Source organism: Actinoplanes sp. NPDC049265, from assembly GCF_043197135.1.
In the GTDB taxonomy this organism is placed as follows: Bacteria; Actinomycetota; Actinomycetes; order Mycobacteriales; family Micromonosporaceae; genus Actinoplanes.
Genome location: NZ_JBICSP010000005.1, coordinates 112,467 through 168,628 on the forward strand (window position 1 = coordinate 112,467; position 56,162 = coordinate 168,628).

The following is a 56,162-nucleotide window of genomic DNA, read 5'->3' on the forward strand; positions in this document are numbered from 1 at the left end:
CTCTCTCAACATGCTCGAGGCGGACGACCCGACGGTGATGTCCGTGACGGCCGGGCACGGCCCCGGCGCGGCCGTGGCCGCTCGGCTGAAGAGGCTGCCGCTGGCCAACGCCGGCGTCGCCGGGCTCGCCGTTATGGGCAACGAACTGGTCGCGGTGGAGAACTACACGCAGTCCCCGATCGCCGTCCCGGAGGCGGCCCGGCACGGTCTGCAGGCGGTCATGGCCGTGCCGGTGCACGAGGACGGTCGCGTGGTCGGCAGTCTCGTGGTCGGCACCTACCAGGCCGCGAAAGTCTGGGACAAGGCGTCGCGGGACATCCTGCAGGCCTTCGCCGAGCACGTGAGCCTGGCCATCACCGACGCCAGGACGCTCGAGGCGATGAACCAGTCGTTCCACGACTCGCTGACCGGGCTGGCCAGCCGGTCGCTGTTCATGACCCGGATGGAGAGCGCCTTCGAGGGCGAACCGCACGGCGTGGCCGCGCTCTTCGTCGACCTCGACCGCTTCAAGGTGGTCAACGATTCGCTCGGGCACGCGGCCGGCGACCAGCTGCTCACCGGGGTGGCCGCGCGGATCGAACGGTGCCTGCGCAAGGACGACACCGCGGCCCGGCTCGGCGGCGACGAGTTCGCCGTGCTGCTGCCCTCAGTCGGCTCGGTCGAGGAGGTGATGCCGGTGGCCCGGCGGATCCTCGAGGCGATCCGCGAGCCGTTCGTGCTCGGCGGCAAGGAGACCTTCGTCAGCTGCAGCATCGGCGTGGCCTTCGGCGAGGCCGGCGGACAGGACGCGCAGGATCTGATGGTGCGCGCCGACCTGGCCATGTACCAGGCCAAGAAGCAGGGCAAGGACCGGTACGAGGTGTTCCAGCCGGCGATGCAGGCCGAGTTCCAGGCCGCCCTGCAGATGGAGGCCGACCTGCGCCGGGCCATCGTCCGGCACGAGTTCCGGCTGCGCTACCAGCCGATCGTGCACCTGCGTACCCAGCAGATCTCCGGTCTCGAGGCCCTGGTCCGCTGGGAGCACCCGGAGCGGGGCACGATCCCGCCGCTCGACTTCATTCCGCTGGCCGAGGAGACCGGCCTGATCGTGCCGATCGGCGAGTGGGTGCTGCGCGAGGCGTGCCGGCAGGCGGCCGAGTGGAACCGCCGTCGGGACGTCCCGCTGACCGTCAGCGTGAACCTCTCGGCCGTGCAGCTCGACCAGGGCGTGCTGCCGAGCCTGGTCGCCTCGGTCCTGGCCGAGACCGGGCTGCCGGCCCAGTGCCTGGTCATCGAGCTGACCGAGAGCCTGCTGGTCGACCATCGGTCGAGCACGCTGGAGCAGCTCGAGGCGGTCAAGGCCATGGGGGTACGCCTGGCCATCGACGATTTCGGCACCGGCTACTCGTCGCTGGCCTACCTGCGGCGTTTCCCGGTCGACATCATCAAGATCGACAAATCGTTCGTCGACGACGTGGGCGACGAGCCGACCGCCGCCGCGCTCACCCTGGGCATCATCCAGCTCGGCCAGGCGCTGCGGCTGTCGACGATCGCCGAGGGCATCGAGGACGCCGGGCAGCTCTCCGAGCTCACCGACGGCAACTGTGAGCTGGGCCAGGGCTACTACTTCGCCGAGCCGCTGACCTCGGACGCGATGGACCAGCTGCTGTTCGAGTGAACGAGTCGTCACGCAGATGTATGACTGCGTAACGATTCACCCTCACGCATGATCCCTCTTGATCATCAACCATGATGATCATCTACTGTGGTCGTCCTCTGGAGTTTGCCACTCGGCATTCCGGGCAATGACCGAACCCATCACCCGGACAGGCCGGGGTGGACGCCGCCACGTCTGCCCCGGCCGCCGTAGTTTGAGCCTGTGGATCTCGACTTCCGGGTGCTCGGCGCCGTCTCCGCGGGTGGGGTGATCGGGGCGCTGGCCCGCTTCCTCCTGCAGAGCGCGTGGCCGCACCACACCGGTGACTTCCCGTGGGCGACCTGGGCGATCAACGTGACCGGGTGCTTCCTGATCGGCATGCTGATGGCGCTGATCGCGAGGCGGTGGCCGGCCCAGCGATACCTCCGGCCGTTCTTCGGCTCCGGGGTGCTGGGCGGCTACACGACGTTCTCGGCCTGGGCGGTGGAGACGTTGCAGTCGCGACCCGGGGTGGCGGTGCTCTATGCCGGTGGCACCCTGGCCGGTGCGCTGGTGGCGGCCTGGGCCGGCGGTGCGCTGGTGGCTCTGGGGCGTACCCGGTGACGGTCCTGCTCGTCGCCCTCGGCGCGGCCGTCGGGGCGCCGCTGCGCTATCTGACCGACCGGCTGATCCAGGCACAAACCGGGTCGCGGTTCCCGTGGGGGACGCTGACCGTCAACGTCGCCGGGTCGCTGCTGCTCGGCTTCCTGGTCGGCCTGCCGGTCGGCCGCGATGTGGCGGCGCTGCTCGGGACCGGGTTCTGCGGGGCGCTGACCACCTACTCGACGTTCGGCTGGGAAACCGTGGCATTGCCCCGCCGCCTGGCCCTCCTGAACGTGCTCCTGAGCGTCGTGGCTGGCCTGGCCGCGGCGGGCGCCGGCCTGCTCGTCGCGGCGGCGCTGACGAGGTAGGGCCTACTTGGGGGCCGGGTCGGCCGCGGCCGGGGTCAACGCCTCCTCGGCATCGGCGTCGGCCGCGTCTTTTTCTTCGTCTTCGCCGTCGTCGTCCTCGTCGCCGGGCTGATCCTTGAGCAGCCGCCGAATCCGGAAGACGAGCAGGACCGCCGCGCCCAGGGCGACCAGGGTCACGGCCGCCAGCAGCGTCGACCGGCCGCCCGGGCTGCTCGAGGCCAGCTTGCCCGGCTGCTCCAGATCACCCGAGGTCGCCTCCTCGGGCAGCACCTTGGTGACCGCAGCGGCCGGATTGATCATGCCCCAGCCGTAGGCGCCGTCGGGCTGGGCGGCGTCGCCCATCTTCTCCGAGGTCGCCTCGATGCGGTGAACCACCTGCTCCGTGGTCAGATCCGGGTACGCGGCCCGCACCAGCGCCGCGGTGCCGGCCACCAGGGCGACGGCGTACTGGGTGCCGCTGGCCGTCATCGAACCGGTCGCACCGGCGGCCACGCTGCTCACGTTGATGCCGGGAGCGACCGCGTCGATGCCACCGCTGCGGTAGTCGGCGACCCGCTGGCCGTCGGCTCCGACGCCACCGACGCGCAGCACGCCGGCCCCGATCTTCGCGCCCGGGTTGACCGGTACCGACCCCAGGGACGCGCCGATCACCACCACGACGTCCCGTTCCGCCGCCTCGGAGATGGCCTTGGCCACCTCGGGTTGCGTGGTGTCGACCAGGTTGCCCAGCGCGATCACGGTCGCGCCGGCCTCGACCGCGGCCTTGATGGCGGGAGCCGCGCCGACCGGCGGCGCCTTGGAGTCGTTGCCGGTGATCCGGACCGGCATGACCGTGGCATCGGGCGCGACACCCTTCACGGTGTCGCCCTTGCCCGCCTGCGCCACGATCAGGCCCGCCATCGCGGTGCCCGAGCCGAGACAGTCGGCGTCGCCCCGGCCCTTGCCGGTGGTCATGTCCATCCCGACCGCGATGTGGCCGTTGAGCACGGGCTGGGCACCGTCCACACCGGAGTCGACCACGGCCACCAACTGGCCCTTGCCGCGGCTCTGGGGCCAGGCCTGGTCGGCCGCCAGGCGCAGGCCGGCCCAGTCGGAATGGCTGCTCGAGACGGCCGCGGTGGCGCACTTGCCGCCCCCGCTCTTGGACCCCGAGGCCGGCTTCGGCCGCTGCGCCGGCACGGTGCCGGCCCCCGCGACCTGGGCCGGCGGCACTGTGACACCGGGGCGGGAGTCGTTCTTCTTCGGCTTGTCGGCCGGGCGCGGCTGGACCTGGGTGGACGGCAGGTCGTCGGGCAGGATGCCGTAGCGGACGCCGGTGCCGAGGGCATCCCAGGGCAGCACCAGCAGCCATCCGGCGCGCACCTGGGCGGCGTCGGTGAGCCGGCCGTCGTCCGGCTGCTCGCGCCCGCTGTTCAGGTTGAGGATCTCGGCCGATCGAGCGCCGTCGCCGAGAAAGCGGGTGGCGATCTCGGTGAGGTTCTCCGGCTTGCCCTGGTAGGCCGACGTCACCGCGTAGTACTTGACGAACTCGTCAGCGGCCGACGCGGGAGGTGCGGCCCCGGCGATCGCGACGACCGTGACACCGACCGCCACGCAGGCACCGCGAACCGACCGCACGATCCAGCGCATCTCAATCCCTCTGTCTTTGACTGACGGCCGACCGGCCGGGGCCGCGTTTCACCGCGGGGTCGCGGCGCCCGGACCGCGAAGGTACACCGTCAGCACCGGCGGCCCGCCGACCTCGCTGATCGTGACGAAGGCGAGCTGGTCGAACGGGACCGGGAGATCACCGGCGACCTCCTGCACAGTGGGTGCGCCGGACCACTGGTCCACCTCGTGGACCGTGCCGTCGGAGGTGACAGCATCCAGGCGGTAGGTGGTGCCGAGCTGCAACCCGGCCGCGGCCACCTTGACGTGGACGCCGTCGCCGGTCTCCGACGCCTGTACCGACGCGGACGGGCCGCCGGCGGCCGCCGAGGCGGTCGCGGCCACCGTCACCACGGCGCGTCCGCCGTCGCTGGTCAGCCGGTTGAGCAGGGTCAGGGCACCGAATCCGACGACCAGCACCAGGGCCAGCGCGAGGCCGGCCTTGGCCAGCGCGAGCCGCTGCCGGCGGCTCCGGGTCCGCCGCGCCGGCCCGGTCGGCGCGGTACGGCCGGACGGTCGAACCGAGGCGGCGCGGACCGGACCGGGCCGGACCACATCCGGCGTGGACGGCGCGGCCTTCTGCGCCCCCGATGGAGCGCCGTCGTCCTCGAGGAGCAGGCCGAGAGCCGCCACCACCTCGACAACCGATTCAGCCGCCGACCGACACTCCGCGCAGTCGCGCAGGTGCCGGTCGACGGCGTCACTCTCGGCCGGGGTCAGGGCGTCCATGTAGTGCGGACCCAGCAGGTCCGTTACATGGTCGTCCTGGGCGGCGGCGTCGGGCACGTCGATCAGTGTCCCCGCCGGGCCGGTGTCACTGTTTCACGAAACGCCACTTCTGGTCCCTCTGGTTGTCATGGCGGCTCAGCTGCTCCACCCAGTATCCATTCCAGGTGGTGCCGTTGTCCTTGGGCGGGCCCAGGTCCTCGCCGAGCAGCTCCATCACCCGGCCCGAATGGCGGTTGGTCATGACGACCCGACCGGCGCCGACGTCCTCGAGCAGCCACTGCTGGTTCTCGTCGTTGTCGTCGCGGGCGTACACCGCCATCTTGGCGTTCTCCTGCGTGGAGCCGTCCTCCACGGCCAGGGCCATGTTGTTCCAGGCGTTGGCGATGATCACATGCTTCTTGTCCGGCGCCGGCTGGAGCTTCCAGTACTGGTCGTCGTACTTCTCGTTCTTCCACATGTGGACCCGGCTGCCCGGCTTCGTGTTCTCGTTGATGCCGGGGAGCTCGACGATCGCGTCGGCCCACGCGTTCCAGATCTGGTACTTGGCGTTCGGGTCGTACGCGAACAGCTTCGGCCCCTTGGGCTTCTCGTCGGCCGGCTTCTGCTCGTCCGGCTTCCCGGCCTCGGGCTTGGCCGACGGTTCGGGCTTGGCCGGCTTGCTCGTCGACGGTGCGGCGCTCGGCTTCGGGGCCGGCGCGTTCAGCCGCTTGTCCTTGTCGTACTCGGCCACGTGGGCCGGCACCACGTCGGCCAGCTGGCTGACGTTGACCCGCGGCAGGCCGTCGGCCCGGCGTACCGCGTCGATCCCCCACTGGTACGCACCCAGCGCCATCCGGTACGGGTCGTCGCCGTTGAGGTGGGAGAGCTGCTGCGTCATGTCACACATGGCCACGCCGAGGGCCGGGATCGCGTCGGCCGGCCGCCAGACCGAGGTGTCCGCGCCGGGCTCGTACCGAGCCCACATCGCCGGGGTGAACTGGGCGACACCCTGCCGGTCGGCGGTCCGCCGGTTCACGTCGAAGCCGGACACCGCCCGCAGCTGGGCCGCGATCCGGGCCGGGGTGATCTCCTTGCACATCCGGCCGGCCGCCTGGATCGGCTGCACCAGGTCCTCGGGCACCTCGACCGCGTCGGCGGCCTTCGGGTCGGCCGACGGGGTGCCGGCCTTGGCCGAGAACTGAGGCTGCTCGGAGTACCAGGCGGCGTAGCCCTTGACCTTGTCGACGTAGGTCTTCGTGTCCTTGGGGATGCCGTGGGCGGCGAGCACGGACTTGAGGCCACCGCGCTCGGCCGCGACGGCCGTGGGCCACAGGTCGCCGTCGAATCCGGCGGCCCGCAGCTGGCCCACGTTCTCGCAGGTCCGGTGGCCGAGAGCGACGATGTTGGCGCGCCGGTCGCCGCGGTTGGCGTCGGACGAGGGGCGCCACTTGTCCCAGGCGGTCTTGTCCAGGCCGGCGACCGTGTCGGCGTTGCCCTTGAAGCCGGACGCGGCCATGATCTGCGCGGCGACCTTCGACGGGTTCAGGGACGGGCAGGACAGGGCCGACTCGACCACCGCGGCCACGTCCGACGCCGGAACCGGCTCACCTTTCAGGGTGTCCGGGTCGGCCGTGGCGGCCATCTCGAACGCGACACCTCCGGACGACAGAATGATCACGACCAGGGCGACGATCTCGACCCGCCGGCGGGTCGACGACAGGAGCCGTCGCCATGGACGGCCCCGGACGATTGCTGATGCTTTCATCGGCTCACTCTTGGCTCGGTCGGTTCAGGACTCGGTCGGTTCAAAGGGAAACCTGCGAACATGACGCAGGAACGCGCGCCTGGGTTCACGACGGCCCCGACTTTTTTTCGTCGCCGCCGCCGGGCTCGGGGCCGAACTCGAAGCCGCGGCTGTGCAGGGCCTCACGCAGCGCCCGGATGGCGTAGTAGGTGCGGGACTTGACGGTGCCCGCCGGTACGTCGAGCACGTCGGCCGCCTCCGACACCGACCGCTCCCGGAAGAAGATCTCGACCAGCGTGATCCGGAGCCGCTCGGGCAGGGAGTCGAGGGCGGCCCGCACCTCGCGCGCGTCCAGCAGTCGCTCGACGGCGTCCTCGGACGCCGGATGCGCGTCGATGTACTCGATCGGCAGCTCGGCCGGGCGGACCGCCGCCGAGCGGACCTGGTCGATCAGGATGCGTTTGGCCACAGTGAACAGCCAGGCCCGGTTCCAGCGCCCCTCGGCGTTGCGGGCCTCCGGGTTCCGCCACGCCCGCAGGAGTGTTTCCTGGACGATGTCCTCGGCCTGGTGAACGTCGCCGTTGGTGAGCCTGATCAAAAAGCTGAGCAGCACCGGGGCGTGCACCTGCTGCAGATGGCGCAACGCGGCGTCGTCGCTGGACAATTCGCCACCGGGTCGCCCCGGAATGGCGCCGTCCGGGCGCTGCGCATTGACATCATGGGGGGGCCGCACTCGGGTCAGAGTGGCAGTCGAGGTGTCGGGCTGTCCATGGAGAGGCGCCCAGGTTGGTGCGGACAACCACTTAGACAGGTCCGAAAGTCTCCATTCGCCGAATCGGCAGAATGCCTGCCGATCGCGAATGACCTTAACTTTGCAGGTATGCAAGTACCGCTCGGACGCGGCGGTGCTGCTCGTCGTCCTGGTACAGGCTGAGCTTTGTGAAGATGTTTCGTACGTGTTTCTCGACGGCGCCGTCGGTTACCACCATCCGGCGGGCTATCGCATTGTTCGACCGGCCCTCGGCCATCAGCGACAACACCTCGCGCTCGCGTGGCGTCAGGTTGCGCAGCGGGTCGTCCCGGTGCCGCCGGACGAGCAGCTGAGACACCACCTCGGGGTCGAGCACGGTCCCGCCGCCGGCCACCCGTTCCAGCGCGTCGAGGAACTCCGCGATCTCCGAGACCCGGTCCTTCAGCAGGTAGCCGATCGCGCCGGCGCGGTCGGCGAGCAGGTCGTCGGCGTACGAGACCTCGACGTACTGCGAGAGCACCAGGATCGGCGTACCCGGAACCAGCGATCTGGCCTCGACCGCCGCACGCAGGCCCTCGTCAGTGTGCGACGGCGGCATCCGGACATCCACGATGGACACCTCGGGAAGGTGCTCGGTGATGGCGGACACCAGCGCGGGGCCGTCGCCGACGGCGGCGAGAACGGTGTGCCCGTTCTCTTCCAGCAGCCGCACCAGGCCCTCACGCAGCAGCACCGCGTCGTCGGCGATCACAACCCGCATGCCGCCATCCTGCCAGGTCGCGGACGACTCAGACGGGCAGGGCGACCCGGATCGCCGTACCCTCCCCGGCCGCGCTGAACACGTCGAACTCGCCGCCCGCGGCCCGGACCCGATCCTCCAGCCCGGCCAGGCCGTGCCCCTTGTCGATCGCGGCGCCGCCGACCCCGTCGTCCAGGATCTCGATCAGCAGCCGCCCGGCCGACTGCCGCACCGTCACCCGGGCCGCGGTCGCCTGGCTGTGCTTGGCCACGTTGGTCAGCGACTCGGCCACCACGAAGTACGCGGCCGACTCGACCGCCGGATCGAGCCGCTCGATGCCGGGCGCGACCAGCTCCACCGGCACCGTGCAGCGCCCGGCCACCGCGGTCAGCGCGGCGGTGAGCCCGCGGTCGACCAGGATCGGCGGGGCGATGCCGCGGGACAGCGCACGCAGCTCGTCCAGGGTCTCCCGGGTCTGGGTGAGCGCCTCGGTCACCGTGGCCCGGGCCGCCTCCGGGTCCTGGGCGAACTGCTGTTCGGCCCGGCCCAGGTCCATGGCCAGCCGGATCAGCCGCTGCTGAGGGCCGTCGTGGATGTCGCGTTCGAGCCGGCGTAGCGCGACCGCCTCGGCCGACACGGCGGCGTCCTTCTGCGCGCGGGCGGTGTCGCGGGCCAGCTCGGCCTGGGCGACCTGCTCGCGCAGCTCCCCGAACCGGCTCAGCAGCAGCTGCGCGAAAGCGGTGTTGAGCAGGGCCATGCCGCGCACGACCGGGTAGAGGGTGAGCGCGAAGAACAGCCCGATGGCGATGTTGAAGGCCCAGCGCATGGCGATGCTGTCGCCCAGGCCGAGCAGGTACGGCAGACCGTGCGAGTCGGGGCTGTTCGTGATGGCCCAGTCGTACAGCGGCGTGGCCAGCCCGGCGATGGCGACCGTCCACCAGGTCAGCACGACGGAGAAGGCGATGGTGGCCGGGATGAAGCGGAACATGGCGTGCAGCAGGTCGAGCCAGCTCTGCCCGTCGGTGAGGGGTGTGACCGCGCGCCGCCAGAAACCCCCGCCGGTCGCCCGCTTGTAGGCCACGTGGGGCAGCCGGTGCCCGAGCACCGGCCCGACCCGGGCCCGTTCCATGATCGCCAGGCCGCGCATCGCGAAGAAGGTGACCGCGAGCAGCGGTACGCCGACCCAGACCACCGCCAGCCCGACACCGGCCCAGAACAGGGCCATCGAGAGCACGACCGCGATCAGGCCGAGCGGAAAGCCGACGAGCACGTACTGCGTGTCCAGACCGAGCCGGCGGAAGAAGCGTCCTGCGTTCATGCGTCCGACGTTAGGCACCGCAGCCTCCCCGGCCGATCCCGCTGACCGCCCGACCGAGAGTAGGGATAACCCGACTCCATGCTCAACCCGGCGGTAGCCTGATCGGGGACGAACCTGGAGTAATCGGATGGAAGACTGGATCGACCTGCGTACGCAGGTGCAGAAGACGATCGACAGCCTGGTCGGGTCCGGGCGCGAGGTCGGCGTACAGATCGCCGCTTACCTGGACGGCCGGTTGATCGTGAACGCGGTGTCCGGCCTGGCCGACGCCTCCACCGGCAACAAGGTCACCCCGGACACCCCGTTCCACAGCTTCTGCACCGCGGGCAAGGCCCTGACCAGCGCCTGCGTCCACGTGCTGGCCGAGCAAGGCAAGATCGATTACGACCTGCGGATAGCCGACGTGTGGCCGGAGTACGCGCGGCACGGCAAGGGCGGCACCACACTGCGGCACGTGCTGACCCACTCGGCCGGGGTGCCGCAACTGCCGTCGTACACCATGCCCGAGGACTTCCTCGACTGGGACCGGATGTGCCGGACGATCGCGATGTCCGCCCCGCTCTGGGAACCCGGCACGCAACAGGGCTACCACGCCTGGACGTACGGCTGGCTGGTCGGCGAGACGGTGCGCCGGGCCACCGGCCGGGCGCTGTCCTGGGTGCTGTCCGAGGACATCGCCCGCCCGCTGCACGCCGAGCGTGAGCTCTTCTTCGGCGTACCCGACAAGATCCCGCTGAGTCACCTCGCGCGCCTCACCGACCGCAACTGGTCCGCCTCGCTCGACACCCTCAGTGAGAACCTGCCCAATTTCGAGAAGATCGCACCCGCGGGGGTACGCCCGGAAGCGACGCTCGCGAACCGGCGCGACATCCTGCGCACCGACATCCCCGCATCGGGCACGGCCAGTGCCAAGGGCCTCGCCCGCATGTACGCGGCCCTGATGGGCGAGGTCGACGGTGTCCGCCTGATCTCCGCCGAGCGGCTGCGGCAGATCACCGGCGTGGCCACGCACGGACCGGACTGGTCATTCGGCGGCGACTTCCCCAAGGCCCTCGGCTACGGCCTCGACGTGGACGGCCGGCGCTGCGGCTGGGCCGGCATGGGCGGCAGCCTGGCCGGCATGTACCCCGAACTCAACCTGTCGGTCGCCTGCCTCAAGAACCACCTCGGCACCAACGACGGCGACCCGATGGAGGGCGTGGCCGAGCTGATCCGCTCGACCGTCGCCAACACCCCGGTGACGACCGGCTGAGTTTCCCCTTCCTACCCCGGCTCGATGTCATCGCGGGCAACCGGTCAGCTTTCGGGGCCGCCGGCGAGTCGTCGCGGTGGTGAGACGACAGCAGGTTGAGCAGATAACCGCCTACATGCGCGAGCGGCTGGCGGACGACATCACGGTCGAGGAGCTCGCCGCGCTCGTCGACGTCAGCCGGTTCCACTTCATCCGGGTCTTCGCCCGGAGCACCGGCCACACGCCCTACCAGTACCTGCGCCGGATCCGGATGCGGACCGGGGCGGAGTTGTTGCGTACCACGGCTCATCCGGTCGCGCGGATCGCCGGGATCTGCGGCTACCGCAGCGCCGGGCAGTTCGCGGCCGCCTTCCGCAAGGAGTTCGGCGTCAGCCCGACCCGCTTCCGTGGGTGAGCCGCTCCCGGCCGTCGTCGTCTTCCCAGTGGTAGCGAAGGGCGGTATCCGCTGCGCGGATACCGCCCTCGCCTACCACTGATCTCGTCCCACCACCGGCCTCGACGGCCGGGAGCGGCATTCGGCTCTCTACTCGGAAACGACCCGGACCCGGCGCGGACGCCACACCGTGAACCCGACCACGCCGGCCACGATCAGCAGCAGCCCGACGCCGACGATGACACCGACGCCCGGCCCGGTGACCGGAAGGCCGCCACCCCCGCCGCCCTGGTGCGGTGCGGCCACGGCCCCGCCGGCCGTCTTGGTCGGCGACGGAGACGTGGTCGGGTCACCCGACGGCGGCGTGGTCGCGCCGTCCCGCTCCTGAATCCAGGCGATGATCTCGTCAACCGAGCCGGCCTGCGCGACGAACGCGGGCAGGAAGCCCTTGGTCTGCCCGACCAGGGTCGGGTGCAACACGGTCTCGTTGCCGAGGCCCTCGGCGCCGACCAGCCACGGCTCGGGCGTGCACTGCGCGTGCCCGGCGAAGGCGGCCGACACGTCGACGAACGTCGCCTTGGCCGCGGCCGCCGTGGCCGCCAGCACCTGGTTGAGGCCGGTGATCGCGGCCGTGCCGGCGGTCCGCAGCGCCGCCGGCAACGGAAGCCCCGGGCACTGCGCGGCGTCGGCGAACGGCACCGGGTAGCCGGTGACGACCAGCTTGGCCTTCGGCGCCTTGACCCGGACCCGGGTCAGCAACTCGCCGACGCCGGCCGGAACGGTGGTCGCGAGGGCCTGCGGAATCCGGGCCAGCGCGGTGGTGCACGCCTCACCCTGCGGGGCGGTGGCGCAGAGGCGCAGCGTATCGGTGAGACCGAGGTCGTTGGCCCCCACGGTGACGCTGACCAGGTCGGTGTCCGCGGTCAGCTTGTCCAGCTGAGTCCGGATGACGTCGGCCGAGGTGGCGGCGCTGCACGCGGCCAGGGTCAGGTGAACCTTGTCCTTGTCGGCGGCCCACAACACCGGGAAGGCACCGGCGGTGGTCCGGCACGCGCCGGTCTCGGTGCCGGCGCCGACACCGGCGGCGTACGAGTCACCGAGCGCGACGTAATCGACCGTCACCGGCGCGGGGGCAGCGACCGCGGCGGCTGAGGGGGTGAGAGCCGCCGCGGTCGCGGCGAGGAGCGAAAGAACCATAAGCTTCGGGCGCAAAACCATGAGGTGCGAATATCCGGCATCAACCAAGCGACGTCAACGAATGCGCCCAAAGTTGCGCACTTGATTGCCCTCGCGACAACCTCAGCCAGAATCCGACCGCCGGAAATACTCCCGCCAGGCCGCCGGCACCCGCCGCGGGCGTCGCCGCTCGCGGCCCAGCAGCGCCGGGCCGACCGGGTGTGCGTGACCGGCCGCACCCGGACCGGAACCGCGGCCGGACACAACAACGCGGTCGGCGCGACCAGCAGCACCGCCACCGCTGACGGATCGGCCGGCACCGAGGCAGAAACGTGATCCATCCATGCGCCCAAGAACGCCATCAGCTCGGTGTGGTTCATCGCGGCCGGAACGTTTCCCGAATGCACCCGGTCAAGGAGTGCACGGTTCGCGCCGGCCGATGTGCAGGTACGTGCACATCATTCAGAATGGGAACGTGCGTGCGGACGCGCCGGGGGTGCGGCCGGGTCGCAGAACGAGCACGGCTCCTCGTGGGCCGGCAGGCGAGCCGGGATCAGCCGGAACGCCAGCGCGCCGCCGATCACCAGGAGCCCGGCGCAGATCAGCATCGCGTGGCGGTAGACCGGGTGCAGCGTCGACGGGTCGGTCAGGTTGCCGTCGCCCAGGCCCGCGGCCAGGGGCAGCACCGCCACCGAGAGCAGGCCGGCCGCCCGGGCCACCGCGTTGTTGACGCCCGAGGCGATGCCGGCGAAACGGTCCTCCAAGGCGCCGAGGGCGGTCGCGGTGAGCGGGGCGACCAGCAGCGACAGGCCCAGGCCGAAGATGATCACCGCGGGCAGGACGTTCAGCAGGTACGAGGCTCCGGCGCCGACCATCGACAGCAGGACCAGGGCGACCGCGCAGATCAGCGGCCCCACGGTCATCGGGATGCGCGGGCCGATCCGCTGGCCCAGAGCACCGGCCCGGGACGACAGCAGCAGCATCAGCCCGGTCACCGGCAGCAGCGCGATGCCGCCGGTGAGCGGGCTGAACCCGGCCACCACCTGAAGGTTGAGCACGACCAGGAAGAAGACGCCGCCGTTGGCCGCGTACACCAGGAAGGTCACGATGTTGGCGCCGGTGAACGCCTTGGCCGAGAAGACGCCGAGCGGCAGCATGGGGTGTGGTGACCGGCGTTCGACCAGCACGAACGCGATCATCCCGGCCACGCCCAGGGCGAGCGGGGCGAGCACCGCGGCGCTGCCCGGCCCGTGTTCCGGCCAGGCCGTGAAGCCGTAGGTCAGTCCGCCCAGCCCGGCCGCCCCGGTCAGCACACCGGCCAGGTCGGGGCGGCGGGCGGCGGCCGGGTTGCGCGATTCCGGCACGTGGCGGATCGCGACGATCAACACCAGGGTGGCGACGGGTACGTTGATCAGGAAGATCAGCCGCCAGTCGGCCGCCTCGACCAGCCAGCCGCCGAGGAACGGCCCGAGGGCGCCGCCGATCCCGCCGAGCCCGGACCACGCGCCGATCGCCCGTGATCGGTCGCCCGGCTCGAACGACGCCTCCAGGATGGCCAGCGCCCCGGGGGTGAGCAGGGCTCCCCCGATGCCCTGCAACACCCGCGCGGCGATCAGCAGTTCGACGTTCGGTGCCACGCCGCACAGCAGCGAGGCGGCCGCGAACCAGCTGATACCGACGATGAACACGCGTTTGCGCCCGTACCGGTCACCCAGCGACCCGCCCAGCAGGATGAGTGAGGCCAGGCTCAGCGCGTACCCGTTGATGGTCCATTGCAGATCGGCGGCGCCCGCGCCGAGGTCGTGGCCGATCGCCGGCAACGCGATGTTGACCACCGTCGCGTCGATGAAGGCGAGGCTCGACCCGAGCACGGTGGCCAGCAGCACCCAGCGACCGGCCGGGGTGCCGTACCGGACAAGACCTTGATCCATGCCCTCCTTGTTACCGGAAATCCGCAGCGTGGTGGTGGCACCAGTCCCGAAATGCCCGAGCCGGCCGGCCGGTGATCCGCGCGACAGTGTCGGTGACCGGTTCGCCGGTGCCGACCAGCGACGCCCAGTAGGTCAGCGAGGCGTCCACGAACCCGGCGTCACCCCACTCGGCCAGCAGCTGCTGCCGCGCCGTCTCGGGCGCCAGTTCGATCCACCGCAGCGGCCGCCCGATCGCCTCGCCGATGAGCCGGACCTGCTCGGCCTGGGTCACGTTCTCCGGCCCGGTCAGGTGCGGCCTCTGCCCGTCGAGGACATCGCTGGTCAGCGCCGTGACGGCGACGTCGGCGATGTCACGCTCGTCGATCAGCGAGCGGGCGGCGGCGCCGTACGGCCACCGCACCGCCCCCTCGTCGCGGATCATGCCGGCCCAGCCCAGTGTGTTCGTGGCGAAGCCGCCGGGCCGCAGGAACACCCAGTCGCCGCCACTGCGCTCGACCGCCTGCTCGACCTCACCCCAGAAGCCGTGTTCGGCGCCGGCCGCGGACAGGTAGACCACCTTGCGTACCCGCCGGGTGATCGTCGCGACGGTCTTGTCGATGCCGGGTACGCCGGGGCCGGGCCAGACCAGGAACACCGCGTCCACCCCGGCCAGGGCGGCGTCGAGCGAGGCCGGATCGCCCAGGTCGGCGGGCACGTCGCCGGCACTGCGACTGGACGTGCGAACCTGGGCGCCGGCCTCGCTCAGCCCGGCCGCGACGTGCCGCCCCACGTTCCCGGTGGCTCCCGTTACCAGAATCATGGAGCGAGGCTCACACCTGAACCTGGCTTCAAGTCAAGAAGGGAACCGCCCGGACAGCTTCCGGATCGCACCGGCCACAATCGATTCCGGTGCGGTGTCGACCGAACCGGCCTGGTAGGGCGGCTCGGGCGCGTACTCGACGATCAGCTGGACGATCTGCGCCGCCTCGTCGCCCGCGATCCGCCCGGCCAGAGTGAGGGCCATGTCGATGCCGGCCGACACCCCGGCCGCGGTGGCGTAGTGGCCGTCGAAGACCACCCGCTGGGTCGACGGCTCGGCGCCGAGGCCGGCGAGCTGGTCGATCGCACCCCAGTGGGTCGTCGCCCGCCGGCCGGCCAGGAGCCCGGCGCCGGCCAGGATCAGCGAGCCGGTGCACACCGACGTCGTCCAGGTGCTGGTCCGGTCGGCCGCGCGCAGCCACTTGTGCAACGGGCCGTCGGCCATCTGGTCCTGCTGGCCGGGGCCACCGCCGATCAGCACCACCTCGGGCGCGGGCACGTCGGTCAGCTTCGCCGCGGCGTTGATCGACACGCTCTTCAGGTCGTTGGTGATCAGGCCGGGATGCTCGGTCACGAAGACGACCTCGGTGTCGGGCAGCCGGCCCAGCACCTCGTACGGCCCGATCACGTCGAGCGAGGTGAACCCGGGGTAGAGAACGATGGCGACCTGCATGTCACTGCTCCTTCCGCTCACCGGTGGCCGCGGATCGGCCGGCCGGGTAGGACGTGCTCGTGCAACCGGCCGTCGCGGACGACCGCCTCGCCGTTGACGAACACGTGGTGGAAGCCCGTCGAGGGGCTCGTCGAGTGCTGATAGGTGGCGGTGTCGGTGACCCGGTCGGCGTCGAGGACGACGATGTCGGCGTCGCAGCCGGGCTGGATCCGGGCTTTGCGCCGCAGCGCCGGCGCGGCCCGCTCGAGGACGCGGGCCGGTTGCACGGTGCACTTGGCGATGGCCTCGGGCAGGGTGAGCATCCCGGTCTCGCGTACCGCCACCCGCAGCGTGCGGGCGAAGGTGCCGGCGCTGCGCGGATGGGTACGGACGAACGCCGGCGGCGGCCACCGCACCGGGTCGTAGACGTGACCGTCCTCGACCACGAACGGAACGGCGTCGGAGGCGACCACGGTGTCCGGCAGCGCGCAGATCCCGGCGACACGGCCGGGCTCGCGGTCCTCGTCGAACATGGTGATGAAGGCCAGGCCGGACGGGTCGGTGGCCCGCAGTTCGCGCAGCCGATCGGCCGAGGCGACGGTCTCCCCGGTCCGCGCGTAGATCACGTCGCGCGGTGTGCCGGTCGCGCCCAGGACGTGCAGCCGGTCGGGATGAAAGTAGTCGGAGCCGATCGCGCTCATCCCGGATCCGTACGGGTACGCCTCGCTGGTCACCCTCGCCCCTTCGGCGCGCACCCGTTCGACCAGCGCCTGGACCCGCGCCAGGTGCCGGGTCGACGTCGAGTTGATGTGGCAGTAGTGCATGTGCGCGCCGGTCTCCGCGGCCACCCGGGTCAGCTCCTCGGCGCCGTCGACGATCACCCCGGGGTCCTGTTCGACGAGTGGTCGCGCGTGCGTGAACGTCGGCACGCCCACCTCCGCGGCCAGCCGGGCGACCTCGACGAGCTCGGCCGGGTCGGTCGCCGGGGCGTACCCGAGCAGGATCCCGATGCCCAGGGCTCCGGCGGCCAGCTCGCGTTCCACCTGCCCGAGCAGTTCGGCCCGCTGAACCGGTGAGGCCGGCGTACGCCACGCGTCCGAGGCCAGCACGTCGAGGGGGCCGGCGGTCTCGTCCGGGAGGGGCAGGCCACCGACGACGTGCCGGCGCAGCAGCGACCACGAGGCCGCGTACCCGTAGTTGACCGGCCGGCCCTCGGCCGCCGCCCGGGCGTACGCGGCCGCCACCGGCGCGGCACCGGCCTCGAGTTCGAGGGCCGTGGTGACGCCGTCCAGCGCCTGCAGCCGGCCCTCGCCGATGGCCTGCCCGTGACTGTGCAGGTCGATGAAGCCGGGCGCCACCACCAGCCCATGCACGTCGATCTCGGTTCGTGCGTTCAGGCCGGCGGTGGCCACGGCGGCGATCTTGTCGCCGGTCAGAGCCACATCGCGTACGCCGTCCAGCCCGCTCGCCGGGTCGATGACCCGCCCGCCCCGGAGCACCACGTCGTAGGTCGTCACGCCGCGACGGTGACCCGGCTGATCAGGTCGTTGACGTGCTCCATCAGCCGCCCGAAGGCTTGATCGGCCGACGGGACGCGGGCCGCGTAGTCGATCCAGCCGTGCACCTGTTCGGCGTCGAGCTGAACGGTCACTCCGACTCCGGCCTCCCGCAGCCGCCGGGCGTAGTCCTCCTCGGCCGACCGCAGCAGGTCGTGGCCGGCGATGGCCAGGAGCGCGGGCGGCAGCCCGGCCAGCGAGGTGGCCCGGCCCGGCAGCGCGTACGCCGACCCGGCCGCCGCCTCCGGGGCCACGTACTGCCCGAGGAAGAACCGGAGATCCTCGATGGCGACCCGCTTGCCGTCGCTGAACGCCTTCATGCTCGGCCGGTCCAGGTCGTCGTCGATGGCCGGGTAGATCAGGATCTGCGCGTCGATCCGCGGGCCGCCCTCGTCCCGGGCCCGCAACGCGACACAGGCGGCCAGGGTGCCGCCGGCGCTGTCCCCGGCGATGAGGAAAGGCAGCTCCGGATGCAAGGCGCGGGCCCACACCATGGCGTCCCAGGCATCGTCGAACGGCGCCGGGAAAGGGTGCTCGGGCAGCATCCGGTAGTCGACCGCGACGACCACCGCCCCGGTGTCCCGGCACATCCGGCGGGTGACCAGGTCGTGGGTGTCGAGGTCGCCGGTGGTCCACGCCCCGCCGTGCAGGTACACGATGACCGCGGTGGGTCGTTCGGGACGATAGACGCGTACCGGAATCCCCCGCACCTTGTCGTCGGTGACCTGATGCACCGCGACCGCGCGGGCGTTCCGGGTGAAGACCGCGATCGCGTCGCGCATGCCCTGGCGGAGCTCGCCGGTGGTCTGGTCGGCGGCGCGGACGTTTCCGGCCGGGCCGAGTTCGTCGAGCAGCTCGATGATGTCGGGGTCGATGGGGGTCTCGTTCATGTGGCCCTTTCCAGGTTTCGGGCACAGCGGTCCCCAGGCCCGGCCGGCGGACCCGCGGACGCTGCGGCTGGGTGTTATCGCTTCCGGTAGATCCGGGCTCGGCGCAGGTAGTCGACCGCCACCGCGCCGACCAGGATGGCGCCGATCACGATGCTGTTGTACTGCGGCGGGATCCCGGTCAGGACCAGGGCGTTGTCGATCAGCGAGAGCAGGACGGCGCCGACCGCGATGCCCTGGATGTTGCCCAGCCCGCCCAACAGGCTGACGCCGCCGATGAGCACCGCGGTGATCGCGTTCAGGGTGATCGAGGTGCCGCCGGCGGTGACCTGCGCGGCGCCGACCCGGGAGGCATAGACGATGCCGGCCAGGGCGGCCGTGCCGGCGGCGATGACATAGAGCGCGAGGTCGAGGCGTACCACGCGCAGCCCGTTGCCGACCGCGGCCTTGCGGTTGCCGCCCAGGGCCCGGACGTTGACGCCGAACCGGGTGCGTTCGAGCAGAAACCAGAAGGCCAGGCCGACCGCGACGGCGATGAGCACGTCGTTGTAGATGCCGCCGATGTCGCCCTGGGCGATCCGCTGGAACGCGTCCGGGAGTGGCAGGACGTCGTTGCCGCCGGTGACCAGGTTGTCCAGGCCGGTGAGCATGTAGAACGACCCGATGGTGGCGATGATCGGCGGGACGTGCAGGTAGGTGATGACGGCGAAGTTGAGCACCCCGAGGACGCAGCAGATGCCGAGGCCGGCCAGGACGGCCAGGGGCCAGGGCGTACCGCCGACCAGCAGCTTGCCGGTCGACAGGGCGCCGAGGGTGAACACGGCCCCGGCCGAGAAGTCCAGGCCGCCGCCGATGATCAGCAGGGCGGCGCCGCAGGCCATGACGAAGTAGATGACGCTGCTGCGCACGATCTCGGTCAGGTTGCTGGTCGACAGGAACAGGTCGGAGCGGGTCGAGGCAAACACCCCGATCACGATGATGACCGCGATCAGCGTGGTTTCCTGGCGGACCAGGATCTTGGTCAGCCAGCTGTCCCGTGGGCCGCCGTGGTCGCGCGCCCCGGATGCGACGGTCAACGCCATCAGAGCTCCCCCTTGATCGCTCCGGTGATCATGCCGACGATCTCCTCGCGCCCGGTGTCGGCGACCGTCCGGGTGCCGACGGTCCGGCCGAGCCGCAGGACGGTCACGCGGTCGGCGTGCGCGAAGACGAAGTCCAGGTCGTGGCTGACGATGATGACCGCCTTGCCCGCCGCCCGGAGCTCGTCGATGATGTCGCCGACGTGGGCGGTCTCCTGGACGCCGAGCGCGGCGGTCGGCTCGTCCAGCAGCATGATCGGCTTGTCCATCCGGACCGCGCGGGCGACGGCGACGACCTGACGCTGACCGCCGGAGAGCAGACCGACCGGGGTCCGCACGTTGCCGACCCGCACCTTGAGGTCGCGAAGGACCTCGGCCGCCTCGCGTTCCATCCGGCGCCGGTCGAGCACGATGCCGAACCGGCGGGGCAGGTTGCCGAGGGCCATGTTGTGCGCGATGTCCAGGCATTCGACCAGCGCGAGATCCTGGTAGACGACGGCGATGCCACCGTTGACCAGCACTTCGCCCTCGTCGGCGCGGTGGATGCCGGTGACGATCTTGATCGTGGTCGATTTGCCGGCGCCGTTGTCACCGACGATCGCGTGCACTTCGCCGGCGTACGCGTCGAGACGGACATCCTCCAGCGCGGACACCGAGCCGAAGTATTTGCGTACACCGCGCAGCTGCAAGGCCGCGGCGGCGGCCATCAGACCCAGCCCTTGTCCAGCATGCCCTGCACCTCGTCCGGGCCGACCACCTTGACCTGCACCGGCACCGCCGGGGCGGTCTTGCCCTCGTGCACGTCGACCGCGCCGTCGAGCAGCTGCTTGCCGAGCGAGCAGACGTCCTGCAGGAACATCAGGTTGGCGAACCCGTCCTTGACCGCCTCGGAGCCACCGTTGTCGTGACCGACGGGGAGCAGGAACGTCTTGCCCTTGAGGTTCTTGGATTTGATGGCGGAGACGGCGCCCGGCGTCGTCGTACCCATGTGGGTGACGATCTCGGTGATGTCGGGATGGGCAGTGAGCAGCGCGTTGGCCTGCGGGAGGGCCTTGGCCGCGTCGTCGCCGGTGTACACCTCTCCGGCGATGGTGACGTTGCTGGTCTTGGCCGCCGCGGCCTTGACGCCGTCCAACCAGGACTTGCCGAGCCCGGTGTTGGCTGCCGCGACCAGCCCGAGCACGTGCTTACCGGGCAACGCGCCGACGCCGCCGACCACCGCCTCGCCGATCGCCGTGAAGTCCGGGCCGATGTTGTAGTCGGATCCGCTGTCCGGGCCGCCGGCGCCGTAGATCGTCCCGGTCACCACACCGGCCGCCTGCGCCTGCTTGAGCACCTGGGTGAAACCCTCGCTGGCCGGGAACGTGATGATGATGTCCTTCTTGTTCGCGGTGGCCTGCCGCACCTGCTGGATCATGCCGTTGGCGTCGATCGCCTGACCGGTCGAACCGCTCTCGCTCAGGTCGGCGCCGCGCTTTTTCGCCTCGTCCTTCATGCAGTCACCGATCTGCCGCCAGGTCGGATAACTGGGCAGCGGATTGATGAACTGGACCGTTGGCGGCTTCGTGCCCCCGGAGGCCGGTGAGCTGCCCACCGCCGTGTCGTCGGTGGCGCATCCGGACAAACCGGCGAGGACGAGAATCGGCGTCGATAACGCCGCGTAAAGGCGCACGGTCATCATGAATCCTCCTGAAGCGTATTCGCAGCCCGGCCCCGTATTCGAAATGAGAAATTGCTGTTTCCAATAGAGCGATTTTGCGATCTCCCGGAGGACAGGAACAAGTGGCAGGAGCGGCGTCTTGCGATAGATTCCTGCCATGGACGCTTCGCCCCGCCACCGCATCGCCGTGCTGGCGCTCGACAAGGTGCTGCCGATGGAAGTCGGTATGCCGTTCCTGATCTTCGGTCAGCGGGGGCTGCCCTACGACCTGACGCTGTGCGGCCGCGCCGCGGGCCCGGTCGAGACCGACAACGGCTGGTCGGTCAACGTCACCCAGGGCCTGGAGGCGCTCGACACGGCCGACACGGTGATCGTGCCCGCCTTCCGCCGGTTCTCCGAGCCGCCCCCGGCGGACGTGTCGGCCGCGCTGGCCCGCGCCCACCGGCGTGGCGCCCGCATCGCCTCGATCTGCACCGGAGCGTTCGCCCTGGCCTCAGCCGGCCTGCTCGACGGAAAACGCGCGACCACGCACTGGCGCCACGCGCAGGAACTCGCCAACTACTACCCGCGGGTGGCGGTCGATCCGGACGTGCTCTACGTCGATGCCGGCGACGTCATCACTTCGGCCGGCGTGTCCAGCGGCATCGATCTCTGCCTGCATCTGCTGCGCACCGACCACGGCGCGGCGGTCGCGAACGCGGTGGCCCGGGAGATCGTCGCCGCGCCGCGCCGGGAGGGCGGCCAGGCCCAGTTCATCGAACGGCCGTCGAACCCACCGAACAAGGTCGGCCTGGGCAAGACGCTGGAGTGGGCACTGAACCGGCTGGACCAGCCCCTGACGGTGACCGAGCTGGCCACCCACGCCCGGCTCTCCACCCGTACCTTCGCCCGCAGTTTCGCCGCGGAGACCGGCGTGACCCCGCTCAAGTGGCTCAACACGGCTCGCATCGACCGGGCCCGCGAACTCCTCGAGACGACCGACGCCGCCGTGGACCACATCGCCCGGCTCTGCGGGCTGGGCACGCCGGCGAACTTCCGGCAGCACTTCCGCCGGGCGACCGGGGTCACACCGAGCGAGTACCGCCGGACGTTCACCGTGACCGGCTGACTCAGAGCTGCGACTGGCGATAGCTCTTGGTGCCGGCGGCGGTGTGCACGTTGATCAGGAACTTGTCCACCTGACCGCCCGCCGGGCCCGGCCACCAGGCCGTCCACCAGCCCTCCTTGCTGCTGGTCCGAATCGTCATGCCGTCCTCGAGGACCAGGTCGATCCCGGTGACCGACTCGTCCACCCGGCCGGCGATCTGGGAATACTGCCCGTCGCCCTCGCCGACCGAGCTCTGCGTCTCGATCGTGGCGTGTTCCGGCCCGACCGGCGGCAGCGGCCCGTCGGCCAGCCCCATCGTGGCGAAGGCGTCGTCCCCGCCGACCAGCATGCACTCCACCAGCTTCTCGCCGCGCCGCAGGATCAGCGAGGTGGCCGCGCCGCGCTGGTCCGCGAGCAGCACGTCGGCCGAGGTCAGCGTGTCCGGGTCGAAGCCGAGGATGCCCGCCTTGGCGCAGCTCTTGGCCTGTGGCAGCACGTCGGCGCCGCTCAGCGTGCCCGGTGCCGGGGTCCACGACGCGACCGCCTGGTCGGCCGCGCTGGGCAGGAGCGCGGGCACGGCGAGGACGCCGGCGACGGCCGCGGCGGCGACCACGGTGACGCCCACGGCCCATCGGCGTACGGGCAGCGGCCGGCGGCCCGGCTCGGCCATGATCCGCTCCAGCGCGGCCCGGGAACGGGACCATTCGGCCGGGCTGGGCTCCCGGTTCAGTGCCGGGTCGAGCTGCTTCAGGTCGTTCATGACTGCTCCCTCAGGATCAGTTGCGGCAGGGGACTTTCGGTCATCGCGTCGGAGAGACGCTTGCGGGCGCGGCTCAGCCGCATCGCGAAGGTCGACGGGCGGCAGCCGGCCACGACGGCCGCCTCCTCCACGCTCAACCCGTCGAAGATGACCAGCGCGAGCGTCTCGCGGTCGGCCGGGCGCTGCGCGCGCCAGGCCCGTTCCAGATCGACGCGGGTGGCCGCGGCGGAGGAGGGATCGGCCACGGTGGCCGGGTCACTCTCACCCAGCAGGCGTACGTCCAGAGCCCGCCGCCGCAGCCAGCCCCGGGTCTGGTTGGCCATCGTCCGGCGGGCCACCGCGAACAGCCACGGCCGCGCGTCCTCGGGAAGGTCGTCGTACCGGCGCCACGCGGTCATGAACACCGTCGAGATGACGTCCTCCGCCTCGTGCGACGGCACCCGCCGCTCCACGAACCGCAACAGATCCGGGTAGTGCCGCGTGTGCAGCAGCCGGAACCGCTCGGCCCTCTCGTTGTCGGTCATGCCCCCTACCTGTCCGGCCGGGCCGTTCCATCACAGTCGGATCGGATTTGGACAACGGTGCAAGTAACTACGGTGTCAGCGAGTGGGCATCACACCCAGCCCAGTGGTCACATGGTGATCATGAGCGTGCCGGCCGCGATCCGCGGCCGGCCCTCCGCACCTACTTGTCGGGCGGAACGTCGGAGACGGGCCGACCGGCACAGGTCGCTCCCGGTCGCGGCAGCCGCCCGGTCAGGAAGTAGTCGTCCACGGTGGCGGTGACGCACGCGTTCGAGCCGTAGGCGACGTGCTCGCCGTCGGCCGGCACGGTGAGCAGCCGATGTCCGAGCCGGGCGGCCATCGCGACGCCGCCCTGGTACGGCGTCTGCGCGTCGAGTTCCTCCTGCACCACCAGCCCGGTCGGATAGCCGTCCCGGCGCACCGCGACCGGCGGCTCGACCTGCTCCACCGACCCGAAGGCGCACTCCAGCGGCGCGGCGTTGGCAGCACCCCAGCCGTACGGGTAATGCACCGAGAAGTAACGCACCTCGCGGTAGTAGACGTTCAGGTCACGCGGCCAGTCCGTCTCGCACTGCACCGCCTCCCGCACCCCGCTGCTGGTCGGCGGCGGATCCTCGAGCAGCCTGCGTGACCGGAGGTCCGTCGTCCCGGTCCGGTCGACCAGTCCCCGGATCTCTCCGGCGAGGTAGTCCCAGTCCGGCGGCTGGGCCGCCGTCGCGCCGACGGTCTGGTCGAGCCCGTCACCGTCGAACTCGCCGCCGATCGGATCCGCCTCCAGCCTGGCCCGGAGGCGTTCGACGGTGGCGTGCACGGCGTCCCGGGTCGTACCCAGGCCGTAGGTCCGGTTGCGCTGAGCCACCCAGCTCATCCACCGGTCGGTGTTGCGCCGCTGGGCGATCGGCTGCTGCTTCCAGGCCTCCCAGAACGTCCAGTCCGGATGCATCGCGGAGTCCAGCACACTGCGGTTGAGCCGGCCCGGGAAGAGCGTGCCGTAGGCGGCGGTCACCTTGGTGCCGTAGGAATGGCCCATCAGGTTGAGCCGGGATTCACCCAGCGCGGCCCGTACGACGTCCAGGTCGCGGGCGTTGTTCGCGGTGGTGAAATAGGGCCGCCGCGCCCCTCCGGCCCGCTCGCACTCCTGATCGTGGCGGCGATATTCCTCGGCGTAGGCCCGCATCCGGGCGTCGTCCATCCGGGTGTGGCCCCACTTTGGCACCGACTCCCCCTCACACAGCAGGGGCTGTGACGGACCGACGCCGCGCGGGGCGATGCCGATCACGTCGTACCGTGTGGACAGCCCCTCGTACCCCCCGTACCCGGTCGATTCGAAGGTGCTGCCGCCCGGCCCGCCCGGGATCGGGACGAAAACGCCGAGCCGCCCCGCCGGATCACTGGCCGGCCTTCGCGAGATGTCGACCGTCTCGGTCGGACCGTCGGGCCGCCGGTAGTCCAGCGGCACCAGCACCACCGCGCAGGTCACCCCCGGCACCCAGTCCGGAAAGTCCGCCGGGCACGCTCCCCAGGCCACCGGCTGGGCGTAGAACCGCGCCGGCCCGGCGCCGGCCGTCGCGGGCAGGGGCGCCCCGGTGCCCAGCAGCACCACCGCGGCCGCCGCGGTGAAAATCGTCCGTCTCATCTCCCTTAGAGCGAGCCGGCCCCGCCCGACGTTGCATGTTCGCCGATATCCACAGGGGCTGTGGACAACCAGATGCGATCATCGTGGCTGCTCATCACCTCCGACGGCGGCTGGTCCTCCAAGTAGGGGGCTCAGGCGATCCGCAGGCCGGGGCGCGCGGCGACCGGAGCCGGACGGTGGATGGCGTGGCGCGCCGCCAGCATCGCGGCCGTGGCCGCCGACGCCGAGCGCTCCGGCGACGCCGACCGCCGCAGCAGCAGGTTCTCCAGGCGGGTGGCCAGCTCGGAGCGGTGGAACGGTTTGGTCAGGTAGTCGTCGGCGCCGGCCTCCATGGCGGCCATGATGCGGTGGTCGTTGACGTCGGCGGTGACGAACATGATGGGCAGGGCGGCAGTGTCGGGCTGGGAGCGCAGGTGCCGGCAGAAGTCGATGCCGGACTCGCCGGGCATCCGGACGTCGAGCAGCAGCGCGTCGATGCCGCCGGCCGCCAGCAGCACGGACGCCGTACGCGTGTCGGTGGCCTCGACCGCCTCGTGGCCGAACCGGTGCAGGGACAGCGCCATCAGCTCACGATGGTCGGCATCGTCGTCGGCCACTATTACTACTGCCACGGCTCTACCTCCCCGATCCGGCCCGTACAGCAGGACTGTTCGGCAGCTCGCCGAAATCCGCTGAGGCGTTGTGCTCAATGAGATCCGTGGGTTCGGTGGGGCGCCTGCGCCGGGCCAGCACGCGAAGCACCTCGACGGTGCCGGTGATCAGCAGGGACAGGCCGACGCCGGCGAGGATGCCGACGATCGGGTGGTCGGCGAACGCCTTGCCGCCGAGCAGGCCGATCCCGCCGCTGTAGAGGGCCCAGATCACGCCGCCGAGCGAGGTCGCCTTGGTGAAGCGGCGCAGCGGGTAGCCGGCGGTGCCGCTGGCCAGCGTGACGGCGGTGCGCCCACCGGGGATGAATCGGGACGCGACGATCATGGCTCCGCCGCGCCGGTCGAGCTGGCGGGCGATGTGCGCGACGGCCGTGCGGAGCCGGCGGGAGCGGCGGAGCAGGCGCGGACCGAGCACACTGCGGCCGATGGCGTACGAGATGTGGTCGCCCACGATGGCCCCGACTGCGGCCGCGGCGATGACCAGCCACAGGTTCGGCGTGCCGGTGGAGGCGGCGAACACCCCGGCCGCGATCACCGCCCCCTCGGCCGGGATGGCCGGGAAGAGCACGTCGCCGGCCGCCATCCCCGCGGTGATCGGATAGATCAGCGGCGACGTCATCCAAGGCTCGATCATCGCGAGCAGGTCCACCATCACGCCACCTCGGCGATCGTCGGGGGTGCGTTCGGCACCATCGTGGTGGCGGATGGCGACAGCGCGGTTACCGGACGTTCGCCGCGAGGCGACGCGGAGACGGCCGAAAGCGGTCGAAGTTCGCGGGCGGTCAGAGCCAACAGGATCAGGATCATGATGAAAAGGACACGTTCGGTCAGGCCGGCGTAGGGGACGACGTCTTGGCCGAGCAGCACCGCCGGCCCGTGCAGCAGGCCGAAGAGCGCGGCCGCCGCGGCGGTGGTCCAGGCCGCGCGGCGCAGGCGGCGGGTGCGGGCCACGAGCAGACCCACGATCGGGGGTACGACGGCCAGCATCGCCGCCCCGTACCGGTGGATCACCGCCGCCGTGGTCAGCGGCATCCCGGGCAGGTTGGTCGGGAACACCACGATCGTCGCCAGCGCCGCCGACCACAGGCCGAGCAGCGTCGGCACGAGCCTGCGCCGGGGCCCGTGCCGGGCGGCCGTGACGGCGAGCGCGCCCGCCACCACGATCAGCCCCGCACACGCCACGCCGAGCAGGATCGTCCCGGGCACCGACACGACCGCGTCGCTGAGCATCTCGTTCACCGGGTCGAGGTGGGCGACCAGGTGCAGGCTGATCCCGGCGACCACGGCCACGGCCAGCCCGATCGCTACCAGCGGGGTCATGCCGCCTCCACGACGGGGACCGGCCGCGACCGCAGGCTGTAGAGGCGCTCGAACTCCTTCACGGTGGTCGCGACGTCGTGGCGCTCGGCGATGGCGCGGCTGCGTACCCCCATCTCCTTTGCCTTGTGGTGGTCGGCCAGCACGGTCACCAGGTGCTCGGCCAGCCGGTCGTGGTCGCCCGGCGGGAACAGGAAGCCGTTGTGCCCGTGGTGCACGAGGTGCGGGAGCGCGGACGCGTCGGCGCCCAGGACGGGCAGGCCGGACGCCATCGCCTCGAGGACGACCAGGCTCTGCAGCTCGGCCGTGCCGGCGTTGACGAAGACGTCGGCGGCGGCGTAGGCGGCGGGCAGGTCGGCGTCGTCGACGAAACCGGTGAAGACCAGGCCTTGGGCGACGCCCAGCCGCTGCGCCAGCGCCTCCAGCCGGTGCTGCTGGTCGCCCTTGCCGATCAGGACGAGCTGGGCGTCGGCGATCCTCCGGCGGACCGCGGGCAGCGCCCGGACCAGCACATCCAGGTTCTTCTCCTTGTCCAGGCGGCCGACGTACGCGATGGTCGGCCGCTGCGGCACCCGGTACTTGAGCCGGAACGCGGCGGCCGGGGTGCCGGCCCGGAACCGGGACAGATCCATGCCGCAGGAGATCGGCAGCACCGGACCGGGCACACCCTTGCGCTCGGCCAGCGCGGCCGCGTACGGCGTCGGCGCGGTCACCACGTCGGCCTTGGTGAACACCCGGGCGCAGTCCCGCCAGGCCCACGCCTCCACCCTCTCCAGCAGCGCGCCCTTGACCGGCAGGTAGTGCGACAGGTTCTCGGGCATGAAGTGGTTGGTCGCGATCACCGGGATGCCGAGCTCGTTGGCGGCGGCGATGACGGCCCGGCTGAGCAGCATGTGGCTCTGCGCGTGGACCACGTCGGGCCGGACGAACTCGAGGATCCGGCGGGCCGCGGTGACCAGGCCGACCGGCGCGCAGAACCGGAAGCCCTTGCGCCGCAGGACCGGCAGCGACCGTACCCGGTGCTCGACCACGCCGTCGACGAACACCGTGCGGCTCTCGGCCGACGTGGCCGGCGCGACGACGTGCACTTCATGCGTGGGTACGAGCGCGTGGGCGAGGCGCTGGGCGAAGTAGGAGGCGCCGTTGACGTCCGGTGCGTACGTGTCGGCGGCGATGAGAATGCGCATGACTTCTAACCCCTCAGAGAGCCGGTGTTACTCGAAATCGACGTCCGGCCCACCGCCGGACGAGAAGGTGGACCGAGGTGACGAGCAGGGCCAGGCCGGCCGTCAGGGCGATGGCCGTGCCCGGGGACTTGAGCAGTTCGGCCGCCTGCCGGCCGAAGATCACACCGAGGCCGATCAGCACGCCGGCCCGGATCAGGCTGGCCGCGCTGACCCAGGCCACGAACCGGCGGTACGGGATCCGGGCCAGCCCGGCGGCCACGTACGCGGGTATCGCGGCCAGATCGATCGCCTTGGCCCCAGCGACCACTTTGGGCAGGTTGTCCTGGACGGCCGCGGTCAGCCGGACCCGCCGCTTCTCGGTCATGCCGAGCTTGCGCAGCAGGCGCGCGATCCTCGGCCGGGTGCCGAACCGGCCGAGGACGTAGAGCACGCTGTCCGCGGCCACGTCGGCGACCACGACGATCAGCAGGATCGGCCAGAAGGCGGCCAGACCGGCGCCGACCAGCGACCCGGCCAGCACCGTCGCGGCCGGCCCCTCGGCCAGCACGAGCGGCCCCAGCAGGGTGTACGGGTGGTCGACCACCGCGTTCCAGAGCACCTGTGCCACATCCATGGCGATGACTGTGGGAGTGCGGTCGTACCCGTCGCGTCCCTCCGTGGTTCCATCCGCCCCCGTACCGCGGAGTGACGTTGGGCGGCCGAACCCCTAGGTACGGTCAGGTAGTGGTGGACATGCGGATGCGACGACCGTCGCCCACGCTGCTCTGGTGGTTCGTCACCGGCACGCTGGGCGCGGTGGTCCTGGTCGTCTCGGTGCCGATCGCGGCGTCGGCGTACGACGTGCCGCTGCTCATCTCGTTCGTGGCGGCCACCGCGCAGGGCGTGGCCATCCCGCTGGCGCTGAGCCGGCCGGTCGAGGCGACGCTGATCCAGTTCGCCGGTGTGGCCGCGTTCGCCCTGGCCATGCCCCTTCACCCGGACCTGACCTGGCCGCTGACCATCCCCGGGATGATCGCGCTGATCCTTCATGTGGGGGTGGTCGGCGCCCGGCACAGCTGGCGGGCCGGGATGATCTCGTGGTGGGCCAGCGCCCTGCTGCTGATCCTGATCGGAGTGCTCGACTCGCGCGGGATGGGCGCCCGCAACGCCGACGTCACGCTGATCATCTACACCACCGACTCGCTGCTGCTGCTGATCGCGGCCATGGTGGTGCGGCACTGGTCGGGGATCCGGCAGCAGCTGGCCGAGGCCCGCCGGGACGTCGCGGTCGAGCAGAGCCAGCGGGCGGTGGCCGAGGAGCGCACTCGGATCGCCCGGGAACTGCACGACGTGGTCGCGCACAGCATGTCGGTGATCCACATGCAGGCGACGTCGGCGTCGTACCGGCTGAAGAACGCCGATCCCGAGTCGAAGGCCGAGTTCGCCCGGATCGCGGCCAACGCCCGGTCGGCCATGCGGGAGATGCGCCAGCTGCTGTCGGTGCTACGTGACGAGAGCAGCGACGCGACCCTGGCACCGGTGCCGGGGCTGGATCGGCTGGAGGAGCTGGCCGCATCGACGCGGCTGGCCGGCGTACCCGTCGCATTGCGGGTCTCAGATCTGCCCGAGGTGCCCGAGACGGTGTCCGCGGCGGCCTACCGGATCGTGCAGGAGTCGCTGAGCAACGTGATCCGGCACGCGCCGGGCGCCTCGGCCGACGTCTCCGTGACCTTCGAGGACGGCGCGCTCGCCCTGGTGATCACCAACAGCGCGACCGACAAGAAGCCGGATTCGGCGCCGGGTGGACATGGCATCCACGGCATGCGCGAGCGGGTACGCATGCTTGGTGGATCATTGGAGACGGGCCCGCTGGCCGAGGGCGGTTACCGGGTCGCGGCCGGACTGCCGGTGGGAGGTGTCGCGTGATCCGGATCCTGGTCGTGGACGACCAGTCGATGATCCGTGTCGGCATCCGGGCGATCCTCGAGTCGCAGGACGACATGACGGTGGTCGGTGAGGCCGAGAACGGCCGGGCCGGTGTCGACAAGACCCGCAGCCTGCGCCCCGACGTGGTGCTGATGGACGTCCGGATGCCGGTGCTGGACGGCCTGGCTGCGACCGGCGCGCTGCTCGGCCCCGAACGCGTCGAGGGCCACCACCCGCGGGTGCTGATGCTGACGACGTTCGACCTGGACGACTACATCTACGAGGCGCTGCGGGTGGGCGCGTCCGGCTTCCTGCTCAAGGACAGCGAACCGGACGAACTGCTGCAGGCGGTACGCGTGGTCGCCGGCGGCGAGGCTCTCCTCTCGCCCAGCGTGACCCGCCGCCTGATCGAGAACTTCGTGGCCGCCCGCCCCCGCCCGACCACCGGGTCGACCCAGCTCAACGGCCTCACCGACCGCGAACGTGAGGTGCTCCGGCTGGTCGCGCTGGGCCGGTCGAACGCCGAGATCGCGGCCGAATTGTTCATCGCCGAGCAGACCACGAAGACCCATGTCAGCCGCATCCTGGCCAAGCTCGGCCTGCGCGACCGTGTCCAGGCGGTGGTCTTCGGCTACGAGTCCGGCCTGGTCGTCCCCGGCAGCCGCTAGTTCGATCGCCCGGTTGCCCAGTTTCACAGGTGGTAGCCCAGAGCGGCATCCAGGCCGCGCATTCCGCCCGGCCCTACCACCCCCGAAACCAGTGATAGCCCCGCGCGGCGACAACCGTCCGCGCCTCAAAACCAGTGGTAGGCCAGAGAGCGGCATCCGGGGCCCGGATGCCGCTCTGGGCTACCACTGGTTTTGAGGGCGCGATCCGCGGGTGGGTGGTCCCGGCGTCAGCGGACGTCGCGGATGAAGGCGATGCACACCGTGCCCAGGACGATGAGCGCGGCCGCCAGCGGGAACAGGATCGAGTAGCTGTGCAGGGCGCTGACCAGGGCGCCGGCGACGGCCACGCCGAGAGTCTGGGACAGGGTGGTGGTCATGTTGATGATGCCGATGTCCTTGCCGGCGTCGTCCTCGGACGGCAGGACCTTGGTGACCAGGACGTAGTCGACCGAACCGTAGCCACCGAAGCCCACCCCGGCCAGGAAGCTGTAGACCAGCATCCCGGCGAACGACGGGTGGATCAGCGGCACCAGGATGCCGGCCACCATCACGCCGGCGCAGGCGTAGATCAGTGGACGGGTGACGCCGAGCCGGTCGCTCAGCCAGCCCGCGACCGGCGTACCGATGACCGAACCGACCATGCCGGCCAGCCCCATCGCCGGCATCCGGGTCACCGCCGACCCGCCGAGGCCGGCATAGTCCTGCAGGATGTAGAGGAGGTAGGCGGTCAGCGGGAAGTAGCCGGTGAAGAACAGGAACCGGCCCAGGAACGTCCAGCCGAAGGCCGGATACCGGACCGGGTTCACCCAGAACGTGCGGAGCACGGTGATCAGCCGGAACGGCGGCCGCGGAACGTCGAGGTTGGAGCGACGGTTCACTGCGACGAAGGCGAGCACGCTCACCAGCAGTAGGGCGCCGGCCAGGGCGTACCCCAGCATGAGGGTTTGGGAGAACGCGGCGCCGAAGGACTGGCCGAGGAGGACGCCGGCCAGGTGACAGAGCCCGATCGCGGCGGAGAAGATGCCGCGGCGGGCGACCGGCACCCGCTCCGGGATGTGCACGGTGATCGGGGTGAAGACGAAGTTGGTGCTCAGCTGGAGCAGCAGCCAATAGACGGTGAGTTCGGCGATGCTGGTGGACCGGGCCAGCAGCACCGCCAGCACGAGGGTGGCGACGGCGCCGGCCAGCATCCAGGGTGCGCGGCCGCCGATCCGGGTGCGGGTCCGGTCGCTCAGCGCCCCGGCGACCGGGGCCGCGACCAGGGCGCCGATCGCACCGACGCCGACCACGAGGGCCAGCCCGCCGGCGGCGCCACCGGGGGCGATCCGCTGAACCTGCAGGGCCAGGAAGACCGATTGGAGCGCCGTCCAGAGCAGGAACAGGACGGTCGAGCTGATCACCAGGGTGACGAGCAGACGGGTGAGGCGGAGGTCGCGCAGGCTGGGGCGTTGGGTCGGCTCCAATGAGGATATGGACATCGGACGCTCCTAGATGGAGATCAGGGGGGCACGCCAGGCCGAGTCGAAGGTCGCGGCGGCGGCACGGGCTCCGCGTACCGAGATCGCGACGCTGGTCAGCGTCGGGTTGCAGCTGAGGTCGGCGGGGATGACGCCGTTGCCGGCGACGAAGAGGTTGTCGTGGCCCCAGACCCGGGATTCGCTGTCGCAGACCGAGGCACCGTCGTCGGCCGCGCCCATCCGGACCGTGCCGAGGTAGTGCAGCGACATGCCGTGCGGTTGGGTCACGGTCCGCACGCCGGTCGCGCCGAGTGCGTCGGCGGCCCGGCCGACACAATCTTCGGCGTACGCCCGGAGCTCGCGATCGCGGCCGGTGAGTTCGTAGTCGAACGCCATGGCCGGCATGCCGTAGCGGTCGGTCCGGTCGTCGTGGAACCACACCCGGTCGGAGTCCTGGGCGTCCTTGGCCAGCATGCAGCCGAACATCATCAGGCCCTCGCCCCGGTCCGCGACCTGCCCGAACTGGGTGTGCACGGGGTGATCGCCGGGGTCGTAGGGCACGGTGCCGAGCCCGTTCGACGGTGTGCCGGTGGTGTTGTTCAGGGTCCGCCCGGCGCCCAGCAGCGTGTCCGGGTCGGCTGGTTCGGCCAGGTGGTCGGGCGTGAACCGGCCCGCGACGACGAGGTGGTCGCCCAGGTAGCGGCCGAGCGCGTACGGCCGGATCCCGGATTTCCAGAGCAATTGGGGGGTACGCAGTGAGTCCGCCGCCACGACGAACACTTTCGCGGCCACGGTCGTGGTCGAGCCGTCGACCTGCGACCGCATCGTCGCCGCCTCGATCCGGCCGCGTTTGCCGATCAGCTCGGTGCAGACCGTCTCGGCGGCGATCGCGAACGTCTCCCGCCGCTCGGTGGCCAGCGCCCCGAGCACGGTGTCGGTGCCCGACCAGGTCACCGTGCCGTCGGGCGCGGTGGTCCGGGCGACCGGCATGTCCCGGACCCCGCCGAAGGCAGCCGCCAGCCGTTCCAGGCTCTCCCGCCAGTGGGCCGCGCCGGTCAGCGGCCGGGGGTCGGTGGCGAGCAGGTGCCGGCTACGCGCGAACAGCTCGCTCCACTGTGGCGCGCTGATGAAGGACGGCAGCTCGGTGGGGTGCGGGGTCGGTGTCGCGCCGGCCCAGTGCCGGCCCATGCCACCCACGTTGGTGGACATCGCGGCCGCGGCCAGGGTGCCCGGATCGTTGCGGGCGGCGGCGTCCGCGTCGACGAAGAACGTCCCGGCGGCGGCCGCGCCCGGACTGTCGCCGCCCTGGGAGCCGAGGACGGCGCGCCGGCGCTCCTCCGGGTCGGTGAGGTTGCGGGTGTGCCGGCCCGGGATGGTGGTGAGGCGCGGTCCGGCGTCGACCATGAGGATGCGGGCGCGCGGGTGCCGGCCGCTCAGCACCCGGGCGTACGCGGCGCCGTTCGGTCCGGATCCGACGATCAGCACGTCGACCTGGGCTGGGATCGGGCGCCCAGTGCCCGGTCCGACGAAGTTGGGTCCGTTCATCCCCGGCCGTACCTCTCGAGCAGCCGGAACATCGTCCCGGTGGTCTCCACCGACGGTTTGTAGTCGAGGAACCAGCCTTCGTATTCGCCGGCCACCGAGCCCTCGAAGCCGTAATCGCGCAGCATGCCCAGCAGTTCCTTGTACGGGGTGTTGGGTTCCTCGCCGTTCTCGTCGAAGAAGTGCGCCTTGGCGTGGCAGTGCACGGTGTAGGGCAGCAGCGGCTCGAACGTGGACAGTTCGTTGCTCTGGATCTGCCCCGGCGCTTCCGGTCCCTGCCAGCAGGAGAAGTCCGGTACCAGCCGGAACCACGGTGAGTCGACGGTCTCCAGCGCCTTCTGGTAGTAGCCGGGCGGGTGCGGCGCGTGCACCTCGACGCCCCAGATCACCCCGTATTTCTCCAGCGTCGGCAGCATGGCCCGGACGAAGTCGATCAGCTCGTCGACCGGGTCGGCGGTGAACGCGGGCCGCATGATCGGCGCACCCATGTACGCCGCCATGGCGATCATCTTGCGTGCGGTGGCGTGCAGTTCGTCCTGGGTCTGCGGCCGGTCGCTGCGGATGTTCTTGCCGAAGTAGCAGCTGAAGCAGAACAGCTCCATCCCCAGCGAGGTGATCAGGTCCCGGATCTCGGTCAGATCGTCCAGGCTGGGGTCGGGCCAGCCGGGGATGTGTTGCTCGGCGACCAGTTCCACGCCGTCGCAGCCGAGCGCGGCGGCCTGCCGGATCGCCTCCTGGGTGGTCATCCGCCCGGAGTGGATGTCGGCGCCGAAGCTGTAGAGGCTCAGTCCCAGTTTCATGCTCGCGTCAGCTCCAATGCGCCGGTCAGCCGGTAGGGCAGGGTGTCGTTGGGGAAGCCGTAGCTGAAGGTGGTGCGCATGTCGAGGTCGACGCCGACCTCGTTGACCGGGGTCAGCACGCCGGCCAGCGCGGGGTCGGTCAGGTGGACCTCGGCCACCTCGCCCATTCCCCACCAGGTCTCGTGCAGGTTCTTGGCGTACGCGGCCGGGATCAGCTGCCCGCGCAGCGCGAGGAAGGTGTGTTCCTCGGGCACCACGTGACCGTTGAAGGTGATCCGCAGAACGGACACGGTCGACAGGAACGTGCCGGTGTACCAGGGGTTTCGCAGCAACATCAGCCATCCGCGGGCGGTGGGTTCGATCGCCGGTGCGGGTAGCAGGTCGCGCTGACCGACCCGGGAGAAGACCCGGATCCCCTGCTGGGCCCGATCGGCCTGATTCCGGTTGGGCATCGGTGGACCTCCAGTTTTTACCAACCAGTCGGTCAAATATGGCGCTCAAGTTAACACGCAGGGGGCAGCCAACGGAATATACCGGGTGGTACATTTTTCCTGTGCCGAACACTGAGCTGGGCGCGAAGGGAAAACGGACCCGGGAGCGACTCGTCGTCTCCGGGTTCTCGCTGTTCATCAAGAAGGGCGTCGCCCACGTGGCCCTGGAGGACGTCCTGCAGTACAGCGACGTCAAGAAGGGGGCCTTCTACTACTACTTCACGTCCAAGGACGAGTTCCTGCAGACCTGCTTCGAGGAGTGCTACCTGCGGCCGGTGGCCGAGGCGGTGGACGAGTTCACCGCCCGGGGCGCCGAGTCACTCGACGACATCCTGTACTTCTTCACCCACCTGACGGTGCGGGTGAAGGCCCGGATGGACGCGCGGCTGGGCGAGCACGCGGTCGACCTGGAGGACGTCTTCTCGAACATCGCGTACATGTCCCGGCAGAACAACTTCATGGCCGAGCACTTCGTCGAGTTCCACGACAAGCAGCGCGAGTTCGTCCAGCGGTGCCTGGTCCGGATGAAGGACCGGGGGCTGGTCTCCGCCGGCGCGGACTGCGCGGAGATCGCCCGGATGATGTGCGCCTGCCGCGAGGGGGCGCTGAGCATCGCGGCCAAGGACAAGACGATGGACTTCACCGCGGTGATGACCACCTACATGGACTACTTCGCCCGCCTGCTCTGACCGGCGGGCCCCGGGCACTCAAAGGCGGCCGGCGACGGCCCGGCGATCACACGCCGCGTGCGGCCACGATCCGGTTGACCGCCAGGTAGATGTGGCAGCCGAGGCAGAACCCGAAGGCGGCGTTCAGGAAGGTCGCCATCAAGGCGAAGGCAGCGAAGATCAGGCCCAGGACGGGGACGCCGGTCAGGTAGCCGATCGCCGCGACCACGGTGAAGGCGAGGCCCAACGTCTGCGCGAACCGGGGCGGGGCGGCCGGCTCCATCTCGGCCGGCGGACCGAGCCGAGGGCGGACCAGAAGGCGGTAGACGACCGAGTAGGGGCCGTAGGACGGAGCCACCGCGGTCAGCGCGAAGACCGCGGCCTGCGCCAACGCGATCCAGCCGGACCCGGTGAGCAGCACAACCACCAGCATGATGCTGCTCATCGCCGCGCCGAACCGCACACTGCGGGGATCAAGTTCCACGTGGCCATTCTGGAGTCCGCCGACCGCTGTTTCCGCATGATGATCATCACCAGCGCGAACGTGAACTTCTTCGGTAGCCGCTACGTCGATCCCAGGTCTCGCCGGCGCCCCTTGTCGGCCGTCTTGTAGGTGACCAGCGGCACCGTGCTCAGGACGGGCGTGGCCAGGTCGAAGGCGACCAGGTCGTCGATCACCCGCTCGATCTTCTTGTACGCGGTCGGCGCCTCCTCGAACAGCAGCTGCCGGTCGCCGCACACCACCAGCGACCCGACCGGCGTGCGGCGCAGCTCGGCGACCGTGTGCTTGGCCTTGCCCCGCCGCAGCGCGTCGGCCCGGGACATCTTGCGGCCGGCGCCGTGCGCGACCGACCAGTTCGCCTCCGGCCCGGCGTGGGCCGCGACCAGGAACGAGCGCGTGCCACGGGTGCCGGCGACGAGCACGTCCCGCCCGTCGCCACGCGCCGCGCCCTTGCGGTGCAGATATTCGCCGTTGCCGAGGACCTCGACCAGGTTGTGGCACTCGTCGACGATGGCCGCGCCGACGTCGGCACCGATCGCCGCGCCGACCCGGGCGGCCATCAGCCGCCGGTTCAGCGAGCCCCAGCCGACCGCGTCGTCGTGCGCGGCCAGGTAGGCGGCCGCGTCCTCGGCCGGACCGGCGCCGTGGGTCTCGGTGTGCGCCCGCAGGATGCTCTCGCCCAGCCCGCGCGAGCCACTGTGCACAATCAGGACCAGATCGCCCCGGGCCAGACCGGCCCGAGTGGCTTGCCCGTCGTCGAGGACGGCGTCGACCCGGGCCAGCTCGACGAAATGGTTGCCGCGGCCGACCGTACCCAGGCTGTCGGTGTGCCCGGCCGGGATCTCCTCGTCCACCTCGGCCGGGTCGACGGCCCGGTCGAGGTCGGGGAACCGGGCCGCGAGCCGCTCGGGGACGGCCTTCTTGAGGGCGACCGGAAAAACGGCGATGCCGCAGCCGATGTCCGAGCCGACCAGGAACGGGTAGAGCACACGGGACCGCATGGCGGCGCCGATCGGGGCGCCCTTGCCCGGGTGCAGATCGGGCATCCCGGCGACGTGAAGCATGCCGTCGAGGGCCGCCACCTGGTGACACTGAGCGACGGCGTCGGACTCGATCCAGCTCGATCCGGACGCCAGGACATGCACTGACAAGACGACGTTCTCCCAGGGAGAGGGTGGGCGTGGACACGGTGGCGAGGTCAGAACGTCATGCCGATCACCATGCCGTACGCGATCACCGCCCGCAATCGAATTTGGTTATCCACAGGCCCCCACAGCACGGCAGCGCCGCCGCTCCACTCTGGAACGAGTAGCTTGAAAACAGCCGTTTACTTTCTTCTCCCGGAGGGCACGCCGTGACGCAGGAGAACCTCGCCGATCCGTTGTTCCTGGCCAACCCCCATCCGACCTACGCCAGGTGGCGCACCGAGGGGCCGGTGCGCCGGGTCGCCCTGCCGCGCGGCATCGACGCGTGGGTGGTCACCGGCTACGAGGAGGCGCGTCAGGCGCTGACCGATCCGCGGCTGGCCAAGGCGCCGCGCGGGCCGCAGTCGTATTCGGTGAACACCGCGATCAGCAAGCACATGCTGGCGGCCGACCCGCCCGACCACACCCGGCTGCGCAAGCTGGTGGCGGCCACCTTCACCACCCGGCGGATCGAGGGGCTGCGGCCGCGGATCGAGGAAATCACCAACGGGCTGCTCGACGAGATGAGCTCGCACGACCACGTCGACCTGATCGACGCGTTCGCGTTCCCGCTGCCCATCCAGGTCATCTGCGAACTGCTCGGCATCCCGGTGGACGACCGCGACAAGTTCCGGTCCTGGTCCGGTGACATCGTGGCCGGTTCCGAGGTAACCGGGGCCGAGCGGATGAAGGCGGCGCTCGGCGCGCTCGTGGCCTACATTCGCGCACTGCTCGACGAGCGTCGCGACCGGCTCGGCGACGACCTGCTCTCCGGCCTGATCGCGGTGCGTGACAGCGAGGACCGGCTCACCGAGACCGAACTGATCTCGATGGTCTTCCTGCTGCTGATCGCCGGCCACGAGACCACCGTCAACCTGATCGGCAATGGCACCTACCTGCTGCTCAGCGACCGCGACCGGTGGGAACGGGTGCGCGCCGACCGGTCCCTGCTGCCGAACGCGATCGAGGAGTTCCTGCGCTACGAGGGACCGGTCGAGATGTCCACCGCCCGCGTGGCCACCGAGAGCTTCTCGTTCGGCGGGCAGCGGATCAGCGCCGGCGACGTGGTCATGGTGTCGCTGCTCGGTGCCGACCGCGACGCCGAGCGCTTCGAGGACCCGGACGAGCTGCGTTTCGACCGCCGGCACAACGCGCATCTGGCCTTCGGGCACGGCATCCACTACTGCCTGGGTGCGCCGCTGGCCCGGCTGGAGGCGATGGTTGCCTTCGACAAGCTGCTGAACCGTTTCCCCAAGCTCCGCCTGGCCGTCCCGGCCACCGACCTGACGTGGCGCCCGGGCGTGCTCATCCGCGGCCTGAGCAGCCTGCCGGTGCAACTCTGACTGCCACCCGACCGTCCCCGTCGCGCGTCAGAGCAGCCGGCCGGTGCAACTCTGACCGCCACCCGGACCGTCCCGTCCCGGGTCAGAGCAGCCTGCTGGTGCAACTCTGACTGCCGCCCCGGCCGCCCGGGTCAGGACTCGGGGGTGAAGGAGCGGACGTACGCGAGGGCGGCCTTCATCGACGCGCGCATGGGTTCGGCGGTCTGCAGGGTCTGGCTCAGCAGGCTGCCGCCCTGCAGCGCGGCGAGCATGGCCATCGAGACCTCGTCCAGGTCGGTCTCGGGTCGCAGTTCGCCGCGGTCGCGCATGGCCTGGAGACTGTCGTACAGCAGGCCCTGCCAGCGCTGGAAGGCGTTGCACAGATCCTCGCGGGTCTGTTCGTCGGTCGGGCTCAGCTCCCCGGCCAGCGAGGTCAGGATGCAGTCGCCCCGACCCTGATTGAGTTGCTGGTTCTCGACGGCGGCGTCAGCCCAGGCCTGCAGCGCGTCAAGGCTGTCCAGCGCGCCCATGATCGGCTGGCCGGGCACCAGCGGCGCCTCGGCCTGGCGGGTGATGACCGCCCGGATCAGGGCCTGCTTGCTGTCGAAGTAGTGGTAGAGCTGTGACCCGCTGATGCCGGCCGCCTTGCGCACATCCTCGGTGCTGGTGCCGGCCGCACCGCGCTGGGCGATGAGCTCGACGGCCGCCTCGAGGATGCGTTCCCTGGTCGCCTGGCCTTTGCGGGTCAACGTCACTGTCGAATTTTATCGACTGGATCGGTCAGCCCCAAAGATCTAGATCACGCCGGCGCGCAGGGCGTAGGCCACGGCGTGCGAGCGGTTCCGCAGGTTGAGGCGGTGGGTCACGCCGTAGATGACGTTCTTGACCGTGCGCTCGGAGTAGCAGAGGCGCCCGGCGATCTCGTTGGTGTCCAGGCCGTCGGCCATCAGGCGGAGCACGTCGACCTCACGCGGCGACAGGCCACCGGCACCACCGGTCGGGTTGAGCACCTCGCGCTGCAGCCGCTCGACGTGCTTGATCAGCTCGCCGACCAGGGCCGGGGGCAGCACCCCGCCGCCGGTGGCGGCGGCCTGGACGGCCCGGACCAGACGCTCGCCGGAGACCACGGCGCGCGGCAGGACGGCCACCACCCGGCACTCGACGGCGGTGAGCAGGTCGGCCTCGGAGACCTCCTCGACGATCAGCACGACCGGCGCCGAGCTCTCCGCGGCCGACCGGCGCAGCGCGGTCAGCGAGTCGGGGCGCAGCCGGTCGGTCGCCACGACCCGGACGGTGGCCTCGGTCCAGCGGTCCGCCGGCAGCACGTTCAGCTCGGTGAAGTCCTGGAGGTGGGTGAGCAGACCGGCGCGGGTGAGCGGGTCGGACGACTGGACGGCGAGGGCGATCTTCTCCATGCCGAAGAGTTAAAAGCTTGACCCTTCACGAACTCTCCAGACTCGCTCCAGAACGCTAGAGGCGGCGGGCCTGCCGGAGCGCGGAGATGTATTTGGGCAGCTCATTGGCGGCCTGCTCGAGCCGGCCGGGCACGGTCTGGTCCTGGAAGACGGCGTCCGCGACGATCTGGGCGGTCGGTCCGGGCAGACCGTCCAGGGTGGGCGAGTCGAGTTCGCGCCACAACCGGATCACCCGCAGTCGTTCGCTGACCGCGGCAAGTGTGCACTCGAGTGCGTCCACCAGGCGGTCGGCCTCGTTCGCGTCGATCGTCAGCCGGCCGTCACCGGCGAGATCGAGGAAGACGTCGCCGGCGAAGGGCTGTTCCTCGGACATGCCACAAGTTCAACAGTGTCGGGCTTTCGGCGCGACCCCGTGATGCTGGGAGTGCCCGCCCGAGCAGGCACGTCTGCCCAAAAGGCGCGAGTACGGGTTTCGATGGTGCCGCACCCCCGCAAGTGCCCCCTGACCTGCGGGAGAGCGCTCCATCACGGACCCGTAAACCTTTCCGCGTGCGACCTTGACAACAAAAGTTCGATGGTGGGTGAATGTGTTTCCGGGTGATTACCCCCTGATGTCACTCGCCCGAAGCCCCTTCTAAGGAGCCCATGTTGATGAGCGCTCGTCACGGCCGGTTGCGGCCCGCGATAGTCACTCTCGGCGTTGCCCTGCTGGCGATCAGTGCGTGTGCTAAGTCGGAGGACAGCAACTCCGGCGGCACACCGTCCACCGGATCGTCCGCCGGCGCGCAGGTGATCGAGTCGGCCGCCCCCGGCGTCGCCACCTGCACACTGCAGCAGTACGGCGGCACCAAGGTGGACCTGAAGACCGCCAAGGTCGGCTTCTCGCAGTCGGAGAAGGAGGCCAACCCGTTCCGGATCGCCGAGACCAAGTCCATCCAGGACGAGGCGGCCAAGATCGGCATCCCGAAGACCAATCTCACCAGCGCGAACGCCAACTCGCAGTTCAACAAGCAGATCAGCGACGTCGAGCAGATGATCGACTCGGGCGTGCAGCTGCTGGTCATCGCGCCGCTCAACTCCGACGGCTGGGACTCGGTCTTCGCCAAGGCCTCGGCCAAGAAGATCCCGATCATCACCATCGACCGCAAGATCAATGCCAAGTCCTGCACCGACTACCTGACCTTCATCGGGTCGGACTTCGAGAAGCAGGGTCAGCGGGCGGCCGACGAGATGGCCAAGGCGATGGGCAACAAGGGCGAGGTCGCGATCCTGCTGGGCGCGCCCGGCAACAACGTGACGACACTGCGGACCAAGGGCTTCAAGGACCAGATCGCCAAGGTCGCGCCGGACATCAAGATCACGTTCGAGCAGACCGGTAACTTCTCCCGCGAGGAGGGCCAGAAGGTCTCCGAGCAGCTGCTGCAGTCCAACGGCAACATCAACGGCATCTACGCCGAGAACGACGAGATGGCCCTGGGCTCGATCGTCGCACTGCGCGGCGCCGGCAAGAAGGCCGGCGACGTGAAGATCGTGTCGATCGACGGCACCAAGGGCGCCGTGCAGGCCGTGGCCGATGGCTGGGCCTCGGCGGTCATCGAGTCCAACCCGCGTTTCGGCCCGCTGGCCTTCGAGACCGCGACGAAGTTCTTCAACGGCGAGCCGATCCCGTCGGACATCATCATCTCCGACCGGCAGTACGACGAGAGCAACGCCAAGACCGACCTCGGCAGCGCCTACTGATCACACACACCCATAGGTGGTAGCCCAGCGCGGTGTCAGACCCCCGAACAGCGCGCTGGGCTACCACTGTGGGGAATGCACGGGCCTGGACATATAGATATTGGTCTATTGCCAGCGGATGGGTCGGCGGGACACGATGGTTTCCCCCAACAGCGCACTTTCTCGAAGGAGAGAGAACGTGACTGAACATCCCCGCTCGCGAAGATGGCTCACCGCACTGGCTTCGGCACTGATCGCCACGACTGGCACCGTGGTGGCGACCGCGGCGCCGGCCGCCGCCTTCGTACCCAAGACTCCCCCGCTGACCACGCCCTGGACCGGGCAGGTCTCCACCACCAACCCGCTGCCGGAATACCCCCGCCCGCAGCTCACCCGCCCGGACTGGCAGAGCCTCAACGGCATCTGGCAGTTCGCCGGCGCGGGCAACACCAACACGCCGCCGGTGGGCCAGACCCTGGCCGAGGAGGCGCTCGTTCCGTACCCGATCGAGAGCGCTCTCTCCGGGATCATGCGGCACGAGAACTTCATGTACTACCGGCGCACGTTCACCGTCCCGGCCGGGTGGGCCGGCCGTAACGTGCAGCTCAACTTCGGCGCCGTGGACTGGCAGTCGAAGGTTTGGATCAACGGCGCCCTGATGGGTACGCACGAGGGCGGCTACGACAAGTTCTCGTACGACATCACCGGCGCCCTGCGCTCCGGCGCCAACGAGGTCATCGTCGGCGTCTGGGACCCGGTCGAGGCTCAGGACATCCCGGTCGGCAAGCAGCGCATCAACCGCGGCGGCATCATGTACACGCCGTCCTCCGGCATCTGGCAGACGGTCTGGCTGGAGCCGACCACGGCCCAGCGGATCACCCGGCTGGACACCACGCCCAACGTCGCCGCCGGCGGCCTCGACCTGATCGTGCAGGGTACGCAGGCCGGCGCGGCCGTAACGGCCCAGGTCCTCAACGGCTCCACGGTGGTCGGCACGGCCAGCGGCACCGTCGGCGGCAGCTTCCGGATTCCCGTACCCAACGCCCGATTGTGGTCCCCCGACGATCCGTTCCTCTACACCCTCAAAGTGACCATGGCCGGCGGTGACGCCGTCGGCGGCTACTTCGGGATGCGCTCGGTCGGCAAGGCAATGCTCGGCGGCACGCTGCGGCCCACCCTGAACGGCAAGTTCGTCTTCCAGCTGGGCACCCTCGACCAGGGCTTCTGGCCGGACGGCATCTACACCGCGCCGACCGATACGGCGCTGGCCTTCGACCTCGAGCAGCAGAAGGCGCTCGGCTTCAACATGGTCCGCAAGCACATCAAGGTGGAGAGCGACAGGTGGTTCTACCACGCCGACCGGCTCGGCCTGATGGTCTGGCAGGACATGCCCGCGCTGGCCAGCGGCCGGGAACCGTCCACGGTGGGGCGGCAGCGGTTCGAGAAGGAACTGCGCGAGATGGTCGACGAGCACAAGGGCATCACCTCGATCGTGCAGTGGGTGCCGTTCAACGAGGGCTGGGGCGAGTACGACGCCGGCCGGATTGCCGATCTGGTCAAGAGCTGGGACCCGACCCGCCTGGTCAACCACAACTCGGGCTCCAACTGCTGCGACTCCGACCCGGACCCGGGCAACGGCGACGTGATCGACGACCATCAGTACGTCGGCCCGGGCATCAGCCGCTCACCGACCGCCACCCGGATCTCGGTCAACGGCGAGTACGGCGGCCTCGGCCTGCGTACCAACGGTCACGAGTGGCCGACCTCGGGCAAGTTCGCCTACGAGTGGCTGCCCGACAGCAACGCCCTGACCAACCGCTACATCCAGATCACCGGCCGGCTGATCGACCTGATCAACGGCAACGGGCTGTCCGGATCGGTCTACACCGAGCCGACCGACGTGGAGGAGGAGCTCAACGGCTTCTTCACGTACGACCGGCAGATCCGCAAGATGGACTTCGCCCGGGTCCGGGACGTGCACCTGCGGGTGCTGGGCGCGGCCAACGGGACCACGCTGTCGCTGAACAAGCCGGTCTCGCTGCGGGTGACCACGGCCGGGTACACCGACCGTTATCTGCGGCATCGGGACGGCGCCGCGCGTACCGACGTGATCAACGCCGCCAGCTCGACCGGCGACAAGCAGGACGCCACGTTCCTCGTACGGGCCGGCCTGTCCAACAGCGCCTGCTACTCGTTCGAGTCGCGCAACTTCCCCGGCCGCTACCTGCGGCACCGTGCGAACCGGGTGTACAGCGAGGCCAGCGACGGCGGCACGTTCAACGCCGACGCCACGTTCTGTGCCCGGCCCGGGCTCTCCGGGGGCGGCACGTCGCTGGAGTCGGCCAACCTGCCCGGTCAGTACCTGCGGCACCGCTCGGAGGAGGTGTGGGTCGAGGCGGGCACCGGCGGCTCGTACAACGACGACGCCACCTGGGCCGCCAACACCGGCTGGTGGCGCTCGGGCGCGGATCTCGCGGTCGGGCAGCGGCGCTCGTTCCGGGTCACCACGGCCGGGTTCGACACCCGCTACCTCAGGCACCGCGACGGGCTCGCCCGCACCGACGTGATCACCACGTCGAGCTCGTCGACCGACCGGCTGGACGCCACCTTCATCGTCAAGCCGGGCCTGGCCGAGGGCAGCTGCTATTCGTTCGAGTCGGCGAACTTCCCAGGCCAGTACCTGCGGCACGCGAACTACCGGCTGCAGAAGGCGACGAGCGACGGGACGACGGTGTTCCAGCAGGACGCCACCTTCTGCGCCCAGCCACCGCTCAACGGCGGCGCGGGGAACGTCTCGCTGGAGTCGATCAACTACCCCGGCTACTACTGGCGGCATTACGGCGAGGCGGTCTACATCGCCGGCAGCGGCGGCGGAAACGCGTGGGACAACCCGTCCTCATATGCCGCCGACACCACGTGGAACAACGCGGCTCCACTGGGTTGATGTCAAACCTTGACGGAATATGTTGAGAAGTGAGTGAATGCGTTCATGCCGTTGTTAGAGGTTGCCGGCGTCACCAAGACATTTCCAGGCGTACGCGCCCTGGACAATGTCTCGTTCACGCTGAACGAAGGCGAAGTACACGCTCTGGTCGGCGAGAACGGCGCCGGTAAGTCCACCTTGATCAAGGTGCTCACCGGCGTCTACCAGCCCGACGACGGCGAGGTGCGCTTCCGCGACCAGAGGGTGTCCTTCGGCACGCCGATGGACGCGCAAAAGGCCGGGATCTCCACGATCTATCAGGAGGTCAACCTCATCCCGCTGATGAGCGTGGCCCACAACCTCTTCCTCGGCCGCGAGCCGCGCACCAGATTCGGCACGCTGGACGAGCGACGGATGAATCGCGAGGCGGCGGACATCCTGCGGCGCTACGGCGTCACCACGGATGTCCGCCGGCAGCTCGGCACCCTGGCCCTCGGCGCGCAGCAGATGGTCGCGCTGGCCCGGGCGGTGATGATCGACGCCCGCGTGGTGATCATGGACGAACCGACCTCGTCGCTGGAGCCGCGCGAGGTCGAGACGCTGTTCGGCGTCATCCGTGACCTGCACGCCCAGGGCATCGGCATCGTCTACGTCAGCCACCGGCTGGACGAGCTCTACCAGATCTGCGACGCGGTCACGATCCTGCGCGACGGCCAGCTGGTGCACACCGGGCAGCTCAAGGACCTGGAACGCATCCGGCTGGTGTCGCTGATGCTCGGCCGGGACATGTCCGAGGTGCGGCGGGAGGGCGCAACCGCGTTCTCCGGCGAGCACACCGGCTCGGAGCAGGCCCCGCCCGTACTCAAGGCGACCGGGCTCAACAGCCGGCACAAACTGCACGACATCAGCTTCGAGGTGCGGCCGGGCGAAGTGGTCGGGCTGGGCGGGCTGCTCGGCGCCGGGCGCAGCGAGACGATCAAGGCCATCGGCGGCGCCTACCCCCTGGACGCGGGCGAGGTCGAGGTCGACGGCCGGCCTCTGGGCCTGCTGACCACGGTGCGAGCGCTCGACGCGGGCATCGCCATCCAGCCCGAAGACCGCAAGGCCGAGGGCATCATCGCCGGCCTGTCCGTACGCGAGAACATCGCGCTGGCCATCCTGCCGCGGTTGTCCCGGCTGGGCGTCGTGTCCGAGGCCAAGATCGACAAGGTCGTCGAGATCTACATGCGACGGTTGCGGATCAAGGCGTCCAGCCCCGATCAGCGGGTCGGTGACCTGTCCGGCGGCAACCAGCAGAAAGTCCTGCTGGCCCGGCTGCTCGCCACCCAGCCCAAAGTGCTGCTGCTGGACGAGCCGACCCGCGGCATCGACGTCGGCGCCAAGGCCGAGGTGCAGAGCCTGATCGACGAACTGGCCGCCGAGGGCCTGGGCGTCGTGCTGGTCTCCTCGGACGCCGAGGAACTGATCGAGGGCGCCGACCGGGTGGTGGTGCTGCGCGACGGCGTGGTCGTCGGCACGCTCACCGGCGACCAGGTCACCACCGAGGACCTGCTGGACACCATCGCCGCCGCCGGAGGCCAGGCATGACGACACTCGCCAAAACACCCGCGCGGGGCGTGGATCTGGCCAAGATCAAAAGCTGGTTGCCCACGTACGGTGTGTACGTCGCGATCGCGCTGCTGATCCTGTTCAACATCGTCTTCACTCCGAACTTCCTGACCTGGAGCAACCTGCGCATCCAGCTGATCCAGGTGGCGCCGATCGTGATCGTCGCGCTGGGCATGGCGCTGGTCATCGGCACCGAAGGCATCGACCTCTCGGTCGGCTCGGTGATGGCCCTCGCCGCCGCGCTGATCCCGCTCTACCTCGGGTACGGCGTGGCCGGCGCGATCCTGATCTCACTGGTCGCGGGCCTGGCCGTCGGGCTGGTCAACGGCACCCTGGTGGCCCGGGTCGGCCTGCAACCGATCGTCGCCACGCTGGCCCTGTTCGTCGGCGGCCGCGGTCTCGCCCTGGTCATCTCCGGCGGCCAGCTCAAGGACATCCGCAACGCCGACTTCATCTTCCTCGGCTCCGGCGACCTGTTCGGCCTGCCCGTACTGGTGTGGATCGCCGCCGTCCTGGTGCTGATCGTCGCGTTCCTGGTCCGCCGCACCGTCTTCGGCCGCCGTCTGCTGGCCATCGGCGGCAACCGCAAGTCGGCCGAGCTGGCCGGCCTCCCGGTCCAGCGAGTCCTGATCACGGTGTACGTGATCTGCTCGGTCCTGGCCTCGATCGCCGGTGTCCTCGCCGTCGCCCGCATCCAGTCCAGTGACGCCTCGGCCGTCGGCCTGCTGATCGAACTCTCGGCGATCACCGCCGTGGTGGTCGGCGGCACCCCGCTGACCGGGGGCAAGGTGCGGGTGCTGGGCACGGTGGCCGGCGCCCTGCTCATGCAACTGGTCGTGGCAACCATGATCAAACACAACCTGCAGCCGTCGACCACCGAGATGGTGCAGGCCGTCATCATCCTGATCGCCGTATACGTCGCCCGCGAGAGGAAGACCCGGTGACTCAGTTGGCAACCGAACCCGAAGTCCCCGCGGTGGTCGCGGCCGACGTACGCCGGGCCGAACGCACCGACCGGATCGTCGGCCTGATCCAGCGCCAGGGCGCCCTCGCCGTCCTCGTCGTGGTGGTGATCATCGCGTCGATCACCTGGGAGAACTTCCGCACGTTCGACAACACCGGCACGATCCTGGTCGCCGCGGCGCCGCCGATGCTGATCGCGCTGGGCATGACCTTCGTCATCATCACCGGCGGGATCGACCTGTCGGTGGGCTCGCTCTACGTGCTCGGCGGGGTGACCGCCGCCTGGGCGTCCCAGTACGGGCTGCTCGCGGCGTTCCTGCTGCCGCTGCTCGTGTGCGGGGCCGTCGGCGTGGTCAACGGGCTGCTCATCTCGTACACCAGGATGGCGCCGTTCATCGTGACCCTGGCCGCTCTGCTCGGGGCGCGGGGTCTGATGCGCGCGATCAGCACCGAGGGCTCACAGACCTACCTGGTCAAGAGCGACGCGTTCCGGTCCTTCGGCACCGGGTCGTTCCTCGGCATCGGCTGGCCGGTGTGGCTGGCCGTGGCGCTGGTCGCGATCGGGATCGTGGTGCTCAGCCGCACCCGGTTCGGGCACGCGGTCTACGCGATCGGCGGCAGCGAGGACGCGGCCGGGCTGATGGGCATCGCGGTCCGGCGGACCAAAATCTGGGTCTATGTCCTCAGCGGGCTGCTGGCCGGCCTGGCCGGGGCGATCAACGCGGCCAAGCTCGGCTCCGGCGTGACAGTGCTGGGCACCGGCATGGAACTGGACGCGATCGCCGCCGTGGTGATCGGCGGAACGCTGCTGACCGGCGGCGCCGGCACGATCGCCGGCACGGTGGCCGGCGTGCTGCTGCTGGGCGTCATCCAGAACATGATCAACCAGGTCGGCAACGTGCAGTCCAGCTACCAGCAGGTGATCAGCGGCGCCTTCCTGGCGGTCGTCGTGGTCGCGCAGACCTACCTGGCCAAACTACGCCGCGTGACGTGAACGGCGGGCCCGCCGAGGGCTGCGTGCGCCGATTCGACAACGGCCGCGCCGTCACCGACCCGGCGCACGCTACGAACGACTACCCCTTGAAGAACACGAACTGTTCGGCGTCCAGAGGCTCGCTGGCCGACGCCTCCAGCGTTACGGCTCCGACGGCCGCGAACACAGCCGCCGCGACGAGCAGGGCTACGGTTCGATGATCGTGCGACGTGACTTCAAGCTGACTCCTTCATGGACGGTCCTACATAGAGGTACGACCGCGCGGCGATCACGGCTCAACCGTGGTCAACTCTTTTAGCCACTCTTAAGCATCGACCTCTACCGCCCGCGCCCGACCGTCCCGCCGGCCGTCTTAAGGTGGCCGGATGGATCTGCGCAGCCTGTCGGATGACGTCGCGGCCGTCTCCGACCGGTACGCCGAGGTGCACGACATCGACCGCACCGACGCCTGGTATGTGCTCAAGCTGCAGGAAGAGGTCGGCGAGTTGACCCAGGCGTTCCTGATGCGAAGCGGGCAGGCGCGCACCAAGGGACTGACCGCCGACGAGATCGAGGCCGGCTTCCGGGCCGAGCTGGCCGACGTGCTCTGCCAGACCCTGCTGCTGGCCCGCCACCACGGCATCGACATCGAGGACGCCGTCCGGCGCAAGTGGCTCGTCCGGCTGCCCGGTCCGCCCCTTCCCGACCCCGGTGAACCACGCCGCGTGACGTGACGCGAGGGGACGTGTGCGGGGCCGGCTGGTTCACCACTGTGGTGTGATCGGCCGGCGCTTGCCTGTTCCGCCGCGGCCCACGACGCTTCTCCGTCATGTCGAGATATGACGCCGGCCTGGACGCGAGCGCGTCACCGGCCCAGGTGTACGCGGTCATCGCTGACGTCCCGCGCTGGGCCGACTGGCAGCTGATCAACTCGATCGCCCCGGCCGGTACCGACGACGACCGCCCCGACCTGGTCGGCACCCAGTGGGTGGTCCGGGACCGGGGCACCGAGACCCGACTGCGGATAACGGAGCTCGTCCCCGGCCGCCGGGTCAGCTACATCGGGGTGGACGAGCCGTTCTCCCGCGACTACCGCGCGACCGTCGACCTGACGCCGCTCGAGTCGGGCGGCACCCACATCCGATGGCACGCGACGTTCGAGCCGAGGCTGCGAGGGACGGGCTGGGTGCTGGAACTGTTCCTCGGCCCCTACATGCGCAAGGTGGTCGAGCGGCTGGCCCGCCGAGCGGCCGCCTGACCGCCCGATCAGGTGGTGGTGCCGCCACCCGACTGAACGCTGCCGTCCCCTCCGCCCTGCCCGGTACCGCCCTGCCCGGTACCGCCCTGCCCGTCCTGCGTGGCGCCGTCGGGAGCGGAGCCGCCCGGTCCGCCGAAGCCTCCGCCACCGCCCATCCGGCCACCACCCGGGCCGCCACCAGACAACTGGCCGCCGCCCGGGCCGCCACCAGACAACTGGCCGCCGCCCGGAGCCGGCTGGACCGTCCCGCCGCCGGAGTTGCCGACGGCCAGGCCGGCGCCGAAGCCCGCACCGCCCATGACCACGGCGGCGGCCGCGGCCACGGCGGCGGCCTTGCGGCCGGTCCAGGCACGAGGACGGCCGGGCCGTGCGGGCGCCGGCCCGGCCCAGACCTCCCCGGTTATCACCGGCGGGTCGTCGGCGACCGGCCGCGCCCAAGGATCGGAGGCGAGGGCCGGCTGAGGGGCGGAGGCCGCCTGCGACTGCCCGAAGAAGGGCGGCTGAGCTGCGGAGGACGGGTCAGCTGCGGAGGGCGGGTGGGCCGCCGAGGGTAGGTGGGCCGTCGCGGGTGGTTGGGCCGCTGAGGGCGGGTGGGCTTCCGCGGGTGCGGGGTTCAGCTGCTGGGTGGGCGGCTCGCTGGTCATTCGGTGTACCTCTCGTGCGGCAGGCGCTTGTCGTCCTCGACGGTGCGCTCCGCACCTATCGGGACGCTGTGCCGCGGGTACGAATCAGCCCAGGGCCGCCCGGGTCGCGGCCACCTGCTGGGCGGCGTAGACCGTGCGTGGGGTCAGCGGCAGCGGCGGGCCGGTCGCCGTGAACGGGTCGCGGACGTAGGCGTACGGGTTCGGGCCGCCGCGCAGGCCACGACGGTCGGGGCTCAGATAACGGGCCATGCCCGGGTCGTAGTAGCGGTCCCGGTGGCAGTGCAGGCCGGTCTCGGCGTCGCGATAGTGGCCGGGGAAACGCAGCGGCGTCGCCCACGTCGGGTCCAGGCCCCACAGCGTGGCCCGGCGCTGCCAGATGCGCTCGCCGGACGCGTCGAACAGGTCGGTCGGCGTACCCACCTCGTCGGTGACCACCGCGCACACCCGCCCGTCCTCGACCTGCGCGATCACGTGACCGGTGACCGGGTGGTGCACCCAGGTGGTCGCCCGGACCGGTCCGCTTCCGACGGTGTGCCGCTGCTCGACCAGGCGGTGGCCGAGCCAGCTGAACTCGTACCGCTCCCGCGCCGACTCCTTGGCCACGCGGCGGCCGAGGCCGTCGTACCGGTAGGTCCAGCGAGCCCCGCCGGGCGTGACCACCGCGGTCATCCGGCCGGCGTCGTCCCACTCGTGGTACCAGTGCCGGCCGTCCGCGGAGACCCGGCTGATCAGCCGGCCGGCCGCGTCGTAGCCCTGCTGGTCGCCGGTGGCGGGGGAGGTGAGCATGCCGATCGGGTCGTAGGCGTACCGCTCGGTGCCGTAGCCGGTCACCCGCCCCAGCGCGTCCCGGTCGATCTCGCGGCGTTCGCGCCGGTCCTCGATCGCGATCACGTCACCGTGCGCACGGTGGAAGTCGCGGCGCTCGGAGCCGAGGTTCTGGGCCAGCAGCCGGCCGGCGGCGTCCCGTTCGACGACCAGCTCGAAGGCGCCCATCCGCATCGTGTTCGGGGCCAGGACGAGCTCGGTGCCGGCCACCCGGACCCGGGTCGGACCGTCCCAGACGATGTCCACTCCGGACGGGGTTCGGCCACGGCCCGTGACCGCCCCGTCGACACTCTCGGCGATCAACTTGCCGGCGTCGTCACGCCATACCTCCACGGCGACGCCACCCTCGGTGACGGCGGCGCCCAGCCGGCCGTGGCCGGTCCAGGAGTAGCGGGTGACCCGGTCGCCGGCCCGCTCCTCGGTCAGCCGGTCCTGGTCGTCGTAGCCGTACCCGATCCCGTCGTCCCGGACCAGGCGCCCGTCCGCGTCCCAGCCGAAGGTCCGCTCCCGCCCCTGGAAGTCGATCTCGCGCTCGGGGCGGCCGGCCGCGTCGTACCGGAACTGCCAGGTCTGCCCGAGTTCGTTGGTGACGGTCAGCGGGCGGTGGTCCCGGTCCCAGCCGAGGAAGCGCCGCCCGCCGGTGGCGTCGGTGCGGGCCACCGGCCGCGCCGACGTGCCGTAGTCCCAGCTGGTCCGGCCGCCGCGGGCGTCGGTGTGCAGGATCGGGCGGTGCTGGGCGTCCCACTGCGTCGTCACGGTCACCCCGACCGGGTCGACGACGCCGGTCACCTGGCGGTGGTCGTTCAGGGTGTACGTGGTGGTGTGGCCGGCGCCGTCGGTGACCAGGGTCCGGCTGTGCTCGTAGACGAAGTTCCGGTCACCGGAGCGGACGCAGCGGCCGCTCTGGTCGTACCCGAAGATCTCGTCACCGGCCCGGACCACCCGGCCGGCCGGGTCGTAGTCGTAGTCCGCGCCGTCCGCCCGGACCAGCCGGTCCCCCTGGTAGTCGAAACGGGTGGCACCGATCGCGATCACCCGCCCGTTCACCGTCTCGACGGCGATCCGCGGGCCGCGGCTGGGCCGGATCTCGGTCGGTACGCCCAGCCCGTCGCGCACCACGTCGATCCGATGCGTACCCAGCGTGATCGCCGTCAGCCAGGCCGCCCCCTCGTCGTCGGGCGCGGCGAACCACCACGTCCAGCCGCTCTCCGGGTCGGCGACGGCAAAACCGTTCCCGGGGGTACGCGACAACGGACGGTCGGGGCCCTGCCGGGGGTGGGCGGCGGCGGACCCGGCCGGCTCCGGGTAGCTGAGCAGCGTGCCGTCCTCGAGCACCAGGTGCGGACCGTCGTTCTCGACCTGCACCCGCATGTCCAGGGTGGACGTCCAGCCATCGGTCAGGAACTGGCCCAGTCGCAGGTCGGAGCGATGCGTACGGGTCAGCCGGACCGGCAGTTCGCCCGGCAGCTCCAGGTCGGTCGCGGTGATCAGGACCCGGCCGGTGCTGACGTCGACCCGGCCGGCCGTCGGCGACTGGGCGACGGTCTTCGCGTTGGCGTACGGCGCCTCGTTGAACCGCCGGCCGGTCGCGTTCAGGCTCTTGGTGATGACCGTCGCGGCCGGGCCGGGCCGTTCGACCTTGACCCCGGCGAAGTCGGCCGGCTCGGGCCGCCACGCGTCGCGCAGCCCGGCCACCGTGGTCATGCCGACCACCCCGGGCAGCCCGCCGAGCACCCCGAAGGCCACGCCCCAGACGTTGCCCCGGCCGGCGGCGAGGCCGGTGAGGGCCGCACCGAGCATCGGGCCGCCGACCGCGGGCGCCAGCCAGGACGCCGGGGCGCAGGCGGCCAGCACGACCGCACCGGTGCCGACCGACACCCACTTGGCCGACTCGCAGGTCTCCTCCCACAGGATCTGGAAGCCATCGGCCAGTTTGTCCCAGAACGACCGGGGCGGGATGCCGGCCGCCGACGCCGCGCCGATCTCCCTGGCGCAGGTGGCGGCCGCGTCCTCGCGTACCTGCCGGGCCTGCTCGGCGAGCGCCTTGGCCGCGGTCATGAGGTGGGTCGGCCCGGGCTGTTCCACCGCGAGGGACCCGTCCACGGCGGCTTCCAGCCGGCTGCGGGCGATCCGGGCGTCGGCCAGCGCCCGGTCGGCGTCGGCCTGCGCGGCCCGGAGCTTGGGCACGTACGCGGTCAACGCGTCGGCCGCCATCCGGTGCGAGGCGCACACCTGCCGGATCTGATCGCCGAAGTCGCCGAACTGGTCGGCGAACCGGTCCGTGGACAGGCCGGTCCAGGCGAGTACCGCCTCCGCGCCCATCGCCCGGACCGCCCGGCTCGCGGCCTCGGCGTCGTCGGCGAACCGCATCAACCGGCCGGCCAGGGCCTCCGCCTCGTCGCAGGAGCCCGGCGCCGGGTCCGACTCGAGGTCCAGGACCCACCAGTCGTGCGGGCGAGACATGCGGTCCTCCTCCAAGTACACAACGCTGCAAATGGTGGGCACGCTCCCGCGCGGACGGAATGACTTGGGGCGAACAGACCTCATGTCAGGTCCGTTCACCCCGATCCACCGGGACCCCGGCCAGGGCTTTGGCACAGTGCTTGCGTGGAACACCTCGAGGTCGAAGGGTTGAGCCGGTTGTCCCGGACCCTTCAGGACGTGTCGGCGGCGATGTGGACCGCTCCGGAGTGGATCACCGGCGCGGTCGGCGATCCGGCCGTGGACGTCGCCATCCGGCAGTTCGAGTCCGGGTGGGCCGACGGCCGCGTCCAGGTGCAGGAGAACTGCAAGACGCTGAGCGACCTGGCCGGCCGGGCCTTACGGCGGTCCGAGGCATGATGGTGGCGGTCGCGCCCACCGGCTTCGCGCTCTCCGTGCCACCCAGCTGGTACGAGCTGGACCTGCACCCGCAGACCCGTAACGCCTCGATCACCGCCTTGATCCAGGACCGGTTGACCGAAGTGCCCGAACTCGAGCCTCACCGTGCCGCTCTGACACACGCGCTGCGCGGGGCCGCGCGCACCGCCCACGCGCACGGCGCGGTGTTCTGCGGCGTGCTGGCCGAGGGCTTCGACGCGACTCTGCTGACCGCCACGATGACCGTCTCGGTGGTGGCCGCGCCGGGTGAGGTGACGGCGGTCGGCCGGCACCTGCGCCCGATCGCCGAGCGCGGGGCGGGCAAGCCGTGGCGGGTCGTCGAGGAGGTGGAGCTGCCGCACATCGGGGCGGTCACCCGGACCCGGGGCGTGGAGGACGTGCCGCTGCCGGACGGCGCCGGCTGGGTGCGTACTGCCCTGTTGCAGACGTTCGTGCCGTTCCCGGGGGCCGGTCAGGCCCGGGTCGCGCTGATCACCGGGACCAGCCCGGCGCTACCGCTGGCGGCCGAGATGCACGATCTCTTCGACGCGGTGACGACGACGTTCCGCTTCCTGTAGAAGCGGCAGTGGGGGGGGGGGGGGGGGGGGGGGGGGGGGGGGGGGGCGGGGGGGGGGGCCGCGGCCCCGGGGGGCGGGGGGGGGGGGGGCCCGCCGCCCCCCCACCACTGGGAAAACTAGAAGACGCCGGCGCGCATCGCGTACGCCACGGCGTGTGACCGGCTCTTCAGGTTGAGGCGGTGGGTCACGCCGTAGAGCACGTTCTTCACCGTCCGCTCCGAGTAGCACAGCTCGGCCGCGATCTCCGGGGTCTCCTTGCCGTCGGCCAGCAGCCGGAGCACGTCGATCTCCCGGGCGGTCAGACCCGAGGCGTTCAGCCCGTTCGGGGCCAGCACCTCGCGCTGCAGCCGGTCGACGTGCTTGAGCAGCTCGCCGACCAGGCTCGGCGGGATCACCCCACCGCCGGCCACGGCGGTACGGATGCAGTGGCGCAACCGGTCCTCGGTCAGCGCCGACCGGGGCAGCACGGCAACCACCCGGCACTCGACGGCGGTCAGCAGCTCACCCTCGTTGAGCTCGCTGACCACCAGCACCACGGGCTTGCCGGTGGCCTCGGCCGCGCGGCGCAGGTTGGACACGACGTCGTGGCGCAGGCGGTCGGTGGCCACCACGGCGACGTCCGACTCGGTCCACTCCTCGACGATCTCGGCGGCCGGGTCCTTCTCGATCAACCCGGCCAGCCCGGCGTGGCTCAGTGGATCCTGCGCCTGCAAGACGATCTTCACGGCGGTCTCTCTCCTCACGACCAATCGACACTTCTCAGTCTGGGGAGGGGGGCTCCAGGGATTCTTCACACATCCTCCATCCGGATCAACAACCGCGTGATGGGACCCGCATAACACTCCTTGTAGAGATGGACGACAATGTCCGGGCCGGGGGGCTGAAACGGGCAGACGTCGAGGGGGGCGGATGAGCGGAGAATTGCACGCGGAGGTGTTGGGCCAATTACGCGCCGTCGTCGACGGCGCGGACGTGGCCCTGGGACCATCTCGCCAGCGTGCCGTCTTCGCAGTACTGGTTTCGCAGGCCGGACGGGCGATGACCCGCGACGAACTGGTCGACGCGGTCTGGGGGGACAGCGCACCGGCCAGCGCGGGAGGCAGCCTGCACACATACGTGTCCGGGTTACGCCGTGCGCTGGGCGCGGCTGCGGAGCGTCTTTCCACGGTCGCCGGCGGTTATCAATTGACGGCGACTTCGGTCGATGTCGAAAAGCTGACACATTGGCGCGGCGAAGCCGGACGGCTACTCCGCGCAGGTGATCGGGCCGGGGCGATAACGGCGCTGGACTCGGGAAACGCCCTCTGGCGGGGCGAACCGTACGCGGGCGTCACCGGACCGTACGTGGAACAGGAACGACGGCGCCTGGCCGAGATGCGGCTGGGCATGCTCGAGCAGCGGGCCCGCGCGTTCCTCGACCTCGGCCGGGGCAACGAGGTGGTCACCGAGTTGCAGAGCCTCGTCCGCGATCATCCGCTGCATGAGGCACTCTACGAGTTGCTGATGCGGGCACTGGCGACGTCCGGGCGTACCGCCGAAGCTCTCGAGGTCTATCAAACCGCCCGCGGCGTACTCGTCGACGAACTCGGCATCGAGCCCGGCACCGCCCTGCGCAAGCTGCAGAAAGACCTGCTGGCCGGCGACGTCACCGAGGCCGCGCCGGCCCCACCGGTGGCCGCACCCGAGCCCGAACCCGTCCCCCGGCTGCAGATTTTGCCCGCGCACGTGACCCGGCCCCGGTCCGGCGTGCCCTACGTCGGCCGCCGCGACGAACTCGACCTGCTCGGCGGCCTGATCGACGACCTCGCCCGCGGGCAGGGCAACGCGGTCTGGATCGAGG

Annotated in this window: 55 protein-coding genes (2 of these 55 cut by a window edge); 20 read left to right on the plus strand and 35 right to left on the minus strand. The window is 70.8% G+C overall.

Translation table 11 applies throughout. From position 1 onward, the window contains the following. The 3 genes from ACGFIO_RS15080 to ACGFIO_RS15090 form a co-directional block, all read left to right on the plus strand. Positions 1-1,657: the 3' portion of a putative bifunctional diguanylate cyclase/phosphodiesterase gene (locus ACGFIO_RS15080; protein ID WP_392826609.1), read on the plus strand. It extends 548 nt beyond the left edge of the window; only the last 1,657 of its 2,205 coding nucleotides appear in the window; its start codon lies off the left edge, out of view; it ends in the stop codon at positions 1,655-1,657. Between the two features lie 201 nt (positions 1,658-1,858). Beyond that, a complete protein-coding gene (locus tag ACGFIO_RS15085) occupies positions 1,859-2,239 on the plus strand; it encodes a fluoride efflux transporter FluC (RefSeq protein WP_392826610.1) in 381 nt (126 codons plus the stop codon). Then, positions 2,236-2,586: a fluoride efflux transporter FluC gene (locus tag ACGFIO_RS15090; RefSeq protein WP_392826612.1), complete on the plus strand. Its 351-nt coding sequence runs from the start codon at positions 2,236-2,238 to the stop codon at positions 2,584-2,586. Before ACGFIO_RS15085 ends, ACGFIO_RS15090 begins: the two co-directional genes overlap by 4 nt. Positions 2,587-2,589: 3 nt before the next feature. Here ACGFIO_RS15090 and ACGFIO_RS15095 read toward each other — a convergent pair whose 3' ends face one another. The 6 genes from ACGFIO_RS15095 to ACGFIO_RS15120 form a co-directional block, all read right to left on the minus strand. After that, complete coding sequence (locus ACGFIO_RS15095; RefSeq protein ID WP_392826613.1) at positions 2,590-4,215, minus strand: S8 family serine peptidase; 1,626 nt, start codon at positions 4,213-4,215, stop codon at positions 2,590-2,592. Positions 4,216-4,263: 48 nt separating this feature from the next. Beyond that, on the minus strand, positions 4,264-5,019 hold the full coding sequence (locus tag ACGFIO_RS15100; protein WP_392826615.1) for a zf-HC2 domain-containing protein: 756 nt from the start codon (positions 5,017-5,019) through the stop codon (positions 4,264-4,266). A gap of 28 nt (positions 5,020-5,047) precedes the next feature. After that, positions 5,048-6,706: an RICIN domain-containing protein gene (locus ACGFIO_RS15105; protein WP_392826616.1), complete on the minus strand. Its 1,659-nt coding sequence runs from the start codon at positions 6,704-6,706 to the stop codon at positions 5,048-5,050. Positions 6,707-6,791: 85 nt separating this feature from the next. Next, positions 6,792-7,349 carry a sigma-70 family RNA polymerase sigma factor gene (locus ACGFIO_RS15110; RefSeq protein ID WP_392826618.1) on the minus strand — a complete coding sequence of 186 codons (558 nt, stop codon included), beginning with the start codon at positions 7,347-7,349 and terminating at the stop codon, positions 6,792-6,794. Positions 7,350-7,551: 202 nt separating this feature from the next. Beyond that, entirely contained in the window at positions 7,552-8,196 is a 645-nt protein-coding gene (locus tag ACGFIO_RS15115; RefSeq protein WP_392826619.1) for a response regulator, read from the minus strand. 28 nt (positions 8,197-8,224) lie between these two features. After that, positions 8,225-9,493: a sensor histidine kinase gene (locus tag ACGFIO_RS15120; RefSeq protein ID WP_392826621.1), complete on the minus strand. Its 1,269-nt coding sequence runs from the start codon at positions 9,491-9,493 to the stop codon at positions 8,225-8,227. Positions 9,494-9,620: 127 nt separating this feature from the next. On the opposite strand from ACGFIO_RS15120, the gene ACGFIO_RS15125 reads away from it, so the two are divergent. Both ACGFIO_RS15125 and ACGFIO_RS15130 read left to right on the plus strand, forming a co-directional pair. Next, positions 9,621-10,745: a serine hydrolase domain-containing protein gene (locus ACGFIO_RS15125; RefSeq protein WP_392826622.1), complete on the plus strand. Its 1,125-nt coding sequence runs from the start codon at positions 9,621-9,623 to the stop codon at positions 10,743-10,745. Between the two features lie 115 nt (positions 10,746-10,860). Then, positions 10,861-11,139, plus strand: coding sequence for a helix-turn-helix domain-containing protein (locus ACGFIO_RS15130; protein WP_392826624.1), 279 nt, complete (start codon positions 10,861-10,863; stop codon positions 11,137-11,139). A gap of 129 nt (positions 11,140-11,268) precedes the next feature. Here the strand turns inward: ACGFIO_RS15130 and ACGFIO_RS15135 are convergent, their stop codons facing one another. From ACGFIO_RS15135 to ACGFIO_RS15175, 9 genes are all read right to left on the minus strand, one after another. Beyond that, entirely contained in the window at positions 11,269-12,240 is a 972-nt protein-coding gene (locus ACGFIO_RS15135; RefSeq protein ID WP_392826625.1) for an SGNH/GDSL hydrolase family protein, read from the minus strand. Between the two features lie 512 nt (positions 12,241-12,752). Beyond that, positions 12,753-14,225, minus strand: coding sequence for a DHA2 family efflux MFS transporter permease subunit (locus ACGFIO_RS15140; protein WP_392826627.1), 1,473 nt, complete (start codon positions 14,223-14,225; stop codon positions 12,753-12,755). Between the two features lie 10 nt (positions 14,226-14,235). Then, positions 14,236-15,024, minus strand: a complete 789-nt coding sequence (locus ACGFIO_RS15145) for an NAD(P)H-binding protein (RefSeq protein ID WP_392826628.1) — start codon at positions 15,022-15,024, stop codon at positions 14,236-14,238. A 33-nt stretch (positions 15,025-15,057) separates the two neighbouring features. Next, positions 15,058-15,696 carry a DJ-1/PfpI family protein gene (locus tag ACGFIO_RS15150; protein WP_392826630.1) on the minus strand — a complete coding sequence of 213 codons (639 nt, stop codon included), beginning with the start codon at positions 15,694-15,696 and terminating at the stop codon, positions 15,058-15,060. Between the two features lie 17 nt (positions 15,697-15,713). Continuing rightward, positions 15,714-17,192, minus strand: coding sequence for an amidohydrolase family protein (locus ACGFIO_RS15155; RefSeq protein ID WP_392826631.1), 1,479 nt, complete (start codon positions 17,190-17,192; stop codon positions 15,714-15,716). Next, positions 17,189-18,121, minus strand: a complete 933-nt coding sequence (locus ACGFIO_RS15160; protein WP_392826632.1) for an alpha/beta hydrolase — start codon at positions 18,119-18,121, stop codon at positions 17,189-17,191. Before ACGFIO_RS15160 ends, ACGFIO_RS15155 begins: the two co-directional genes overlap by 4 nt. Before the next feature lie 74 nt (positions 18,122-18,195). Beyond that, positions 18,196-19,200, minus strand: coding sequence for an ABC transporter permease (locus tag ACGFIO_RS15165; protein WP_392826634.1), 1,005 nt, complete (start codon positions 19,198-19,200; stop codon positions 18,196-18,198). Beyond that, the gene (locus ACGFIO_RS15170; RefSeq protein ID WP_392826636.1) at positions 19,200-19,904 is read right to left on the minus strand and encodes an ATP-binding cassette domain-containing protein; all 705 of its coding nucleotides are present in this window, start codon (positions 19,902-19,904) and stop codon (positions 19,200-19,202) included. Before ACGFIO_RS15170 ends, ACGFIO_RS15165 begins: the two co-directional genes overlap by 1 nt. After that, positions 19,904-20,875, minus strand: a complete 972-nt coding sequence (locus ACGFIO_RS15175) for a sugar ABC transporter substrate-binding protein (protein WP_392826638.1) — start codon at positions 20,873-20,875, stop codon at positions 19,904-19,906. Before ACGFIO_RS15175 ends, ACGFIO_RS15170 begins: the two co-directional genes overlap by 1 nt. A 139-nt stretch (positions 20,876-21,014) precedes the next feature. Here ACGFIO_RS15175 and ACGFIO_RS15180 point away from each other — a divergent pair, with 139 nt between their 5' ends. Next, complete coding sequence (locus ACGFIO_RS15180; RefSeq protein ID WP_392826639.1) at positions 21,015-21,965, plus strand: GlxA family transcriptional regulator; 951 nt, start codon at positions 21,015-21,017, stop codon at positions 21,963-21,965. Between the two features lies 1 nt (position 21,966). On the opposite strand, the gene ACGFIO_RS15185 is transcribed toward ACGFIO_RS15180, so the two are convergent. The 8 genes from ACGFIO_RS15185 to ACGFIO_RS15220 all read right to left on the minus strand — a co-directional run bounded on the left by ACGFIO_RS15185 (position 21,967) and on the right by ACGFIO_RS15220 (position 28,631). After that, the gene (locus tag ACGFIO_RS15185) at positions 21,967-22,704 is read right to left on the minus strand and encodes a hypothetical protein (protein ID WP_392826640.1); all 738 of its coding nucleotides are present in this window, start codon (positions 22,702-22,704) and stop codon (positions 21,967-21,969) included. Next, on the minus strand, positions 22,701-23,228 hold the full coding sequence (locus ACGFIO_RS15190; RefSeq protein ID WP_392826641.1) for an RNA polymerase sigma factor: 528 nt from the start codon (positions 23,226-23,228) through the stop codon (positions 22,701-22,703). The genes ACGFIO_RS15185 and ACGFIO_RS15190 overlap by 4 nt, the downstream gene beginning before the upstream one ends. Before the next feature lie 160 nt (positions 23,229-23,388). Beyond that, positions 23,389-24,864 (minus strand): alpha/beta hydrolase, encoded by a 1,476-nt coding sequence (locus tag ACGFIO_RS15195; RefSeq protein ID WP_392826643.1) that lies wholly within the window; start codon positions 24,862-24,864, stop codon positions 23,389-23,391. 131 nt (positions 24,865-24,995) lie between these two features. Beyond that, complete coding sequence (locus tag ACGFIO_RS15200) at positions 24,996-25,475, minus strand: response regulator transcription factor (protein ID WP_392826644.1); 480 nt, start codon at positions 25,473-25,475, stop codon at positions 24,996-24,998. A 4-nt stretch (positions 25,476-25,479) separates the two neighbouring features. After that, the gene (locus tag ACGFIO_RS15205; protein WP_392826646.1) at positions 25,480-26,166 is read right to left on the minus strand and encodes a DedA family protein; all 687 of its coding nucleotides are present in this window, start codon (positions 26,164-26,166) and stop codon (positions 25,480-25,482) included. After that, positions 26,166-26,834 carry a DUF998 domain-containing protein gene (locus ACGFIO_RS15210; protein ID WP_392826648.1) on the minus strand — a complete coding sequence of 223 codons (669 nt, stop codon included), beginning with the start codon at positions 26,832-26,834 and terminating at the stop codon, positions 26,166-26,168. Before ACGFIO_RS15210 ends, ACGFIO_RS15205 begins: the two co-directional genes overlap by 1 nt. After that, a complete protein-coding gene (locus ACGFIO_RS15215; RefSeq protein WP_392826650.1) occupies positions 26,831-28,018 on the minus strand; it encodes a glycosyltransferase in 1,188 nt (395 codons plus the stop codon). The genes ACGFIO_RS15210 and ACGFIO_RS15215 overlap by 4 nt, the downstream gene beginning before the upstream one ends. Positions 28,019-28,031: 13 nt before the next feature. Then, entirely contained in the window at positions 28,032-28,631 is a 600-nt protein-coding gene (locus ACGFIO_RS15220; protein ID WP_392826652.1) for a DedA family protein, read from the minus strand. Between the two features lie 125 nt (positions 28,632-28,756). Here ACGFIO_RS15220 and ACGFIO_RS15225 point away from each other — a divergent pair, with 125 nt between their 5' ends. Together ACGFIO_RS15225 and ACGFIO_RS15230 are read left to right on the plus strand one after the other, a co-directional pair. Further along, positions 28,757-29,923, plus strand: coding sequence for a sensor histidine kinase (locus tag ACGFIO_RS15225; protein ID WP_392826654.1), 1,167 nt, complete (start codon positions 28,757-28,759; stop codon positions 29,921-29,923). Further along, complete coding sequence (locus ACGFIO_RS15230) at positions 29,920-30,591, plus strand: response regulator (protein WP_392826655.1); 672 nt, start codon at positions 29,920-29,922, stop codon at positions 30,589-30,591. The genes ACGFIO_RS15225 and ACGFIO_RS15230 overlap by 4 nt, the downstream gene beginning before the upstream one ends. 227 nt (positions 30,592-30,818) lie before the next feature. Here ACGFIO_RS15230 and ACGFIO_RS15235 read toward each other — a convergent pair whose 3' ends face one another. From ACGFIO_RS15235 to ACGFIO_RS15250, 4 genes are read right to left on the minus strand one after another with little or no spacing between them, the layout of a single operon-like run. Then, positions 30,819-32,069, minus strand: a complete 1,251-nt coding sequence (locus ACGFIO_RS15235) for an MFS transporter (protein WP_392826657.1) — start codon at positions 32,067-32,069, stop codon at positions 30,819-30,821. A gap of 9 nt (positions 32,070-32,078) precedes the next feature. After that, entirely contained in the window at positions 32,079-33,593 is a 1,515-nt protein-coding gene (locus ACGFIO_RS15240) for a GMC family oxidoreductase (RefSeq protein WP_392826659.1), read from the minus strand. Further along, a complete protein-coding gene (locus ACGFIO_RS15245; protein ID WP_392826661.1) occupies positions 33,590-34,390 on the minus strand; it encodes a sugar phosphate isomerase/epimerase family protein in 801 nt (266 codons plus the stop codon). The genes ACGFIO_RS15240 and ACGFIO_RS15245 overlap by 4 nt, the downstream gene beginning before the upstream one ends. Further along, the gene (locus tag ACGFIO_RS15250) at positions 34,387-34,842 is read right to left on the minus strand and encodes a DUF6379 domain-containing protein (RefSeq protein ID WP_392826663.1); all 456 of its coding nucleotides are present in this window, start codon (positions 34,840-34,842) and stop codon (positions 34,387-34,389) included. Before ACGFIO_RS15250 ends, ACGFIO_RS15245 begins: the two co-directional genes overlap by 4 nt. Positions 34,843-34,943: 101 nt before the next feature. Here ACGFIO_RS15250 and ACGFIO_RS15255 point away from each other — a divergent pair, with 101 nt between their 5' ends. After that, entirely contained in the window at positions 34,944-35,570 is a 627-nt protein-coding gene (locus tag ACGFIO_RS15255) for a TetR family transcriptional regulator (RefSeq protein WP_392826665.1), read from the plus strand. A gap of 46 nt (positions 35,571-35,616) precedes the next feature. Here the strand turns inward: ACGFIO_RS15255 and ACGFIO_RS15260 are convergent, their stop codons facing one another. Both ACGFIO_RS15260 and ACGFIO_RS15265 read right to left on the minus strand, forming a co-directional pair. Then, entirely contained in the window at positions 35,617-36,033 is a 417-nt protein-coding gene (locus ACGFIO_RS15260) for a DUF4395 domain-containing protein (RefSeq protein ID WP_392826667.1), read from the minus strand. A gap of 80 nt (positions 36,034-36,113) precedes the next feature. Beyond that, positions 36,114-37,202 (minus strand): RNA ligase RtcB family protein, encoded by a 1,089-nt coding sequence (locus ACGFIO_RS15265; RefSeq protein WP_392826668.1) that lies wholly within the window; start codon positions 37,200-37,202, stop codon positions 36,114-36,116. Positions 37,203-37,405: 203 nt separating this feature from the next. Here ACGFIO_RS15265 and ACGFIO_RS15270 point away from each other — a divergent pair, with 203 nt between their 5' ends. Beyond that, positions 37,406-38,578 carry a cytochrome P450 gene (locus ACGFIO_RS15270; protein ID WP_392826669.1) on the plus strand — a complete coding sequence of 391 codons (1,173 nt, stop codon included), beginning with the start codon at positions 37,406-37,408 and terminating at the stop codon, positions 38,576-38,578. Between the two features lie 131 nt (positions 38,579-38,709). On the opposite strand, the gene ACGFIO_RS15275 is transcribed toward ACGFIO_RS15270, so the two are convergent. The 3 genes from ACGFIO_RS15275 to ACGFIO_RS15285 are packed head-to-tail and all read right to left on the minus strand — an operon-like array spanning position 38,710 to position 40,345. Continuing rightward, entirely contained in the window at positions 38,710-39,312 is a 603-nt protein-coding gene (locus ACGFIO_RS15275) for a TetR/AcrR family transcriptional regulator (protein ID WP_392826670.1), read from the minus strand. A 39-nt stretch (positions 39,313-39,351) separates the two neighbouring features. Then, on the minus strand, positions 39,352-39,972 hold the full coding sequence (locus ACGFIO_RS15280) for a response regulator transcription factor (RefSeq protein ID WP_392826671.1): 621 nt from the start codon (positions 39,970-39,972) through the stop codon (positions 39,352-39,354). A 55-nt stretch (positions 39,973-40,027) separates the two neighbouring features. Next, the gene (locus tag ACGFIO_RS15285; protein ID WP_392826672.1) at positions 40,028-40,345 is read right to left on the minus strand and encodes a hypothetical protein; all 318 of its coding nucleotides are present in this window, start codon (positions 40,343-40,345) and stop codon (positions 40,028-40,030) included. A gap of 278 nt (positions 40,346-40,623) precedes the next feature. Between ACGFIO_RS15285 and ACGFIO_RS15290 the strand changes: the two genes are divergently transcribed. From ACGFIO_RS15290 to ACGFIO_RS15320, 7 genes are all read left to right on the plus strand, one after another. Then, entirely contained in the window at positions 40,624-41,712 is a 1,089-nt protein-coding gene (locus ACGFIO_RS15290) for an ABC transporter substrate-binding protein (protein WP_392826673.1), read from the plus strand. A 178-nt stretch (positions 41,713-41,890) separates the two neighbouring features. Further along, entirely contained in the window at positions 41,891-44,635 is a 2,745-nt protein-coding gene (locus tag ACGFIO_RS15295; RefSeq protein WP_392826675.1) for an AbfB domain-containing protein, read from the plus strand. A gap of 45 nt (positions 44,636-44,680) precedes the next feature. Beyond that, positions 44,681-46,201, plus strand: a complete 1,521-nt coding sequence (locus tag ACGFIO_RS15300) for a sugar ABC transporter ATP-binding protein (RefSeq protein ID WP_392826676.1) — start codon at positions 44,681-44,683, stop codon at positions 46,199-46,201. Continuing rightward, positions 46,198-47,166, plus strand: a complete 969-nt coding sequence (locus tag ACGFIO_RS15305) for an ABC transporter permease (RefSeq protein ID WP_392826678.1) — start codon at positions 46,198-46,200, stop codon at positions 47,164-47,166. Before ACGFIO_RS15300 ends, ACGFIO_RS15305 begins: the two co-directional genes overlap by 4 nt. Next, positions 47,163-48,179: an ABC transporter permease gene (locus ACGFIO_RS15310; protein ID WP_392826680.1), complete on the plus strand. Its 1,017-nt coding sequence runs from the start codon at positions 47,163-47,165 to the stop codon at positions 48,177-48,179. Before ACGFIO_RS15305 ends, ACGFIO_RS15310 begins: the two co-directional genes overlap by 4 nt. A gap of 365 nt (positions 48,180-48,544) precedes the next feature. Beyond that, positions 48,545-48,892 (plus strand): MazG-like family protein, encoded by a 348-nt coding sequence (locus ACGFIO_RS15315; RefSeq protein WP_392826682.1) that lies wholly within the window; start codon positions 48,545-48,547, stop codon positions 48,890-48,892. Positions 48,893-48,987: 95 nt separating this feature from the next. After that, entirely contained in the window at positions 48,988-49,416 is a 429-nt protein-coding gene (locus tag ACGFIO_RS15320; protein WP_392826683.1) for an SRPBCC family protein, read from the plus strand. An 8-nt stretch (positions 49,417-49,424) separates the two neighbouring features. Here ACGFIO_RS15320 and ACGFIO_RS15325 read toward each other — a convergent pair whose 3' ends face one another. Together ACGFIO_RS15325 and ACGFIO_RS15330 are read right to left on the minus strand one after the other, a co-directional pair. After that, complete coding sequence (locus ACGFIO_RS15325) at positions 49,425-50,060, minus strand: hypothetical protein (protein ID WP_392826685.1); 636 nt, start codon at positions 50,058-50,060, stop codon at positions 49,425-49,427. 84 nt (positions 50,061-50,144) lie between these two features. Continuing rightward, entirely contained in the window at positions 50,145-53,348 is a 3,204-nt protein-coding gene (locus ACGFIO_RS15330; RefSeq protein ID WP_392826687.1) for an RHS repeat domain-containing protein, read from the minus strand. 144 nt (positions 53,349-53,492) lie between these two features. On the opposite strand from ACGFIO_RS15330, the gene ACGFIO_RS15335 reads away from it, so the two are divergent. Beyond that, entirely contained in the window at positions 53,493-53,726 is a 234-nt protein-coding gene (locus tag ACGFIO_RS15335; protein ID WP_392826688.1) for a hypothetical protein, read from the plus strand. Beyond that, positions 53,723-54,322 (plus strand): hypothetical protein, encoded by a 600-nt coding sequence (locus ACGFIO_RS15340; RefSeq protein WP_392826689.1) that lies wholly within the window; start codon positions 53,723-53,725, stop codon positions 54,320-54,322. The genes ACGFIO_RS15335 and ACGFIO_RS15340 overlap by 4 nt, the downstream gene beginning before the upstream one ends. A gap of 116 nt (positions 54,323-54,438) precedes the next feature. On the opposite strand, the gene ACGFIO_RS15345 is transcribed toward ACGFIO_RS15340, so the two are convergent. After that, positions 54,439-55,002: a response regulator transcription factor gene (locus ACGFIO_RS15345; RefSeq protein ID WP_392827070.1), complete on the minus strand. Its 564-nt coding sequence runs from the start codon at positions 55,000-55,002 to the stop codon at positions 54,439-54,441. A gap of 229 nt (positions 55,003-55,231) precedes the next feature. Between ACGFIO_RS15345 and ACGFIO_RS15350 the strand changes: the two genes are divergently transcribed. Beyond that, positions 55,232-56,162, plus strand: the start of a protein-coding gene (locus tag ACGFIO_RS15350; protein ID WP_392826690.1) for a BTAD domain-containing putative transcriptional regulator. The gene runs 2,375 nt beyond the window's last position; only the first 931 of its 3,306 coding nucleotides appear in the window; it begins with the start codon at positions 55,232-55,234; its stop codon lies off the right edge, out of view.

Coding starts and splice junctions, on each gene's coding strand:
- ACGFIO_RS15095 (WP_392826613.1), bottom strand. CDS start 4,215: ATGCGCTGGATCGTGCGGTCGGTTCGCGGTGCCTGCGTGGCGGTCGGT.
- ACGFIO_RS15105 (WP_392826616.1), bottom strand. CDS start 6,706: ATGAAAGCATCAGCAATCGTCCGGGGCCGTCCATGGCGACGGCTCCTG.
- ACGFIO_RS15115 (WP_392826619.1), bottom strand. CDS start 8,196: ATGCGGGTTGTGATCGCCGACGACGCGGTGCTGCTGCGTGAGGGCCTG.
- ACGFIO_RS15120 (WP_392826621.1), bottom strand. CDS start 9,493: ATGAACGCAGGACGCTTCTTCCGCCGGCTCGGTCTGGACACGCAGTAC.
- ACGFIO_RS15125 (WP_392826622.1), top strand. CDS start 9,621: ATGGAAGACTGGATCGACCTGCGTACGCAGGTGCAGAAGACGATCGAC.
- ACGFIO_RS15130 (WP_392826624.1), top strand. CDS start 10,861: ATGCGCGAGCGGCTGGCGGACGACATCACGGTCGAGGAGCTCGCCGCG.
- ACGFIO_RS15140 (WP_392826627.1), bottom strand. CDS start 14,225: ATGGATCAAGGTCTTGTCCGGTACGGCACCCCGGCCGGTCGCTGGGTG.
- ACGFIO_RS15145 (WP_392826628.1), bottom strand. CDS start 15,024: ATGATTCTGGTAACGGGAGCCACCGGGAACGTGGGGCGGCACGTCGCG.
- ACGFIO_RS15150 (WP_392826630.1), bottom strand. CDS start 15,696: ATGCAGGTCGCCATCGTTCTCTACCCCGGGTTCACCTCGCTCGACGTG.
- ACGFIO_RS15160 (WP_392826632.1), bottom strand. CDS start 18,121: ATGAACGAGACCCCCATCGACCCCGACATCATCGAGCTGCTCGACGAA.
- ACGFIO_RS15165 (WP_392826634.1), bottom strand. CDS start 19,200: ATGGCGTTGACCGTCGCATCCGGGGCGCGCGACCACGGCGGCCCACGG.
- ACGFIO_RS15170 (WP_392826636.1), bottom strand. CDS start 19,904: ATGGCCGCCGCCGCGGCCTTGCAGCTGCGCGGTGTACGCAAATACTTC.
- ACGFIO_RS15175 (WP_392826638.1), bottom strand. CDS start 20,875: ATGACCGTGCGCCTTTACGCGGCGTTATCGACGCCGATTCTCGTCCTC.
- ACGFIO_RS15180 (WP_392826639.1), top strand. CDS start 21,015: ATGGACGCTTCGCCCCGCCACCGCATCGCCGTGCTGGCGCTCGACAAG.
- ACGFIO_RS15185 (WP_392826640.1), bottom strand. CDS start 22,704: ATGAACGACCTGAAGCAGCTCGACCCGGCACTGAACCGGGAGCCCAGC.
- ACGFIO_RS15190 (WP_392826641.1), bottom strand. CDS start 23,228: ATGACCGACAACGAGAGGGCCGAGCGGTTCCGGCTGCTGCACACGCGG.
- ACGFIO_RS15195 (WP_392826643.1), bottom strand. CDS start 24,864: ATGAGACGGACGATTTTCACCGCGGCGGCCGCGGTGGTGCTGCTGGGC.
- ACGFIO_RS15205 (WP_392826646.1), bottom strand. CDS start 26,166: ATGGTGGACCTGCTCGCGATGATCGAGCCTTGGATGACGTCGCCGCTG.
- ACGFIO_RS15210 (WP_392826648.1), bottom strand. CDS start 26,834: ATGACCCCGCTGGTAGCGATCGGGCTGGCCGTGGCCGTGGTCGCCGGG.
- ACGFIO_RS15215 (WP_392826650.1), bottom strand. CDS start 28,018: ATGCGCATTCTCATCGCCGCCGACACGTACGCACCGGACGTCAACGGC.
- ACGFIO_RS15220 (WP_392826652.1), bottom strand. CDS start 28,631: ATGGATGTGGCACAGGTGCTCTGGAACGCGGTGGTCGACCACCCGTAC.
- ACGFIO_RS15225 (WP_392826654.1), top strand. CDS start 28,757: ATGCGACGACCGTCGCCCACGCTGCTCTGGTGGTTCGTCACCGGCACG.
- ACGFIO_RS15235 (WP_392826657.1), bottom strand. CDS start 32,069: ATGTCCATATCCTCATTGGAGCCGACCCAACGCCCCAGCCTGCGCGAC.
- ACGFIO_RS15240 (WP_392826659.1), bottom strand. CDS start 33,593: ATGAACGGACCCAACTTCGTCGGACCGGGCACTGGGCGCCCGATCCCA.
- ACGFIO_RS15245 (WP_392826661.1), bottom strand. CDS start 34,390: ATGAAACTGGGACTGAGCCTCTACAGCTTCGGCGCCGACATCCACTCC.
- ACGFIO_RS15250 (WP_392826663.1), bottom strand. CDS start 34,842: ATGCCCAACCGGAATCAGGCCGATCGGGCCCAGCAGGGGATCCGGGTC.
- ACGFIO_RS15280 (WP_392826671.1), bottom strand. CDS start 39,972: ATGGAGAAGATCGCCCTCGCCGTCCAGTCGTCCGACCCGCTCACCCGC.
- ACGFIO_RS15285 (WP_392826672.1), bottom strand. CDS start 40,345: ATGTCCGAGGAACAGCCCTTCGCCGGCGACGTCTTCCTCGATCTCGCC.
- ACGFIO_RS15290 (WP_392826673.1), top strand. CDS start 40,624: ATGAGCGCTCGTCACGGCCGGTTGCGGCCCGCGATAGTCACTCTCGGC.
- ACGFIO_RS15300 (WP_392826676.1), top strand. CDS start 44,681: ATGCCGTTGTTAGAGGTTGCCGGCGTCACCAAGACATTTCCAGGCGTA.
- ACGFIO_RS15305 (WP_392826678.1), top strand. CDS start 46,198: ATGACGACACTCGCCAAAACACCCGCGCGGGGCGTGGATCTGGCCAAG.
- ACGFIO_RS15315 (WP_392826682.1), top strand. CDS start 48,545: ATGGATCTGCGCAGCCTGTCGGATGACGTCGCGGCCGTCTCCGACCGG.
- ACGFIO_RS15320 (WP_392826683.1), top strand. CDS start 48,988: ATGTCGAGATATGACGCCGGCCTGGACGCGAGCGCGTCACCGGCCCAG.
- ACGFIO_RS15325 (WP_392826685.1), bottom strand. CDS start 50,060: ATGACCAGCGAGCCGCCCACCCAGCAGCTGAACCCCGCACCCGCGGAA.
- ACGFIO_RS15330 (WP_392826687.1), bottom strand. CDS start 53,348: ATGTCTCGCCCGCACGACTGGTGGGTCCTGGACCTCGAGTCGGACCCG.
- ACGFIO_RS15340 (WP_392826689.1), top strand. CDS start 53,723: ATGATGGTGGCGGTCGCGCCCACCGGCTTCGCGCTCTCCGTGCCACCC.